Genomic DNA, 57,671 nt, shown 5'->3' with positions numbered 1-57,671 from the left:
CGGCGAGGTAAGCCAGGTAAGCCCGGTTCTCGATACGACCACCCGCACCGCCCGTGTCGAGCTCCTCTTCAAGGACGGCATTACGTCCCTCATAGCCGGAATGTTCGGGGATATCTTCATAATCACCGAGGAAAAAGAGGGGGTGATGATCATCCCCGCCAAGGCCCTTATGTACGAGAGGCAGGGAAGAGACGGGCCGTACTGTTTCATGGTCGAGGGCAACAAGGCTAAAAAGCGTCCCCTTACCCTCGGGATAGTGAACGAGAAGAGCGCCGAGGCGCTCTCGGGCATAAAGGTCGGGGAGAAGGTGGTTGTTGTCGGCAAGGAAAATCTTAAAGAGGATTCTTCGATTGTCGTTACGGAAGACTATTAAGGAGTGACTTTTAAGGAGTAACACGACGCAATGTCTATAGCTCGATTCTCGGTAAAAAATTCCGTCCTTGTCAATATGATAACGGTAGCGGTTCTCATAATGGGGATATATTTTGCGACCAAGCTCAACAGGGAGGTCTTTCCCTCCGTCGATTTCGGCTACATCAACATAAACACAACGTACAAGGGCGCCTCGCCGGAGGAGATTGAAAATCTCATCACCGTCCCTATCGAGGAGCAGATCTTCGACGTGGATGGGATCGACACGATCACCTCCACCAGCAACGAGGGGTCTTCCGCCATTACCATTAAGGCGGAGGCGGGCATCGAGGGGACAAAGCTCGACCAGCTCCTGAACGATATAAAGAGCGAGGTCGACAAGGTCTCCGACCTCCCCGAGGACGCCGAGGATCCAAACGTGACGAAGAGGGAGCCGAGGTTCGACGTCATCACGATAGGCATCTGGGGCGATGCCGATCAGGAGAAGCTCAGGAACACCGCCGACCGATTGAAGGACGAGATTGAATTGATTAAGGGTGTCAGCAATGTTGATATGGATGGGTACCTCGATCGGGAGGTCTGGGTGGAAGTTGACCCCAGGAAACTCGACGCCCTGAACCTCAAGTTCAGCACTATCATAAACGCCATAAAGAAGCGCAACCTCAACCTCCCTAGCGGAACATTTGATTCGGGTGAGAAGGAGCTTATGATAAGGTCCATCGGAGAGGTAAAGGGGGCCAAAGATATTAAAAACATCATCGTCTCCTCTTACGCGGACGGCGTTGTAAGGGTGGGGGATGTGGCAAATGTGGCCGAGACCTTTGAGGAAGAGGAGTCCTATGTCAGGTTCAACGGGCGCCGGGCGATTTTGCTTGACGTCATGAAGAGCGGCTCCGGGGACGTTATCAACATTGCCGAAGAGGTCAAAGGGATCGTTAAAAACGAGCGGGCTCATCTCGATGAAGGAATAAATATCTCGCTGGCGGACGATGAATCGATATACGTGGAAAGAAGGCTGAAGACGCTTCTGCTCAACGCCGCCCTCGGCATGATGCTGGTGATCCTGATTCTCTACGCATTTTTAGACTCGCGGGTGGCCTTCTGGGCCTCGATGGGAATCCCCTTCTCGTTTCTTCTCACGATTATCATAATGAGCTACGCTGGGATCACCCTAAACCTCCTCTCCATGTTCGCCCTGATCCTCGTTCTGGGTATAGTTGTCGACGACGCCATAGTCGTTGCTGAAAACTTTTTTCGATACCGCGAGATGGGGTACAACCTCACTGAGGCCGTTGTCTTGGGCACGCAGGAGGTCATTATGCCCATCATTGCGGCCATCGCCACGAATATTGCGGCGTTCATCCCGCTCCTTTTTATATCGGGGATCATGGGCAAATTTTTAAAGACGATTCCCTTTGTAGTCATAGTAACGCTTCTGGCCTCGCTTTTGGAGGCGTTTCTTATCCTTCCCTCACACCTCCACGATTTCGTCAAGGATAACGTATCCGAGGCCAACAGAGAGGCGAGGGCCTGGTTTAATCGAGTCAGGAATTATTACGGCAACCTCCTTACCTCGATATTGAGACGGCGCTATCTGGTTTTCTCGAGTCTCGTCGGGGTTGCGATTGTAACCATCTTCTTCGGCCTCTTTACCATGAAATTCGTCTTTATGGGAAGCTCCATCGCCGAAGAATTCAGGGTCTCTGTAAACCTTCCCACGGACAGCAATCTGGATGCGACCGACCGGGTGATTAAAAAGGTTGAGGAGCTCATCCTTGAGCGCCCGAAAGACGAGATTTCTGTTATCATGGCGTCCGTGGGCGGTTCCTCCAGCTCCTATAGCGGGCGTATCCGGGTGGAGCTGACCGAACACGGATACAAAAAGATCGGGGCCGAAACAATCACCGAAGAGCTCAGGGAGGAGAGCGATCTCATCGCCGGGGCCACGTCCATTACGTACAGGTCCCAGAGGAGGGGGCCGCCGAGGGGCTCGGCCGTTGAGGTCAGCATCCAGGGAGACGAGTTCGAGACCCTCCAGAAGCTTTCGGAGGAGTTTAAAAAGGAATTGGCCACGATGAAGGGAGTGGTGGATATCGAAGACGATTACAGGAGGGGGAAGGAGGAGATTCGCTTTATTTACGACGAACACACGATGGGATCCTTGGGGCTCAACGTGAACGACGTCTCCACGGAGTTACGCAGCGCCTTTTCCGGGGGGGATGCGGGAAAGATAATGCGGGGCACGGACAAAATCGACATCATCGTAAAATACAATGAGTATATGGCAAATCTCAACAATCTCATGAACTTCTCCGTCTCCAACGGCAACGGTGACAGGATCCCCATAAAGACCTTTGCGGATGTGAGCTACGGCGACGGGATGTTGAGGATTTACCATGACGACCGCGAGCGCACCATCACGGTATCGGCCAATCTCGTCGAGGGTCAGAACACGTCGAAGGAGATAAACGAGGCGCTGATCAAGAAATTCGGCACCAGAAGTGTCAAGTACCCGGGTTATACCTTCAAGTACGGCGGGGAATATGAAGACACGATGGAATCTATCCTCTCGCTCCTTCGCTCTCTCTTAATAGCAATCTTGCTCATCTACATAATCCTGGCGGCCCTCTTCAGATCGTACGTGCAGCCCCTTATCATAATGGTTACGGTGCCCTTTTCCTTCATCGGGGTGGTGTTCGGCCTCTTTATCTCGAACATCGAGCTTTCCCTGATGGCGGGCATCGGAATCATTGCGCTGGTAGGGATTGTCGTCAACGACGCCATAGTCATGGTCGATTTCATCAACAGGGCGAGGGAGAAGGGAACAGACCTCTATGACGCGGTCATCGAGACGGGAAAGATCCGCCTTAGGCCGATCCTGCTGACCACCTTGACGACCATCGGCGGTCTGTTCCCCATGGCGATCGGTATCGGCGGGAGGGAGCCGATGCTGACACCGATGGCGGTCTCCATCGTCTGGGGACTGGCGTTCGGCGTCCTTTTGACCCTCGTCATAATTCCATGTCTGTATCTTGTCATCGAGGATATAAAGCTGAAGATAGCCGGGAGAAAAAGTCGTTAAATATGTAAAACGATCCATCAGCCGTGAAATCTCGGATGTCTGTTTTTGGGGGCCTCGAGTTTTCATCGCCCTCCCTACTATCCAACTGCCGTGAAAATACGGTGAGGCGATGCCGCCACACAGACGACTGACCGACTCTAAAGCAAATAAGACATTCCTACAATAAAGGCTATACCCAACCGCCCTCCCCTCTCTCCTCCCCCTTCCTCCCGATTTTAAGGTCTTGACATTTCAACCTTCCCCATCGATAATGAAACTCAACCAAAAAACAAACCAATATTAAATTAAACGCTTGGGAGATTTTAACCATGAAAAACCAAAGCGGCCTTCTGATCTGCGGGGGTGTGGCGGCCGGAACCGCCGCCGCCAGCCGCGCCCGCAGGACGGATCGAAACCTGAAGATAGACCTCTACGAAAAGGATCCATATATCTCCTATTCCGCCTGACTTATGCCCTACTACATCGGAGATGTAGCCAAGTCAAGGGTCATTGACAAATACGTCGTCAGGCCACCCGAAGTCTTCAAGAAAGATCACGACATCGACATCCACACGAATCACGAGGTCCTGCATATCGACAGGAATAAAAAGGAGATACTTATTCGTGATCTCGATAAGGACGAGGAGTTGACAAAACCCTACGACAAGCTGATCATCACCACCGGCTCCCGCTCCAGAAAACTCGGGGTAGAAAACGAGGACGCCCCGAATGTATTTTCCCTCAAATCCCTCTTAGACGGGAAGAGGATAAAGGATTATATCAACGATAAAGGACCCAAAAGGGTTGTGACGATCGGGGCGGGCTTCATCTCCCTCGAGATGGCCGAGGCCTTCGGGGAGCTGGGGATAGAAAACACCATCGTCCACCGCCGTGACCTCCCGATGAGGCAGCTCGGAAAGGATATTGCGGAGATGGTCTTGGACGAGCTTTCCGAAAAGGGGACGAAGTTCGTCACCGACGCCAAGATCTCCTCACTTGACGTCTCAAACGGAAACGTCAGATCCGTAGTGACCGACAAGGGAAGATTCGATGCGGATATGGTCCTCGTCTCGGTCGGCTTTCTGCCCAATGTTTCGCTGGCGGTGGATGCGGGCCTAAAGATAGGCGAGACCGGGGCGATATGGGTCGACGAGCGCCAGCGAACTTCGGACGAAAATATCTACGCCGCGGGCGACTGCGTCGAGGTGAAGCACCTCATAACGGGAAAAGGGGTAAACATCGCTCTCGGTGACCTCGCCAACAAGCAGGGCTGGGTCGCCGGGGAGAACGCCGCCGGCGGAGATATAGTTTATCCCGGAGTTTTGGGCTCGGCCCACTTCAAACTGTTCGACCTCGAGGTCGGATTCACGGGGCTTACCCTCTCAGCCGCCCAAAAGGAGGGGATCGACGCCGTCTGCGAGACGATCGAGGGGAGATCACGGCCCGGGCTCTATCCCGGATCAGCCCCGATTCGCGTGCACCTCGTGGCCGAGAGAAAGAGTCGAAGGCTCATCGGCGCCCAGATCGCCGGCAGGGACGGCGCCGGCCACCGGATAAACATCCTTGCCGCGGCGCTTTTCGGAAACCTCTCTATCGACGACATCGTCGACCTCGACCTCGCCTACGCCCCGCCGTTTACGCCCACCATCGACCCGATACTCGTAGCGGCGCGCTCGCTCCTGAAAAAGATGGGGTAAGGGAAAAGTAAGGTTAAGTAATGATTGAGAGTGGCGTAGAGGGATCATATCTTATCTGCAATTGACTGTTTCGGAAACCGACGGAATGTCATTTCAACGGTAAAATACTTCAAAAAAAATAGTGCATTTTCTTCTTGACAAACATTCCAAAAAGTATAGTATTATATAATATAATTCTATATAGAACAATACGATTTAGAACATATGTGTTCTTTTGTTGTAGAATTAGTTAAAGCAGTTATTGAAAGGTAAATCAGAAGGTGAAGTTAAAACGAGAGGGCGCCTTTCTTGTCGCCAGGATAAACCAGACAGCGGGCAGGATTTTTACGAATATCCTCAGAGAACACAAAATCGGCCATATCACCCCCGCCCAGGGGAGGATACTCTTCGTTTTATGGCGCAAAGACAACATCCCCATCCAACAGCTTGCCAAGGAAACCTCCCTCAGCAAGTCTACGCTGACGGCTATGTTGGACGGGCTGGAGATAGCTGGGCATATTAAGCGAATTCGTTCAAAAAGCGACCGTCGCGAGGTCCTCATCAAGCTTACCGAGAAAGACCAAAATCTAATGGATACCTATGCCAAAGTCTCCGAAGAGATAGCCGCCATTGTATGCAGGGGTTTTACGGAAGAGGAGTTGGACGACTTAGAGGATAAACTCCGAAGAATCCTCGACAACCTAATAAGCTGCGAAGCTGAAATGAAACAAAACAGCAAATAGCCGACAGAGTTAACTATTGAGGTATTGCGATGAACGGTGATTCCAATATCATTGACGTATGGATGCAGCATCCCACGATGAAGTTTATTAACCATCCGATGTTTGAATCTCTTCGTCGCTGGATGGGAATTGAAAAATTCGAGCAGGAGATACCGGTTGAATATACTTTAGAGACTATGGACAGGGCCGGTGTTCAAACAGGGCTCATCTGTGCGTGGTGGGGTCCGCAAGGAGCACTCATTTCAAACGACGAGGTGAAGGAAATTGTCAATCACCATCCCGACCGATTCCGGGGAATAGCTTCCGTCGATATCTCCAGGCCCATGGAGGGAATAAGAGAACTCAATCGCTGCGCCAAAGAATTGGGATTTATCGGCCTCAGGATCGTTCAATGGTACTGGAACCTCCCGCCCACTCACAGGTATTACTATCCGATCTTTGCCGAGTGCGTTAAGCTGGGTATTCCGGTGTGTCTTCAGGTCGGCCATACAGGCCCCATGTGCCCGTCCGAGCCTGGAAGGCCTATTCCATACATAGATGAAGCGGCTCTGGATTTTCCTGAATTGAAGATCGTGTGCGGACACATCGGGTATCCTTGGACGCAAGAGATGATAGCCGTTGCCACAAAACATACTAATGTTTTTATTGAAACTTCCGCTTACATTTCAAAGAGATTCCCCGCAGAGCTTTTAGACTATATGAAACGAAACGGCAAGAAGAAGGTCCTATTCGGCACAAATTACCCCATGCTGACGGCCGAAAGATGCCTTGAAGACCTTGATTCTCTCAAGCTCGATAAAGAAGTGAAGTCTCTATTCCTCCATGAAAATGCAAAAAGAATTTTTGGGCTTCAGAGCATTTGAGTTTTATTGAGATAAATATCCGGGGGATAGATTATGAAAAAGGGTATTTGTAAACTTACACAGGAAGAGGAAAGAATCTTAAAGGACGACCAAAATACGGTACTTGGAAAGATACTGAGATCGGTAATTCTCTACGGGGAAGCGTTCGGCGCCGATAGACTCGTCCCTGTGGCCGGCACACCCCACTTCGCCATGTCGTTTGGGGCATCAATCATAACCCCATATTATAAAGTACTCGATGAGATAATCGAGGCTGGGTTGAAACCGAAAATTTCTTTTACAACTAACCCAAGAACGTATGATTTTAAAAGGATACCTTATTCCTTTTTGGAGAAGGTCCTATCCAAATTCGTCTATGGCTCCCAACCCGAACTTGAAAGGAAGCTCCAAATACTGGGGATAATAAGCAGCGACACATTTTCTTGCGCCTGCTATCTCCCGGAGGTCGGGAATATACCGAAAAAGGGGGAGGTCCTCGCGTGGTCGGAGTCTTCGGCGGTGGTGTTTGCCAATTCGGTTCTCGGCGCTCGGACCAACAGGAATTCCGTGGGAATAGACGTTCTAATGAACATCATCGGCAAGGCCCCCTATTTCGGCTTCTTGACCGATGAGGGACGAAAGGCATCCTGGCTGGTAGAGCTCAAGACGTCGGAACTTCCCAATCCCCAGGTTTTGGGCTCGGCGATAGGGATGAAGGTAATGGAGGATGTGCCCTATATTGTCGGGCTTGACACTCATTTCAAGAATAGAAGCACCACTGAAATCAGGGACTATATGAAGGATATGGGTGCTGCCTCCGCTTCCAACGGGGCGGTGGGTTTGTTCCATGTGGAAAATATAACCCCGGAAGCGAAGGATGATAAGAGAAAACTCATCTCCAAAGGTTTTAGAAACTATACTGTCGATGATTGCGAGATAGAGAGGATAGTAGCCTCATATCCCGTTCTTTGGAAAAACCCAAATGGCCAGCCGAAAAGATGTTTGATAGGTTGTCCCCACCTGTCGTTTGAGCAGGTCTCTTGGTGGATTGAAAACATATCAGGAACATTACAAAAAAAGGGGAGAAATAAGGTTAAGATTCAGACGATACTTAACGCGCCTCCCGCCGTGGTCAAGAAGTTCGATGAGAACAGATCCACTTCAGTACTGTTGAAGAGGAACGGGATTGTATTATCTTCGATATGCCCGGTGGCGTTTATGAGCAATCCCCTCTCAGCAAAAAAACCCACGATTACAAACTCGAACAAGCTTCGCACCTATACGACGGCAAGGTTCTGCAATGACGATGACGTGCTTGATATTATAACAGGGTAAATAAAAGGAGTCTTGGTGATGAAAAGGGAATTTAAGGGGAGAGTAATACTTCAAGGCAACGTGACTGGTGAAGCGATCGTCACGAGGGAGGGTTTCAACACCCTCGCATCATACATCAAAAGCGCGATCAAGCGCTCAAAGCGCGCAATATGCTCCGACCAAAATAACATTGACCTTTATAAAAAGGATCTCACCGATAAGATAATATGCTTGCCAAAAACAATTGGATCCACCATGGGCGGTCTCGTCATTATGACCGCCTCGGAATTGAACCTTTCACCAAAGGCCTTCCTGTTTTCTGAAAATATAGACTCCTTAGCTTGCTCTGGTGTGATCCTGACAGATATATGGCTGAACAAAAGGATTGTCACCGTTGATTGCCTTGGCGACGACTTTATAAACTATGTAAAAAACGGTATGTCTTTAGAGATCAAGAGCGACGGAACCACAGTCGTTAATTAGTATTACATAACAACCTGTTATATGTAGTATGTGCCTTATTGGCCTTGTTCAACATAACCGCGACCGAGAAATCGCTTATACCCCCTCAAAAAAGTGCTAAAATCCACCCCGAGAGAAAAAAATAGGGGAATTTATAAAAAAAGCGTACAATTTTATAAAATTGCTTGACTTTTATAAATAATTAAATTAAATTGATAACTCTCTTATGCTAACTAATAGCACTATATCGGAAAACAGAATAAATAAGAAAAACAAATACTTTTTTGTAGCGCACCGATAAGTATCTTTCTAAAAAAAGGATTTTTGCCGATAGGACATCGCAGGATTTTTCATCAATGAATTGAAGGATCGAGGGAGTGGGGGGGATGGGGGAATGGGCTAAAAACGGGACGGGGTAGAGGGCGGGAGGGAGTAGGCAAAAGGTCTTTCACATTCAAAAATATAACAGCAGGCCAAGAAAGCGTCTTTTATAAAAATCTTTAATTATTCTCTAATCAACCTGTTGCACTAAGGATTTGAACCCTCATCGACAGATTAATGGAAATATATTTTATTCAAAATCTTAAAGGAGTTTAATATGGGATACCCGATCAAAGACATAGAGGGAATCGGAGACGCTTACAAGGGAAAACTCAACAAAGTTGGAATTACAAACACCAACCAGCTCCTCGAACGGGGCAAAACCCCTAAGGGGAGAAAGGAGCTGGAAGACTCAACGGGCATCGGACACAAGCTGATCCTGGAGTGGGTAAATCTGGCTGACCTGATGAGGATAAAGGGTGTGGCGGAGGAATACTCCGACCTCCTGGAAGAAGCCGGCGTCGATACGGTCAAGGAGCTCAGAAACAGAAGGGCGGATAACCTCTATCAGCAGATCAAGGAGATCAACGATAAGAAGAACCTCGTAAGGAGGCTCCCCTCGGAGAAGAGCGTAGCCGACTGGATCGAGCAGGCGAAGAAACTCCCTCCCGTTGTGGAATACTGACGGTGAATTAATAACTTTAAGCCGACGGGTGATTGCCTGTTTTAACAGAGTAATTTATACAATTTAAGCAGATGGGAATTTGCCCGTTTAGGTTTTAATTCATCGGCTGGGAAACGTTATCAGGTCTTTCGCCGTTGTCTTCGGAGATTTTGAAGCCACAACAAATAGGCGGAGTAAAAATCTTGTAAAGCTCCGAGAGATGCATTTATACAAAGCAAAGTCACAATTAGGAATCGGTTATACTGATGGCTAAGAATACGTTGACAGAGATAAGGGAACAAATGCTTCTGAGCAAATCTGAACTGGCCAGACAGGCTGGCGTCAGCGTTCTTACCATCGACCGCATCGAGAAGGGGAAGAGCTGCCGCATGGAGACAAAGAGGAAAATCCTGACCGCCCTCGGGATAGACTTTTCGGAGAGCAGAAAGATATTCATTGATTAGATTTTCCCTTTGATCCCTTTAACTGCTTGAATGGTGTTTCATCTTCTTTGTAACCTCACCATGCGGTTGCGATATTACTTTAATTTAGAGAGAGCGCTTTCCGATTTCGGGGCTATGTTTAATAATATCCGTTGAGCTTCGTAATTCTATTTCTGTTTGAATCCTTTGGAGAAATAAAATGAATATCTTCAACATTTACCTTACAGTAGCCGCACTATCCGCACTCTTCGGCATCCTCCTGTGTCTTATCTTCAGGGGCGGCTTAAAATCCTTCATCGGCACCCTCTTTTCGGAATCACAGGTTCAAAAATTCTGGGCAAGGATAGTCTATACGGTTATAATCCTTTCATCGGTATCCGGGGCCTTGTCCAACACCTATCCGGAAAGCGCCAAGGAAGATAAGCTCGTCCTCGTCTGGGCCGTGGTGGATCAGCTCGAGGCCATGCTCTTTAGGCTGCTCTGGGTTTTCTTGATTCTCTTTTCCGTCTTCCTCATCGGGTGGGCAATCGGCGCCAAGAAGAAGTGACCTGCCGGGAAAGGTTCAAGCGACCTCTAAAACACGCGCATCAAGGGGATGCTCCACAAAGGAGGCGGGAAGAAGGGAGGAAAGGAGGGAGAAAGGAAAGGGGATAAAGGGAAAAGAAGGGGAAGGGCTGATCGTCTTGTCAGGTTGTCGCTTGTCCTTTTCCAACATAGACAGCGATTTGATATGATTTTTTATCTGTCGACAGGATAAAGGGAAAGGACATTCTTTACGGATTTCAAGGAGATGGAGTGATACTCATATTGGGAATATATCATATGACGTATGCAAATCAGATATTTATACCGACAAAAAGCATGAAAGACCTCCTATCCATCGACCCAAAAAGGGCCATTAAATGAACACCGTCCTCACATATTACGTTTTGGGGCTTGTCGCCGCAACCGCAGTCGGTGTCATATTGACGCTTTTACTCTTAAGGAACATCGAGGAGGTTCTCTCCTTTACATCCATCCCCGTCAACCCGAAGCGTCTCTCCACGCTTATCAAGCTCTTCGCCATAGCCGCGGTCCTTGTCGGGGGGATATCCCGGAAATTCTACGGCTGCAATTACAAGTACGAATCCCTGGTAGGAAACCCGACCGCCCTTAACTTCAAGGTCATGGGACAGATCGAGGGGGCTCTTTATTACCTGATGATCTATCTCATCATCGTCTTCGCCCTCTACCTGACGGCCTACATCCTAAAAAGGGTCGGCTCCAAAAACGTCTGAGCGGCTCATCCCGGGCGGGGTGCGGGGAAGCGGTCATCACCACTCAAGCTGTCCCAAGCAGTGACACCGTCCATGTTGAATGCCCGCCGCCGCGGGCTTTTTGTCGCTTTAGCTTTAACATAACAAGAGATTCCTGAAGCCCCCACTAACGTCAAGAAAGGGATCCCCGCTAAAATCCACAGGCTGCAGCACTCGTCCCCCAATCCCATCAAGACCGAAAAAATCTCGAATCCGCCTTTTAAGCTTGACCCGTAAACCGCCTTGAAATAGACTTATAAGGCGGTTTTCAGATTTTTATCTTCAATCAGAATTTTAGTCGTTGGCTAAAACATTGTTGGAGGCTTTTCAAGCGTTCCGAATGGATTTTATACACGGCACAAAAATTAGGGGAGCCGTATCCATAATCGCGATCTGTCTCCTCTCCTGCTCAATTTTTTTAAGCTCCTGCAGGAGGGCGCCCGAAACGGAAACGGACACTCTGACCTTCTGGGTAACCATGAGTGGTGAAGAGGCGGAGGCCGTAAGATTGATCGGGAAGAAGTTTACGGAGGAGAGCGGAATTGCGGTCGACGTGAGGGAGATCGGGATATTCGAGATAACGACGAAGCTGGAGCTCGCCGCCCCGGCAGGGAAGGGACCGGACATCCTGAGCATCACACACACCTCGGTTGGGGCCCTGGCGCTGATGAAACTGATAACGCCGATTGCGATGGATATTGCGCCTATGGATGTTGACACAACCGATATATCGAATATATCGGCGAATATCACGGCGTCCCTTAAAGACTGCCCGGAATCCCTCGTCTCCGCGTTCACGTGGAGCGGCGGGGAGGGGAAAGACGCGGTGCTCTACGGCGTTCCCTTGACCGTGGAGTCTTACGGGCTCGTTATCAACAGGGGCATTATCAAAAGCGTCCCCGATACGATGGAGGAGCTGATCGAGACGGCCACTAATCTCACCCGGGACACGGACGGCGACGGGAAGGTAGACACCTACGGCTTTTTGACCGACCCGACTAACTTCTACTTCACCTTCCCATTCTACGATGCAAACGGCGCCTATATCTTCGCTGAAAACGCAGCCGGGTGTTACGACACAGGGAACCTCGGCTTCTGCACGGAAGGCGGTGTTTCGGCCCTGACGTTCATGCAAGGCCTGACGCAGTCGCGTTGCGGCGCTCCGGCTCTGATCCCCAAGGGGATCACGTATCCGATCATATCAGACCTATTCTCCAAGGGGAAGGCGGCGGCGATGATCCACGGGACCTACCTGATCCCCTACTACAGGTCGCTCGGCATCGACGTGGGGTATTACCCAATCCCCCCCTTCTCCGACGGGAGGCGGGGGTGCCCCCTATCCACGCTTATGGGGATCGCCGTTTCGGCTTACTCGGACAAAAAGGAGGACGCCCTGAAGTTCGTTGCCTTTTTCCTAAGACCCGAAAACATGAGGGCTTACTTCGAGGCCTCCGGGGGAGTGCGCGTCATGGTCAACCCGAAAATCTACACGGATGAGGACTACGAGAGGGAGCCGACCTTGGAGACCTCGGTGAAAATCGCCGGGGACTCCCTACCCTTCCCGAACGACCCGGCGGGCGAGCTTGTCTGGGACGCCTTTGCCGACGGCGCAAGCCTCACCCTCGAGGGAAAATCGACCCCGAAGGACGCCCTCTGCACGATGGAGGAGCGCCTCAAGACTGTAATCTCGGAGATAAAGAAATGAAGAGCGGGAGAAAAACGGAAGGCCTGTTTATATTCTCGACGCTCGCCCCGATCGCCTTCTTTCTCCTCGTCCTCTCCGTCTCGCCCATCCTCTACAACGTCTACATCTCAACCACGAACATGAGCCTCTACCACTACGACAGCTACGATTTCGTGGGACTTTTTAACTACATAACCATCTTCACAAGCCCCGTTTCAGACTTCTTCAGGGTGGGGCTGTGGAACGTCGTCTATTCCGTCGTATCGATCGCAGTCCCCTTTATCATAGGCGTCCTGGCGGCTTCTGCCCTGACCAGAACCCCCCGCTTCATATCCGCCACAGCATTGCCCCTCATGATACTCCCTTGGGTAGTGCCGGCCTTCATCACAATCCTGATATGGAAGGGGCTCTTCAATTACAACTTCGGAGCTATAAATCTCATACTCGAGCGGCTCGGCCTCTCAAAGACCCCGTGGCTCATGGATCCAAATCTGGCCAGGCTTTCCGTGATCGCGGTCAGCGTCTGGCTGGGGATACCGTTTATGACGACCATGGCCACAGGAATAATAAGGACGATCCCCAATGGTGTGATGGAGGCGGCGCGTATCGACGGCGCCGGTCCGATCGCGATCTTCACCTCCTTTACATTTCCGCTTGTGACCAGACGGATGATACCTGTTCTGGTGATGGGATTTTCCGCCTCGTTCAACAACTTCACCGCCATTTACCTCCTGACGGCGGGCGGCCCCACAAGCCCCGGGAGCATAGGCGGCGCCGGCTCGACGGACATCATTATCTCGTACATCTTCAAGCTCACCCTCCAGAGCAGGAGATACGGTCTTGCCGCCGCATATGCGGTAATCGTATTTGTTGCCATCGGCATTATTACCCTGTATAATCTCGGGTGGATAAGAAGGGGGAGAGAGGAGGTATTTTGAGAGAGATGAGGAGAATCGAGGAGACCACCAAATGAGGAAGGCGACCGAAATAGAATCAACCGTGGCAGGGGCCAAGGCGGTGAAGGGCTTTCCCGCCTCTCTAGCGGGGAGTTCCTTCATAGTCCTTATCGCCCTCTTTTCCTCTATCCCGATCCTCTTCATCCTGTCCGTCTCCTTCTCGGCCGGGGGGGAACTCTACTCCGGGAGGCTTCTTCCCGAGGGCTTCACCCTCGACAACTACGTCAGGCTCATGGCCGAGACCGACTTCCTTATCTGGATAAAGAACTCCGTCTACGTATCGGGGATGACCGCCCTTCTTGCCGTCGTCCTCACTTCCCTATCCGCCCAGGTCCTCTCCCGGTACGCTTTCAGGGGAAGGGAGGTAATGACCTCGACCCTCCTTATCGTACAGCTCTTTCCGGGGATCATGTCGATCGTCGCCTTATACAAGATACTCCAGTTCTTCAAAATCCTTGACACGCTGACGGCCCTCGTCCTCGTCTATCTGGCCGGGGCCATCCCCTTCACCACATGGATGATCAAGGGCTTTTTCGACACGGTCCCGAGGTCAATGGAGGAGGCGGCGACCCTCGACGGGGCGGGGCCTTTAAGAATATATCTGTCCATCGTCCTCCCCACCACGGCCCCGATCCTCCTTGTCGCCTTCGCCTTCAACTTCATCGCCTCCTACTGCGATTTCCTCCTCGCGGCGGTGGTCTTGACAGACTCGAAGCTCTACACCCTGGCCCTGGGATTGAGGTCTTTCTTAGAGGGGGATTTTTCCACCAACTGGCCGGAGTTCTGCTCTGCCGCCCTCCTCGGCGGTATCCCCATTATCCTGATGTTTCTCGTAATAGGCGTAATAAGCGGACTGAGACTAAAAAGCACATATTAATGAGTAAAACGAAGATATTTTGAGGAGCAATATTAAGTATGAAGGTCATTCTTTCCGGATTCAACGTCGACAAAGAAAGACTGTTCGAATACAAGGGCGCGGCCCTCAAGCTGATAGGGGGAGACAAAGAAGAGATTGAAGGCTTCCTCGACAGGTTCGGGGCCTCCGAAGAGCTGACCCCGGAGACCTTCAGCGCGGCCTACGCCCGTATAAGCAGGGACCCAAGGCCGGTAAACGAGTTAAGGCTCAACGCCCTTGATGAGGTCGAAAAGGCGAGAAGGTCAAACGAATCGATCATCTTCGGCATGGGACACTCGTCCGTGGCGGAGCACGCCGTCTTCAACCTCGACATCATCGGGATATCGAGGCTCGTTACCGAGGAGCTACAGAGGACGAGGCTCGCCTCATACACCGAGAAATCCCAGAGGTACATTACCCTTACGGACGATCACGTTATCCCAAAGGAGATAGTCGACGCCGGCCTCGAAACCCCCTTCAGAGACGCAGTCAAGAGCCTAAACGGGACGTACCACACCCTCTATGAAAAACTCCTCCCCTTTATACACAAAAAACACCCCGACCTCGCAGAGGACAAAAGGGGCAAGGTCACCCTCGACGGCTGGGCAAAGGAGGACGCGCGATACGTCGTCCCCCTCGCCACCCTGACCCAGATGGGAATGACCGCAAACGCCAGGGTCCTCGAGATGACCTTAAGAAGGCTCTCGGCAAGCGGGCTTAACGAGGCGGTCGAGCTCTCCAAGACTATCTACGACGCCGTCTCACCCTACGCCCCCTCCGTCATAAAATACACCAAGGGGACCGACTACGACACAAAGACAAAGGACCTGATAGGTGAATCGTTCACAAAACACGCGCAAGGAAGCCGGGGCGACAAGGGGAAAAAAGACACGTCCTTAAAGCTCGTCGATTACACACGGGACGGGGAGTTTCGCCTTGCGGCGGCGCTGGTCTTTCCCTTGACCAACCTCGACCACGAAACACTTCTGAATTCAATCAAGGGGATGGAAAAAGACAAGGTCGAGGAGATTGTCAAGTCCTCCTTCAAATACATGGAGTCTTACGACCGCGCCATGAGGGAGTTTGAGACGATAGGACTCACCTTCGAGGCGATTATATCCTCCTCCTGCTTCGCACAGCTCAAACGCCACAGGATGGCGACGATAATAAAACAGGACTACAATCCCGACCTCGGCGTTGAAGTCCCGGAGACGATCGTAGAGGCGGGCCTCAAAGACAATTTCATAAGGGCCGTCGAAGGAACAAGGGACGTGTACGAAAAGATAAGGGCGCTATCGCCTAAGGCCGCGCCATATATCCTGACCAACGCCCACAGGCTGAGGCTGCTGATCTCACTGAACCTCAGGGAGCTCTACCACATCGCAAGGATCAGGATGGACAAGACGGCCCAGTGGGACATAAGGAGACTGTCGTCGGAGATGGTAAGGCAGGCGGGGGAGGTTTTCCCCATAGGCACGGTCCTCGCCTGCTCAAAGGACACGTTCGAAGAGACGAAAAAAAGACTGTAGATAAAATTTGTTAAAACTCGTTGGAAAAGGACAGATGAAAATAAAAAGCAAGGATGCCCTTAAGCGGGCGTCAAAGGTGAAGATACTAATCATGGACGTGGACGGCGTCTTGACCGACGGCCGGATCGTGATTGATGACAAAGGCATAGAGTCCAAGTTCTTCGACGTGAGGGACGGCCACGGAATAAAGATGCTGGGCCGTGCGGGGATAAAGACAGCCATCGTGACGGGGAGGAACTCCAAGGTCGTAAAACACCGCGCCAGGGAGCTTTCAATAGACTACATTTATCAGGGGGCGATCAAAAAGGGGGAAACGGTAGAGAATATCCTTAAACAGACGGGGCTGACCGGCGGCGATGCGGCCTACGTCGGGGACGACCTCATCGACATACCGGCGATGAAATTGGTAGGCTTCGCGGTCGCCGTCGCCGATTCCGTCGACGAGGTCCTTAAAACCGCAGATATTATTACGGAAAAGCCTGGAGGAAGGGGTGCCGTCAGGGAGGTCGTTGAGTTCATCCTCAAGAGCCAGGGCATTTGGGAGGAGGCGATAAAGAGATACTCTAAATGAGTTAATCGGGCCGTGAGTCTCTAATCATGCCGCCGTTGATACAAAGAAGAGGGGCATCGTCCCGGTCTATTTCTTAAACTCTCCCTCTCCTACCCCTTTTAGCCCCCTTCTCCCTCCAATTTTTCTATAACCTATTACGTTTCCTCTTGACTTGACCATAAAATTATAATAATCTAATACCATAAAAATACTTATGAGTGAATTATTCGGGGGGTTTTAGAATGATTAGAAAAATTAAACTGGCCTTTCTGCTTCTATCCATATTCGCCATTCTCGTCATTTCAGGATGCGCCACTTCAAACCCCTACGTCGGTTACGGCTACTACAAAACCGATGCACCCCGTGGCAACGTGGGTCTCGGCGTGGGGATTGGATACGAAAAGTAAATCCACCGAACAACAGACAGGGAGAGGGTCGGCGCAGATTTAAAGCAGGGCAAAGGGGAGTTAGCGCAAATTAGAGCGGGGCAAGTTGAGGGTCAGGGCAAGTTGGGGGTCAGGGCAAGTTGGGGCTATCGCAATTTTGGGGAGATGCAGGCTGGGATTGGAATTGTCGCAAATTGGAGCGGGGGTCGGCGCAGGTTTAGGGCAGGTCAAGTTGCGGCAGGGGGTGGCATAAGTTGGGGTGGGGCAAGTTTGGGAGCGACTCAAGTCGGGGGACGGCCCAAGTTGGGACTGTCGCAAGGAGGGGTCGGCTTAAAGTTGGATCGATGCAATCCGGGGGCGGAACAGAGGAAAAGTAAAACACAAGTTGGAGCCGATATAATTTAGGGAAGGCGAAGAGGGAAACGATGTAAAGGGGGGAGAGTGGGAAGGCTGAATCGAAGCGCATTGGTAGCATGATATAGTCGATTCGGGATTAGAGGGAACGCGTATTTCAAAAACAGCGGTTGCCAAAAGACATTTCGTAGATACCCTGTATCATCGTTATTCGGGCCAAATCATCAAATTACCGATTTTCAACCTTATTAAAAGCTAATCACTCAGGGCGATAAGCTCAATATCGCCCTTTATCCCCATTCTGCCGTCAATCACCACAATCCCCCCCGTCACACCCGGGATATCCAAAATCTCCTTTAGTGCGCCCTCGATATCCCTTTCGCTCCTGACCATGTTTCCGAGTGCCGTGGCCGCGGCATCCGAAAGCGCCCCCCTCTCTGCAACGGCCGTTGCAAGTTCGCATCTTCCGAAGCTCAACGACTCGCCGAAGAGGGCCGAGGACGAAGAGATGCCGACGCCCATCTCCCCCGAATCGGCGGCGGGAATCTTGATTCCGAGGCCAAATAGAATTTCGCTGCCGTAAAGGCCGACGACCCTCTCACCTCCGGTCATCATAAAGACATCCCCGCCGTTCTCCACAATAACCTCCCCCCTCTTCCCATCCCCACGATCGGAAAGCGCCCGCGCCAAAAACTCCGCTATCGCCCCCGCTACGGCGGCCATCGGCCCAGTCCCGGCAAGCCTCGAATCCTCGATCATCTCCTTGACGATATTCGGAGCGTAGGGATAGGCCTCTATCGGTTCGAGGGATGAGGCGAACTCGGGCCTAGATTTCATATAGCTCTCAATGTTTCCGCGAAGATTTAAGACGGTGTCAATAGCTTCCTTGGTAAAATCCTCCTCGGCCTGAATTAACAGGTTTGTCTCCTTGACGGTAACGGTGAACTGCACAAGACCACGACCACCCCGCCCTATTCGATACAGCCTGTTCGCGAAAATGTCACGCAATTTCTTAGCCTCACGGCCTTGGATTGGATTCAAGTCCAGTCTGAAATATTGAATATTGAATATCTGAATATGTTGGATATATTGATGTGTTACATATCGGAAGATATATAATTAAGACAAAATATTATCCTTCCCCCCTATCCCCCCATCAGCCCCAACTCACCTTCGTCCCCGGCCCCCCGCCTCATTTGATCCCGAGGTCTTTCTGCTCTTTTCGACCTTCGGGATATGCCTCCCCCGCCTCTTCGGTCTCCCTTTTCCTGTTCTCGCCCTCAAGGAGCCTCACCTTTTTCTCAAGCTCCTTGACTCTCTCGATCAGGCAGAGGAGCGCCTGCTCCTCCGGGTCGGGCAGGAGGTGATGCTCCAGGTTCACGTCGTCGTGAATCTCCCCCTCCATCGAATAGATGATCCTGCCTGGCACACCCACAACGGTCGACTTCGGCGGAACGTCCCTTACCACGACGGAGTTCGCCCCTATCCTCGAAAAGGCGCCGAGCCTGCACGGGCCGATGATCTTCGTACCGGCGCCCACAACCACGTGCTCCCCGAGGTCTGGGTGGCGCTTCTCCTTCTTCCAGCTTTTGCCCCCCAGCGTCACCCCCTGATAGATTGTAACGTTGTCGGCGATCTCCGAGGTCTCCCCGATGATCACCCCCATGCCGTGGTCAATAAAGAACCTTCGCCCGATCTTCGCCCCGGGGTGGATCTCGATTCCGGTCAGAAACCTCCCCAGGTGGGAGATCATGCGGCCTATCAGGTAGAGCCTCTTTGTCCAGAACCAGTGGGCCACCCTGTAAAAAATCACGGCGTGAAGCCCCGGGTAGCAGAGAATTATCTCGAGGGTCGACCTTGCGGCGGGATCCCTCTCGAAGACAACCCGTATATCTTCCCTTATAGTCTTTATGAACTTAAGCATATCTTCCAGCTTTTTCAGATTTAATATTACTGATTATATCATGTTTTCAAGCAAGTATCCAGATTAACAAATCCTACAATGAAAAGACCCCTATATCCCTGAAGCGCTCGTAGCGGTTCTTTAAGAGCCTGTCGACGTCCATATCCAAAAGCTCCGCGAGGTGCCTCCTCAGCACGCCGTAAAGGGCGTCCGCCGCCTCCTTGTGGCTGCGGTGCGCGCCTCCCAGCGGCTCCGGCACGATCTCGTCTATCAGTCCGTTTTCGAGGTTGTCCTTCGCCGTAGACTTCAACGCCTCGGCGGCCTGTTTCTTCATCTTCCTGTCCTTCCAGAGGATCGAGGCGCACGCCTCCGGGGAGACGACCGAGTAGTTGGCGTTTTCCATCATCAACACCCTGTCGGAGATTCCGAGGGCTAGGGCGCCCCCGCTCCCTCCCTCTCCGAGGACCACCGAGATTATGGGGACCTTAAGCCTCATCATGGTGTACATACAGCTCGCTATCGCCTCCGACTGCCCCCTCTCCTCCGCCTCTACGCCTGGATATGCGCCGGGGGTGTCTATCATCGTGATCAAGGGGATTCCGAAGCGCTCGGCCAGTTTCATAAGCCTGATAGCCTTTCTATACCCCTCCGGGTGAGGCATCCCGAAATTCCTTTCGAGACGCTCCTTTAATCCCCTCCCCTTGTGGTTGCCGATCACCATTACGCCGATTTCGTCGAGCCTGGAAAGCCCTCCGACAACGGCCCTGTCATTGCCGTATAACCTGTCCCCCTTGAGCTCCAAAAAGCCGTCAAAGATACGGGAGATGTAGTCGAGCATCTGGGGTCTCTTATCGTGCCTCGAGATCTCGACCTTCATCCACCGGTCGCCCTTCAGGTAGTAGTCTTCTTCGAGCCTCTTTGCCCTCTCCTGAAGATCGCGAACGTTGCCGGATATCTTTGACCCGTCAAGATTATCGGCGGTCTTTTTTATCTCGTTGATCTTCCTCGTAAGCTCCCGGATGCTCCTGTCAAATTTCACCTCATTCATAAGAAGTCCCTCCGCTCGATGTCTCGCTCGATTATTCGCTCAATGATTTGATATTCCAATGTTTTACGGCCCGTCAAAAATAATGTAAAAGGATTTAAAGTTTCGCCGGTTTCTGCACATTTAGTCCCCCCCATCCCCCCCATCCCCCCATGACGTCCTTAAAATAATCAGTCCAACCAGACGGAACCGCCGCTAAAGAGGGTCTTTACCTCGTTTATGAAATCATTGCTCGGGTCAACTCCCAGGCTCCCCGGCAGAGAGAGGGTGATGCTGCCGCTGTCGCTATCCCTCACGAGGAGGAAGACACGGCTCCTGCCCCTGTGTCTCTCCATAATCTGCTTCAGCCTCTCGATGTCCTCCGCCGGAACGCTGAGGTTATCCATCTCGATAAAAACCTTCTTCTCGCCCCTTATCGGCGCGTCTTTTAAGCTCAATATCTCCTTTGCGAGGACCTTGCTTGTCTCGTCCCCCCTGTCCAGCACTCCCCCCACGAGGATCGGGACGTCGTCTTCCATGAGCTGAATGGACTTCTGATAGAGGTCGGAGAAGACCACGACCTCGATGAATCCCTTCATGTCCTCGAGGGTCAGAAAGGCCATCCTATCCCCCTTCTTCGTCATTATCTCCTTCTTTGCGGCGCATATCCCCCCTATCCACACAGACGACCTGTCCGGCTTTTCATTTATGGTAATGGTATCACAGTTTGTCTTCGACTTAAAGGCGTTCTCGTACGATAGGAGGGGATGCCCGGTTATGTAAAACCCGAGGCTCTCCTTCTCGTTTGCCATCAGCATCTGGTCGCTCCAGTCCGGAACGTCCGGATACTCCTCCGAATCAATCATGCCGTCCCCGGGGCCGATTAGGTTTTCAAATAGGTTGGCCTGTCCGATCCTCTTCTCGTCCTGGTAGCTCTGTCCCATCTCGACCGCCCTGTCTATCGCGGCCATCATCCTGGCCCTGGAGACGTTGGAGAAATCGAACGCCCCGCATTTGATGAGGCTCTCCAATACCCTCTTGTTCACCTTCCTGAGATCGACCCTTTTTGCAAAATCGAACAGCGACGAAAAGTCGCCTCCGTCTCTCCTCGACTCTATGATCGACTGGATCGCCGCCGCTCCTACGTTTTTCACGGCGGCAAGCCCGAAGAGTATCTCGTCCCCGGAGGCGGAAAACGTGAGGCCGCTGTCGTTTATGTGGGGCGGGAGGACGTTTATCCCCATCTCCCTCGCCTCTCCTATATACTTCATTATCTTGTCGGTGTCGTCCATCTCGGAGGTCAGAAGCGCCGCCATGAACTCCACCGGGTAGTGCGCCTTGAGAAAGGCTGTCCGATACGACACCATCGCGTATGCTGCGCTGTGGGACTTGTTGAATCCGTACTCGGCAAATTCCTCCATCTGGTCGAATATCTTCTCCGCCTTTTTCTCGTTTATCCCGTTTTTCAGGGCACCCTCCATGAACTTCTCCTTCTGGGCGGCCATCTCTTCTCTGATCTTCTTTCCCATCGCCCTCCTCAGGAGGTCGCCGTCCGCTATGGTGAAGTTGGCGAGGGCCGTGGCAATCTGCATCACCTGTTCCTGATACACCATAACGCCGTAGGTGTCGCCAAGGATTTCCTCCAGCTGGGGAAGCTCGTATTTTATCAGCTTCCGGTTGTGCTTGCGCTTTATGAACTCCTCGGCCATCCCCGTGTTCAGCGGGCCCGGCCTGTAGAGGGCCACGAGCGCTATCACCTCCTCGAACTTCTCCGGGATGAGCCTCACCATCAGGTCCTTCATGCCGGAGCTCTCCAGCTGAAAGACACCGTCTGTGTTCCCCGACTGGAGGAGCTTGAAGGTTTCAGGGTCTTTGAGGGAGATTTTAGATATATCGAGGTCGACGCCCCTGTTCTCCCTGATGAGCTTTATGGCGTCTTCGATTACGGTCAGGGTCCTCAAACCCAAAAAGTCGAACTTGATCAGCCCCAGCTTCTCCACGCATTTCATGTCAAACTGGGTTACGACCTCCCCCTTTTGACCCCGCGTCAGGGGCATGTACTCCACGAGGGGAAGGTTTGAGATCACCATCCCCGCGGCGTGAGTCGAGGAGTGGCGGTTCAATCCCTCCAGCCCCTTTGCGATCTTCACGAGTTTCTGAACCTTTGGGTCGCTATCGACCATCTCCTTGAAGCGCGGCTCCGCCTTCAAGGCGTCATCGAGGGTTATGTTAAGGGGCATGGCGGGGATGAGCTTGGCTATCCTGTCCACGTCGGGATAGGGCATGTCGAGGACCCGCCCAACGTCCCGGATGACCGCCCTCGCCTGCATCTTCCCGAACGTGACGATCTGGGCGACCTTTTCCTCCCCGCCGTACTTCTCCGAGACGTACCTGATGACGTCGTCCCTGCCGTTCTTGCAGAAGTCAATGTCGATATCGGGCATGCTTATTCTCTCAGGGTTGAGGAACCGCTCGAAGAGAAGGTCGTATTCGATCGGATCTATATCGGTAATCCCGAGGGCGTAGGCCACAAGGCTCCCGGCGGCCGACCCCCTCCCAGGGCCGACGGAGATCGAGTTCTCCTTGGCGTAGTCAATGAAATCGGCGACGATGAGGAAGTAGCCGGAGAATCCCATCTCCTTGATCATCCTGAGCTCCCTTTCGAGTCGATCCCGGTATTGCCTCTCGACGCCCTCGATATTTCCGCCGCGATTTGCCCTCATCAGATCCATCCTCGCCTTAAGGCCCTCTATCGCCGCCCTGTCGAGGACGTCGTCCAGGCTCTCACCGGAAGAGACGCTGTATTCCGGAAACTGGAACCGCCCGAAGGAAAAGGAAAAATCGCACCTCTCGGCTACGGCCAGGGTGTTTTTGATAGCCTCTGGCACATCCCTGAAGGCGCTTGTCATCTCCTCCGGGGACTTGAAGTAGAACTGGTTCGTCGAGAACTTCATCCTGTTCGTGTCGTTTATCGTCTTTCCGGTCTGGATGCATAGGAGGGCGTCGTGGGCCTCCGAGTCGCTTTTTTTGAGATAGTGGCAGTCGTTGGTGGCCACAAGGGGAAGGTTCATCTCCTTTGAGATTCGGATAAGCTCCGTATTCACCCGCCTCTGGTCTTCGATGCCGTTCTCCATAAGCTCGAGGTAGAACCTGCCTGGGAACATCCCGGCGTACATCCCGGCGACCTCCCTCGCCCCCTTCTTGTCGTCCCCCAATATTTTTTCAGCTATCTCGCTCTTCAGGCACGCGGATGAGGCGACAAGCCCCCCGCTGTGTTTTGAGAGCAGCTCCTTATCTACCCTCGGCTTGTAGTAGAAGCCCTCCAGGTGGGCGTGGGTGAGAAGCCTCGTCAGGTTCTTGTAGCCCGCCTCGTTTTCCACGAGGAGTACAAGGTGGTGGGAGTCGTCTTTGGCAGCGCCTCCCCCCTTCGAGTCGTATCTCCCCCTCGCCACGTACATCTCACAACCGATTATAGGCTTTATCCCGGCGTCTCTTGCCTTTATGTAAAAGTCGACCGCCCCGAAGAGATTTCCGTGGTCGGTTATGGCCACGGCCGGCATATTGAAATCGTTGGCGGCGGAGAAGAGATCGTCCAGCCTTATGGCGCCGTCGAGCAGGCTGTACTGCGTGTGGAGGTGCAGGTGAACGAAGTTGGATGTTCTCTTCTCGGCCATCGGGGCTACTCCCATTCGATGGTGCTGGGGGGTTTGGAGGATATATCGTAAACGACCCTGTTTACTCCCTTGACCTCGTTTATGATCCTGTTGGATATCTTGGCGAGTATCTCGTGGGGGATCCGAGACCAGTCGGCGGTCATGCCGTCGAGGCTGTCCACTGCCCTTAAGGCGACGACGTTGTCGTAGGTGCGCTCGTCCCCCATCACGCCGACGCTCTTTACGGGCAACAGGACGGCGAAGGCCTGCCAAATCTTGTCGTACCAGCCGCTCGACTTTATCTCGTTTTCCATGATCATGTCCGCCTCCTGGAGCATGGCGACGTTCTCCTTCGTCACCTCCCCCAGGATTCTCACGGCAAGCCCCGGCCCCGGGAACGGGTGGCGCTTGATCATCTCGTCCGGGAGCCCCAGCTCCTTGCCCAGTAGCCTCACCTCGTCCTTGAAAAGCTCCCTCAGCGGCTCGATCAGCTCCAGGTTCATCTTCTCCGGCAGCCCGCCCACGTTGTGGTGGGACTTTATGGTGGCGGAAGGCCCCCTGAAGGAGACGCTCTCGATCACGTCAGGGTAGAGGGTCCCCTGAGCAAGATATTTTACGCCGGAGATCTTCTCCGCCTCCGCCTCGAATATCTCAATGAAGGTGTTGCCTATGATCTTTCTCTTCTTCTCCGGGTCTTCTACGTTGGAGAGCCTCTTCAGGAAGAAATCCCCGGCGTCCACGTAGTCGAGGTCAACGTTGAAGTGGCCGCGAAAGACCTTCTTCACCCGGTCGGCCTCCCCCTTTCTCAGAACGCCGTTGTTGACGAAGATGCAGGTCAGCTTGTCCCCGATGGCCCTGAAGAGGAGCGCCGCCACCACCGAGGAGTCCACCCCGCCGGAGAGGGCGCAGATGACGCGGTCGTCCCCCACCCTGTTTCTTATCTCCTCCACCTCCATCTCCACAAACGACCTCATATCCCAGAGTCCGTGGAGCCCCGAGATGTCGAACAGGAAGTTACGCAATATCTCTTCACCCCTGGGGGTGTGGACGACCTCCGGGTGGAACTGGACGCCGTAGATCCTCGATTTCTCGTTCTCTATCGCGGCCATGAGCCTGTTTTCGCTCTCGGCGGTAATCGTGAAGCCCTTCGGGGGGCTTTTAAGGCTGTCGCCGTGGCTCATCCACACCTCGACCTTTTCGTCGGCCCTGAAGCCCGAAAAAATCCCGTTGTTGGAAACGGGCCTGACAACCGCCCTGCCATACTCCCTCTTTCTAGCGGAGACGACCTTCCCCCCCAACAAATAAGCGATGATCTGCATCCCGTAGCAGATTCCGAGAACCGGGATGCCGAGCCTGAACAGTTCGTCGGTGATCATCGGCGCCCCCTTGTCGTAAACGCTGGCCGGCCCCCCGGAGAGTATAACCGCATTGGGCGACATCTCCCTGATCTGATCTACCGGGATATTAAAGGGATATATCTCGCAGTAGATCTTCTCCTCCCTCACCCTCCTGGCGATAAGCTGGGTGTACTGGGAGCCGAAGTCGAGGATCAGTACCTTTTCTTTATGGATATCTTCTGTCAATTTACTATTCCAAACGGTAGTTAGGCGCTTCTTTTGTAATTATGACGTCGTGGACGTGGCTCTCCCTCAGTCCCGCCGGGGTTATGCGGACATAGGGGACTTTCCCCCTGAGCTCCTCGATGTTCTTCGTCCCCAAATATCCCATACCGGACTTAAGCCCCCCCACCAGCTGAGTTATCGATAGGGAGAGAGGCCCCTTGTATGGTACCCTTCCCTCTATCCCCTCCGGCACGAGCTTTCCCGCCTCCTCCACGTCCCCCTGAAAATAGCGATCCCCCGATCCCGCCTTCATCGCCTCGATGGAGCCCATCCCCCTGTAGGTCTTGTAGGACCTCCCCTGAAAGAGGATGATCTCGCCCGGGCTCTCGTCCGTGCCCGCAAAGAGGCCCCCGATCATGATCGTGTCCGCCCCCGCGGCGACCGCCTTCGTGACGTCCCCCGAAAACTTTATCCCGCCGTCGGCGATTATGGGAGTCTCGGTCTTTTTGGCCGCGCTGAAGCAGTCCATTATCGCGGTAAACTGGGGCATTCCCACACCGGCCACTATCCTCGTGGTGCAGATTGAGCCGGGGCCGATCCCCACCTTGACCGCGTCCGCCCCGGCCTTGATAAGGGCGCTGCACGCCTCCGCCGTTGCCACGTTTCCGCAGATCAACTCGACGTTGCCGAAGTTCTTCTTTGTGTCGGAGACGGCGTCGATGACAATCTTGGAGTGGGCGTGGGCGGTGTCTATGACTATTATGTCGACCTTTGCGCCCAGGAGCGCCTCTATCCTCGCCTCCCTGTCCGGCCCCACCCCTACGGCGGCCCCGACAAGCAATCTTCCCAGCTCGTCCTTCGACGCGTCCGGATACTTCATTTTTTTCTGGATATCCTTTACCGTGATCAGCCCCTTGAGGTTGTCCTGGTCATCGACAACCAAAAGCTTTTCGATCCTGTGCTCGTGGAGCTTCTTCTTCGACTCCTCGATGGTAATCCCCTCCCTCACCTTGACGAGTTTATCCTTCGTCATCACGTCTTCCACGGCGAGGTTGAGGTTCGTCTCGAAGCGGAGGTCGCGGTTGGTGAGTATCCCCACGAGCTTCTTCCCCTCCACCACCGGAACCCCGGAGATCCGGTACCGCTCCATTATCTCGAGGGCCTCGTGGATCTTGTTCTTCGGCCCTATAGTTATCGGATCGACTATCATCCCGCTCTCCGACTTTTTGACCTTGTCCACCTCGAGGGCCTGCTCCATAATATCCATGTTTTTATGGATGATGCCTACACCACCCTCCTGGGCCATGGAGATGGCCGTGGCCGACTCCGTCACCGTATCCATCGCGGCGCTCAAAAGGGGTATGGAGAGCCTGATCTTCTTTGTAAGGCGGGTCGATACATCCACGTCCCTCGGGATCACCTCGGTCTTTCTCGGAATAAGGAGGACATCGTCAAACGTAAGCCCCCAACTGTCATTTTCTGCGTTCACGGTTTTTCCTCTGTCTTTAAAAACGACATTTATTTCTTTTATTCAATGAAAACTTTTTAATCAACCTTGTCAAGCCCAATTAAATCGACCACTATCCCCTCTAAAAGCCCGCTGTCGGAAGCGGTCAGGAGCTTTTGTCCGAAGGTCTTCATTACGGACAGCACTATAACAACCCCCGCGACAATCACGTCCTCCCTCCCCTTCTCGAGGACCGGGTATCTCGAGAGCCTCTCTTCGTTCGGAATCGACCTTAAAATATCGAAAATCCCGGATATTCTCGAACGGTCCAGTCTGTAGCCGTCGACCCTCGCGGGATCGTACTTGTCGACCGACTCGACTCCCATGTCGATTGCGGCCAAGGTGGTCACCGTCCCCGCCGTTCCCACGAGCCTGTCAAAGGGCAGCTTTGGGAAATCGACCCGATCCCCCTCCATACCCCCCTTCCCCCCGTTACCGCTCCATTTGCCGTCTCCCGCCGTCAAGCGATTATATATCATCGAGAGACGATTTTCCACAAATTTCTCGATATTAAGGATTTCTCTCTCCTCCGGGGGATTGTGGGCAACAAACATCTCCGTCAGCCTGACCACGCCCAGGTCGGTGCTGAGCGTACCGAGCACGCGGCCGTTCTCTGTCAAGGTAAACTCCGTGCTTCCCCCGCCCACGTCAAATATCAGCGCCGACCCCCTGTCGATGTCGATACCGGCCGAGCCGGCTATCCCCACAAGGGAAAGCCTCGCCTCCTCAAGCTCCGATATTATCTCCACCGCGATCCCCAAATCCTCGGCGGCATCGACAAGCTCCCCGCCGTTTTCCGCCTCCCTCGCGGCGCTCGTGGCCACCACCCTGTAGTCGTAAACCTTAAGCCTTGTCCACTCCTCCTTGAACTGCGAGAGGGCGCCCACGGTCCTCTCAATCGCCCCCCTCTTCAGCGCCCTTCCCTCCTTCCACCCGTCTCCCATTCCCTCCCCCAACCTCGTTATCTTGAATCTCCGCGCCATAACGTCAAAGGGGGGACGCTTGTCCCCCCTTTCAGGTCCCGATCTTCCCTCGGCCACCATGAGCCTTACGGTGTTGCTTCCCACATCCACGGCGGCCAACCTTTTGCGATCACCATTATGGTCACTGTTATTTCTGATTGACGTTGCCCTTTAATATATGAACATTTATACGTTCTAATATAATCCCTATTATATTCCGCCCCTTTTACCTTTGCCTCCGTCCTCTGCCCCCATCCATTACCCCTTGACGATTGAATCCGAAAGCGTCCTTATGCTCCCCCTCAGGCTTCCGGCGATCTTCTTCGACAGGGCGATGACGAGACTCAAGCAGATATCCGGATCCTTTTTTCTCATCTCGTTAAATTTCTCCCTGGTTAGGATATAGATATCCGAATCCTCGACCACCCTTGCCGTCACGGCCCTGGGGCCCGGGTCAAAGAGGGCCAGCTCCCCGAAGCTCTCTCCGGGTGAAAGCTCCACCAACTTCTTTTCGCTCCCCTCCGCCACCATCCACGTCAGCTCGACCCTCCCGTCGGCGATCAGGAAGAGGGACTCTCCGTCCATCTTCTCGATAAATATCGTGCTGTTTTCGGGAAATCCTCTCCTCTCGAAATAACGGAATAGGCGCTTCACCTCCTTACCGCTCATCTCATCGAAGAGGAGCGAGTCCAATATCTTTCCATCAAGCTTTCCATCGAGGTCGGGGGGAGCTCCTGTCATGTTTCCACCTATTTACCTTTTTTCCTCTTCAGCCTTTCCAGCGCCTCGTTCAGCTTGGTTCGGGTCTCCTCGTATGAAAGGAGGAGCGCCGAGAGCTCCACCTCGTGTTCTATGGCGGAGCGCCTGTCCAGCCGGGGGACGAGGTCGGAGACCCGCTTGATCATGGAGAGTACCTTGGGCGATTTATCGGCGATGTTCTTTGCAAGGGTCATGGCGGCCTCCATTACCTCCTCGGACGGGAGCACCCTGTTGACAAGTCCCATCCGCTCCGCCTCACGGGCCCCGACAGGCTCTCCGGTCATCGTTATCTCCTTCGCCCTTGCAATGCCCACCCTCCTCCAGAGGGGGTCGAAGATGGGATTTAGGCCGAACTTGACCTCCGGATGGGCGAAGATGGAGGTATCCGACGCTATGATGAAATCGCAAGAGAGGGCGAGGTTAAAGCCTCCCCCCATCGCGATGCCCGTCACCGCCGCGATCATCGGCTTGGGAAACTCGTAAAGGTCGAGATAGTAATCGATTAACGGCTCGAAGTGATCCTGATATTCATGGGGTGCGAGCTTTACGAGCTCTTCGATGTCGATCCCGGCGGAGAACACCTCGCTGCCGCCGGTGAAGACGAGGACCTTTACGGCGTCATCCTTCCTTGCGGCCTCCATCAAGTGAGAAAGCTCCTGACAGAGGTTTTTCGAGAGGGCGTTCATCTCCCTCTGCCGGTTCAAGGTGACGATCCCCACGCCCGCCGAGTATTCATATATAATATCTTTATATTTTTCCGCCATGGTTTTTATCCTCAGGGTCAGTCATTTTCAACTCTCAACAAGGCCGATCAGCGTGTCGAGGTTTATCCTGTCGTACTTGAGATAATCACCCTCCTTGGGGGTCTCTATTATCTTGGGAATCCCGGCAAACCTCTCGTCGTTCATTATCAGCCTGAACGGCTCGAGGCCCATCTCACCCCAGCCGATGTGCTGATGCCTGTCCACGTTTGAGCCGAGGCCCTTCTTCGAGTCGTTGAGGTGAAAGAGCTTTAGGCTCTCAAGTCCTAGCAGACTGTCGAACTCCTCGATTACCGACTCGTACTTATCCCTCGTTGTGATGTCGTAGCCGGCCGCAAAGGTGTGGCAGGTGTCGTAGCAGACGCCGATCCTCTCTTTAAATCCTGTCTCGTCGCGGATGGCGCCTAACTCCTCGAAGGTCTTTCCTATCGCGTTTCCCTGCCCGGCGACGGTTTCGAGGATTACCTCTACATCTCCTCCCCCCCCGTCATCGTACTCTTCCAACACCTCCCTCAATCCGGCGGCGTAGCGCCTTATCCCGCTCTCGACCCCGGCGCCGCCGTGGCTTGTGGGATGAACCACAAGGACCTCGATCTTCAGCTCCCTGCACCTACCAAGCTCCAGTAAAAGACCCGCCTTCGATTTCTCCCGGACGGCGTCATCGGGAGAGGCGAGGCTCGTCAGGTAATCGACGTGGGCCACCACCCCCCTGAATCCCCCGTTTGAAACCGCCTCCGTGAATCTCTCCGGCTCACCGGTGTTGAACTTCCTGGCCTGCCACCTGTTGCTGTTCTTGGTGAATAGCTGGAAGCAGTTTATGGAGAGCTCCGCCGCCCTGTCTGCGGCCGTATAGACTCCGCCGGCGATGGATATATGCGCCCCCAAAAGCGGCGGTTTTGTATCTTTCATTTCTTAATATAAACTCAACCTCGATATTCATCGGCCGTCGACTCCGTCAAGATCACGTCCATCCCGTCCTCCTCAAATATCTCCTTCCCCACCCGGATATTATCGGCGTCCGGGCGTCCGTCATCTTTAGCCTGTTCCTTCAAGGCCCCGTCCCTCCCGCCCCCCTAAGTATCTCCTTCCCCCCCAACATCATATCTCATCGGCCCCTAACATCTACTATCATACCCCGGCGGTAGAAAAACTATGTCTCCGTACTTCAAATGAGAACACGAAACCCCTTGACTCCCACGGGTAGATCGGCCTCTAAAACGACCTTTGAGTCACTCCCCTCCCTCTTCCTTCTCTCCCCCCCCGTCCTCTTTATCCTCCGGCTTTGAATCATCCGCCTTTTCGGCGGGCTCCGCCTGGATTTCCGCCTCCTTTTTCTCTCCCTTCTCCTCCGCCGCCCCGGTCTCCTCCTTTGTCTCCCTCTCCTCCTTTATCTTCTCCCCCTCTACCCTCGCCTGCTCGGCGGCCTTATGAAGCTCCTCGGCCTTCTTTACTGCCCGCTCGTGCTTCTCCCTGACCTTTGCCATCTTTGAGTCGATGGACTGTTTTCTTGTCATGAATTTTCTCAGCTTTCTCTGGGCCCTCTTCAGCTCCTTGCGCTTTTTTCTCAATTCGGTGTCGTACTTTTCTGCCGTCCCCGTCATCTTCTGGACTTCGGCCTTTAGTCCATTTACCTTTGTCTCAAGATTCTTCATTTACCGCTGTTCCCTCCTTTTTCAAACTTTATTTTTCGATCGAGGCGTTTATCGCAAAATAGTATCTGCCGTCGCCGCGGCCGCCCGAAAAGCCGGAAAAGACGTCGTAAACCAGATCGCCCCCCGAAGAGTCGTTCGACGCTATCACGACATCCCTTCCATCCGCAGACACAACGCTTGTCCTTGCCTCCTTGAATACGATCTCCCCCCTCCTCTCGTCCGCGAAATACGAAAGAAAGGGCTCTATGTCGATACTGATCTTGCCGTCCCCGGTAACCACCGGTGTTACCTTAAATCCCGTGGATACGTCCCGAAACGTAACCCCCTCGATCTTTATCCCCCGGTTCCTGAGATATATCGTTACCCTCCCGTCCACCGGCACGCTCCTTCCGGTCACAAAGTCGCCGGAGGAGCCGGAGGCGATCAGGAGTTCCTGGGCGATTTCCCGATGAGACCTCCCCGTGCCTCCACTCGGCGACGCATCGATATAGAGGCCCCTACCCATAGGTGTGCCGGTGATGTTTCCCACGGTGAAGTGATCGTCCGAGTAGAGCCAGTTTACACCGAGCTTCAGATCGCTGAATCCATTTTCGTCAAAGAACTTCGCCTTTATCCGCACCTGCTTGGACGGTCTGTCCACGCGGGCTATAAACTCTTTTACCCTTTCGAGACTTTCCCTCTCGTCGACCACAAGGATCGAGTTTGTGTTCAAGTCCGCAGTGACCTTGCCGCTCTCCGTGAGCAACGGGAGAACCAGCTCGACGAGCTCGTCAGCGGGCCTGTGTTTGATCTGGATGAGTATGTAATCGAGGGCGAAGGCCCCCCGACATATTACTAAATCGAAGGCGATGAGGAAAGATGCGACGCTGATAAGTACTCTTTTATCGAAACAGGTCATTTTTTTCAATAGTTTTCAAGGAGAGATGTCAGGGCACAAGCCTGTATTCCACCCTGATCCTATTTTCCATCAGCCTGTCAAATATTACATCCGCAAGCCCTGTCTTCATATCGTTAAGGAGAATCGAGAGAAGGGAGATCTTCTCCTTTGGGGGATAGACAAGCCTCGGCTCGCCCTCGATGCCGGCCATCTCGGCGGCCTTTTTGACGGCGTCTTCCATGTTCCCCAGCTCGTCAATGAGCTTGAGCTTCAACGCCTGTTCGCCGCTCAATATCCTTCCGTCCGCGATCTCCAGCACCTTCTCCTTGGGGAGCTTTCTCTCCTTCACCACGACATTTACAAACTGCTGAAAGATATTGTCGATATAATCCTGGAGGTACTGCCTCTCCTCCGCCGTCATCTCACGAAAGGGACTTCCGGTATCTTTGAATTTTCCGCTCTTGATAACAAATCCCTTGATTCCGAGGGAATCGAGGGCGTCGTGAAACTCCATTCCCTGGACTATGACTCCGATGCTGCCAGTCGTGGTGCCAGGATTTGCAAAGATGTAGCTCGAGCCCAATGAGATGTAATAGCCCGCGGAGGCCGCAACGCCTCCCATGGAGGTAACCACCACCTTTTCCGACGCAAGCTTTTTGATCTCCTCGTATATCTCCTGGGCCGCGGCCACGCCTCCCCCCGGGGAGTCCACCCTCAGGACGACTGCGGCTATATCCTCTCTGTCTCTAAAATCCTTTATGTTCTTGATAACATCCCCAGACTCGTAAATAACCCCTTTGACCTCTATTACACCCACGCTCTTGGAGAAGGGCTTTATCCCCATAACCATATATAAAGAGAGGGAGTAAATACCTACAATCATCACCAAGGAAACCGCGATGACTACGGCAATAATTATCCCCTTTCGTTTGACCATTCTTTTCACCTCTTTTTCTATATAAAAGAAACCGGTTCAGACAGCGCCTGAACCAGTATATTGGTTAAAAAAAACACTTAAATAAAGGGCCTCTTGCTCCAAAAGACCTCTTCTACTATTTCCCGCCATTTAAGTTCCCGTCCCAGAAATCTCCCCCTCCCTCTCCCCCTTACTCTCCTCATTCATCCCTCCACCACACCTCTTTCCCCATCCCCTCCTCCGCTTGATGAATCAAAGAAGACTATTCTTCCTTCTCTTCGCTATCCTCTTCGCCCTTATCTTCGCTCTTTTTTTCTCCATCGGAAAAGGAGATATTTGTCTCTTCAAATTTCTTCTTAAGGACATCGCCCAGCACCACGTTTCTCCCCTCCTGATTGTCTATGTAGCTTGAGACATCGCCCTGCTCCTCGGACTGGATAAGCGCCCTGAGAGAGAGACCGATCTTCTTTTCATTGGAATCCAGATTAATCACCACGGCCTTCAGGGTTTCTCCCACCTTGCAGAATTTCTGGGGGTCTTCCACCCTTCCCTTGGCCAGCTCGGAGACGTGGATGAGTCCCTCTATGTCTGCCTGGAGCTTCAAAAACACGCCGAAGCTCGTTATGCTGACGACATTACCCTCGACTATCGTTCCCGGCTTGTACTTCTCGGCAAACTCCGTTTTCCACGGATCTTCGGTAAGCTGTTTTATCCCCAGCGAGAAGCGCTCCGCCGTGGGATCCACGTTCAGGACGACGGCCTCCACCTCCTGGCCCCTCTTGTAATACTCGGCCGGGTGCTTGATTTTCTTGTGCCACGAGATATCGGAGATATGAACCAGGCCGTCCACGCCCTCGTCGGTGCCCACAAAAACGCCGAACTCCGTGACGTTCTTCACGGTTCCTTTTATCACCGTTCCCGGGCTGTATTTCTCTTTTATTATCTCCCAGGGATTCGGCTCGACCTGCTTGAGTCCCAGAGATATTCGCTTGTTTTCGGCGTCCACATTGAGGACCACCGTCTCCACCTCGTCGCTGAGTGACACCACCTGGGTCGGGCTCTTGATGTTCTTCGTCCAGGACATCTCGGATATATGAACCAGCCCCTCTATTCCCTCCTCCAGCTCGATAAACGCCCCGTAATCGGTCAGGCTTACCACCTTTCCCTTAACCCTGTTCCCCGGGACGTATTTATTGGTCGCCTTATCCCACGGATTCGGGGTGATCTGCTTCATCCCGAGGGAGACCCGCTCCTTCTCTTTGTCAAACTTTAGGACCTTCACCTCGATTTTTTCTCCGATGGAGAGCTGTTCGGTTGGGTGGTTTACCCTGCCCCAGGATATATCAGTGATGTGCAGGAGCCCGTCTATGCCTCCCAGGTCGATAAACGCCCCGTAGTCGGTGATGTTCTTGACGACTCCCTCGAGAATCATACCCTCCTCCAGAATTTTCAGGGTCTCCTTCTTCTGCTCCTCGCGCTCCTGCTCCAAGAGCGCCCTTCTGGAGAGGACTATGTTTCCCCTTCTGCGGTTGAACTTTACTATCTTGAAGCGGTGCGTCTGGCCAAGGAGGGAATCGAGGTTTCTCACCGGATGGAGATCTATCTGGGAGCCGGGGAGGAACGCCTTAACGCCGATATCCACCACCAATCCCCCTTTGATCTTTCCGACGATCTTGCCCTCGACAATCTCGTCATCCTCACACGCCTTTCTAATCTCGTCCCACAGGATGAACTGATCCGCCTTCTCCTTGGAGAGAACGATCATGCCGTTTTCGTTTTCGCCCCTCTCTATGTAGACGTCCACCTCGTCACCCACCTGAACGTCCACGTTCCCCTTACCGCCCTCGGCAAATTCCTCGATGGGGATCTGTCCCTCGGACTTGTACCCTACGTCGACCAGGACAAAGTCCTTTGTCACCTGGATTACCTTCCCCTTGACTATCTCGTCCTCCTTGAGTCTCTGCAGGCTCTCTTCGTAGAGCTTCTCGATGTCCACGTCTTTACCTTCCTTCTTCTCCTCTTTGATTGCAGACGCCGCAATCTCATTCAGATTCTCTTCGGGCAATTTGCCTTCCTCCTCCTTATTCATCATTCAGTTTTTACCCCCTAATTTTCTATATAAACCACGCTCAGGTGGTTATATGCAAAATCAAAACTTAAAACTAAACCATATTTTTCAAATAGTCAAGTTAAAAAGACATTATCGATACTAAAAATGGAATAAAAGCTTACAATTTCACTATTCCGCGTCAAGAATCGTCTTTTCCAAGCCTTTTTAGAATTGTACCCACCACCTCGGATATATCCAGATTTGAGGTATCGATGATCTGGGCGTCTGAGGCGGGCTTCAGGGGAGAGAGCTCCCTCCTGGAGTCTCTCTCATCCCGATCCCTTATCGCCTCTATCACCTCGTCGAGGTTAGATTCCTCCCCTTTTCCCAGCCGCTCTCTGTGTCTCCTCTCCCCTCTGATCTCGGGAGAGGCCGTTATATAAAACTTTGCGTCCGCATTGGGTAAAACCACGGTCCCGATGTCCCTCCCCTCCATGACCACGCCGCCCCTGGCGGCCATCTTCCGCTGGAGGGCTATCATTGCCCTCCTCACCGGCTCCCTGGAGGAGACCATAGAGGAGAGGCCGTCCGCCGTGGGCGTCCTGATCTCGCTGGACAGATCCCTGCCGTCCACTATTATATTCCCGTCGACAAACTCGATGTTGATCTTATCACATAGCCTTTCGAGACCCTCGTCGTCGTCCGGCTCGATCCCGAGCTCGTGAGACATCACCGCCACAGCCCTGTACATCGCCCCGGTGTCGATATATCGGTAGCCGAGCCTTGCTGCAACCTCCTTGCTTACACTGCTCTTCCCGGAGCCGGCTGGCCCGTCCATCGTTATTATAAGCCGATTTTCACCCGTCATATCGTCATTAGACCGCCGCTTCAGTTATAATGTTAGATCGAAACCTCGCGCAACATTTCAAAGAATCCGGGAAAGGAGACACTCACGCAGCCCGCATCGGAGATATTAACTCCCGCCTCCGACGAAATTCCGGCTACCGCCGCCGCCATCGCCGCCCGATGGTCTCCGTACGACCTTGCCTCGCCCCCCCTTACCCTCCCCTTTGGCCTTACCACGAGGCCGTCCGGCAGCTCCTCCACAGAAACGCCCAGCGATGTCAGGTTTTCGGCCGTTGTCTTTATCCTGTCCGACTCCTTGACCCTGAGCTCCTTAGCCCCTGTGATTACCGTCTCCCCTTCGGCGTAGGCTGCTGCCACGGCGAGGACCGGAACCTCGTCTATCATCCCGGGGATGGAGTCGCCCCCGATCTCTATCCCCGTGAGTCCCGATGATTTCACGCGGACGTCCCCGGCCGGCTCGCCGGAGACTTCCCGCTCGTTCAATATTGTAATATCGGCCCCCATTTTTATCAGGGTTTCGATAAACCCCTTCCGCCCCGGATTCATCCCCACCCCCTTGATCGTAAGATCGGACTTTTCGGTTACCAGCGCCCCGACGATGAAAAAGGCCGCCGAAGAAATATCCCCGACGACGTCGATGTCCCGGCCCTTAAACGTTCCGCAGCGCCTAACGGTTATGTAACCTTCCTCTTCATCGACCGGGATATTGAAGTAGCGCATCATCCTCTCGGTATGATCCCTCGAGTTTCCGGGATCTGACACCCGGGTCAACCCCTCCGCCCCCATCCCGGCCAGGAGGAGCGCCGATTTCACCTGAGCGGAGCTGACCGGCATATCGTATTTTATGCCGGTAAGCCCTCCGCCCCTTACGGCGATGGGGGCAAAAGAGGCGTCCTCCCTCCCCATCATCTTGGCCCCCATCTCCCTCAATGGCACCGTCACTCTCCCCATCGGCCTCTTAACGAGGGAGGCGTCCCCGGAGAGGACGGAAAAGAAATCCTGGGCGGCAAGAAGGCCGATCATGAGCCTCATCGTGGTGCCGGAGTTCCCGCAATCGAGAACCGACTCCGGCTCCCTGAATCCCCCCTCCCCCACGCCCGTAATCAGAAGCGATCTCGAATGAGAGGAAATATCCGCCCCCAAACCCCTCATGATCTCGACCGTCCTCAGCGTGTCTTCCGAAAAGAGGAAGTTACCCACCTCCGATCTCCCCGACGCCATCGAGGCGAAGATGGCCGCCCTGTGGGAAACCGACTTGTCCCCGGGCACCTCCATCTCGCCCACGAGTCCCCTGACCGGCTTTACCTGCACATCACCTTTCATCAAAAGACCGCCTCACAAAAATGTTGACCGCTGTAATACTAATCAACCCCTAAATAACCCCGGCCGGCCTCAACCCCCGCAGAATAACCCAATCCCCACCTAATAACCAAACCTACACCGAATAACCCAACCCCCAACAAATAATCCCGCCCCCAATCAAACAATCCGGCCCCCCAATCGAACACCTACATAACCCTACCGACCGCCTCGGCGACCCTTTTCGCCTTTTCCATCAGCTCCTGGAACCTGTCCGGCTTCAGGGATTGGTTCCCGTCGCTCACGGCCTTCTCCGGATTCGTGTGCACCTCAACGAGTAGCCCGTCCGCCCCGGCCGCAATTCCCGCAAGCCCGATCGGCGTCACCAGCTCCCATCGGCCGGTGGCGTGGCTTGGGTCGACGACCACGGGGAGATGTGTAAGCATCTTCAGGACGGGGACGGCGTTGATATCGAGGGTGTTTCTCGTCTCCGTTTCGAAGGTCCTGATCCCCCTCTCACACAAGATAATATCGGTATTTCCCTCGGAGGCGATGTACTCGGCGCTCATGAGGAGCTCCATGATCGTGGCCGAAAGCCCCCTCTTCAGGATGACCGGCTTCTTCATCTTGCCGATTTCCTTTAGGAGATCGAAGTTCTGCATGTTCCTCGCTCCTACCTGAATGGCGTCAGCATATTTATTGACGAGGTCGGAGTATCTGATATTCATAAGCTCCGTCACCACCGGAAGGCCGACCTCTTCCCTCACCTCGGCGAGGTATTTGAGCCCCTCTTCCCCGAGACCCTGAAACGAATAGGGGGACGTCCTGGGTTTGTACGCTCCGCCCCTGAGCACCGTCGATCCCGACCCCTTGGTTTTCCTTGCTATATCCCTTAACATATCGAGGCCTTCCACCGCGCACGGCCCCGCTATTACCTGTATCTTCGCCCCCCCGATCGGGACATCCCCTATCATGACTACAGAATCCTCCTTCTTGAAATCCCGACTCACCACCTTATACGGCTTAAGGATCGGGACGGCCCTTTCGACCCCCGGAAGCGATTCTATAGGGAGCGCCTGGAGGATTCGCTCCTCCCCTATCGCGCCCACAATCGTCCTCTCTTTACCCTTGGATATGTGCGGCGTCAGGCCCGCCTCCTCGATCCTCTCCAGCAGGTGCTCAAGTTCCTCTTCCGTATAGCCCGGTTTTAAAATCAAAATCATCTTTACAGCCCCCTCTCCAAAATCTTCTTTAAAGCCGCCACAAAACGCTCATTCTCCTCCGGGATCCCCAGTGTGATCCTTATGTAATTAGCAAGGCCGTAGCCGGCCATAGGCCTGACTATTACCCCCTCTTTCAGCATCGCATTATAGACCGCCGGCGACGGCTGTCCCACGTCCACGAGGACGAAATTCGCCTGAGACGGAATATAATTGAGTCCAAGTTTCTTAAATTCACCGTAGAGATACTCCATCCCGGAGCGGGTCAGGTCGAGGGTCTTCTTCACAAAATCATGATCGCTGAGCGCCGCCAAAGCCCCGGCCTGGGCAAAGGAGTTCACGTTGAAGGGAGACCTGATCCTGTTGAGCATCGAGATTGTCTCCGGCACGGCAACGCCGTACCCTATTCTCGCCCCGGAGATGCCGTAGAGCTTCGAGAAGGTCCTGGTCGAGATTATCGGAACGTCCCCCTCCATGTATTCGGAGAATATTGGGCTTTCGCCGCTGGTATCGAACTCCTTGTACGCCTCGTCGAGGACAACCACCAAACTCCTCGGAAGACCCTCCATGAAGCGGGAGAAGTCGTCTTTCTTTATCGTCGTGCCCACCGGATTGTTCGGATTGTCTATAAAGATGAGCCTCGTCCTGTCGGTGATTGCCCCCTTCATGGCGTCAAGGTCGAAGACCCAGTCCTTCAGGGGGACGATCACGCTCTTTCCTCCAACCCCCTGCGTGACAAGCCTGTAGACGATGAAGCTCGGGTCCCCCATGATAACCTCGTCCCCTTCCCTGACCAGGACCCTTATCAGAATCTCGATGATCTCGTTGGAGCCGTTACCTATAATATAATTCTCCGGCTTCAGCCCCTGGAGCTCGCTCAGCTTCTCCTTTAGATAGAAGCAGCTCCCGTCCGGGTATCGGTGGACGTTGGCCACCGCTTTTTTCATCGCTTCGACCGCCATGGGCGACGGGCCCAGGGGATTCTCGTTTGATGCAAGCTTTATGGAGCCGGTGATTCCCAGTTCCCTCTCCAGCTCCTCGATCGGTTTTCCGGGCGGGTAAGGCGTTAAACTCTGGATGTGCTCCGGGACTATTTTTTTAATCATGTTGTGCTCCTTTTCTCGTCTCTCGGGTATGAACCCATCAGCTTTACGAATGTCGTGTATTTGTTGATCTCCTTAAGCGCCCTCTTCACCTTTTTATCCTCGGCGTGTCCCTCCATGTCCAGGAAAAAGACGTAGTCCCATATCTCCCTTCTGGAGGGCCGGGATTCTATCTTCGTCAGGTTGATATTCACCTTGGCGAAAGACCCCAGCACCTTATTGAGGATGCCCGGCTTGTCCTTGACCGAAAAGAGGATCGAGGTCTTGTCGTTTCCGGTGGCCTTAGGTGATTTTTCGGAGATTACCAGAAACCTCGTATAGTTGTCCGACTTGTCGCCGATGTCCCTCTCCACTGCGATCAGCTCGTATATCTTTCCCGCCTCCTCGCTACCTATGGCGGCAACTCCCTTGTCTTTCGAGGCGATAAGAGCCGCCTCCGACGTGCTGTTCGTCTCGACAAGCTCGACCTTCGGGAGATTGTGTGAGAGCCACCTTCTGGTCTGGGCGAGGCCGTGGGGGTGAGATAGCACCTTCTTTATATCCTCGATCTTTCCGGTCTTCGACATCAGGTCGAACGTGATCCTCAAGAATATCTCTCCAGAGATCTTGAGGCCCGACTCTATAAACTGGTCGAGGGTGTGGCTGACTATCCCCTCTGTGGAGTTTTCCACCGGCACGACGCCGAAATCCGCCTCCTTTCTGAAAACCGCATCGAAGACATCGTCTGTACTCACACAGGCGTAGAACTCCCCGTAGCTTCCGAACTTCCTCAGGGCCGCGGAGTAGGTAAAGCTCGCCACCGGCCCCAGATACGCTATCCGGGGCGGCCTCTGGAGCGATCTGGAAAAGCCGATTATCTCCCGGTAGACCGAGTTAATGAACTTTTCGGGCAGCTCGTCGGAAGAAAAGGTCAGGAGCCTCTTTAGGACCTCCTCCTCCCTCGCGGGATCGAAGATGTCCATCTTGGCGTCCTTCTTGACAAACCCCAGCCGCTTTGCCAGATCCACACGTTTTTTCAGGAGCGACAGTATCTCGTCATCCATCAGGTCTATCTGATCCCTGAGTTCCTTTAAGCTTCGATTCTCCTTCAATCCCTTTTATCCCCCCTGGATCATTTTGATATTAGAATAGTTTAATGTTTTATCAGAAAAGGATAAATAAATCAACATATTTTTTAGCAAACAGATCGATGTCGGTATGACCGCCTCCGTCGATATGAAGAAATCCTTCTCGTCAAAAAACCCCGTTAAAAACCTTATTTGGCAAAAAAAATCCCCTCCAAATAGAGGGGCTTTTTTCAATTAAATAAATGACGCCGGCTCCCGCCGACCGTCTATTATGTATAATCTTATATTGATCCTAAATAATTTGTCCGGGCCTGCCTCTTCGGGAACTCGCCATTCGGGAGACGGAGTACAACGAGACAGCCTTTCACATACAGGGCCGGGTCTACCTCTTCTCCTTTACCACCGTCACCTTGTAGTAACCGGTTATCTCGTAGGCCTTTTCCATCGCCTCCTCGCCCGCCCCCATCCAGATATCCACCCTGTTGCCCTTGATGGCCGAGCCCCTGTCGTGCACGGTGTAAATATCGGGCATGTCGTACTTGGCGAGGTCCCTTATGATTAGCTTCGTGCCGTAACCCATGCTTGGCGGTCCCGCCGCCATCCCCAGGTAGACGGGTGTGGAATCGGCGCCGGCCACTCCCCTCCCGTTCAACCTGATGTCTCCATTATAACTGCCGGTGGCGTATCTCTCCTGGTCCGGAAGCGGGGAGTAGTAGCCGGTCACACGAATGAGCCTTACGTAAGAATGCCCCGATTCCAAAAGCTCCTGGATCCTGTTTTCCCGCAGACTTTCGCTAAGGACCGAGTCGAACTCCTCCGCGGCCAGAATGGTAGACAGGACCTCGTCGTCCCAGTTCTTGTTGTCCATCGTAACGTAACTGTGGGACGGCTTTTTAAGGTCTTCCACCGTCTTCCAGCTGCCGACATGAACGGCCAGGACAACAACGGCCGCAACCGAAACGATATTCCTGATCAGCAGGTCCGAATAGGCCTCATCCCAGAAGAGCTCATCCTTGATATTTCTCAGGTATGCGAAGAGCGATCTCTTCAGCCTGAAAATAGACTCCTTTATGACATATGAGTAGTAACCCTTTCTTATGAGGAGTATTTCGTTTGTGAGGGTCTCTTCCAACCAATTGACAAAGAGGTGTTTGGCCGCAAATATCTTGTTGGATATCGATTCGTTGCGTCGAATGAGCACATCCTTGAGAAAGAGGGCCGCCACCTCTCGGTCTTTCCTGCCACCGGTCCTAAGCTCTTCAGCCAGGAGGTTAAGAATGTCCTTTCGTTCCATTAAAAACTCTTTTGTGAATAAAAAACAAGACCCTTTTGGTTAAATTCTCATATAATTTCACTAAATTGTCAAGAAATTAAGTAAATTTATAGCAAACTTATGCGTTTTTTCTCCACAACCATGAATATTTTGTGGGGTCTTAAAAGGAAACATCTATATGTTGTGATCGCCCCTTTTCCCATTATACGACGAATTTTGGTCAAAAATCAATCATTTTAAAAAAATCGACCAAATCTTCCATAAAACTCGCTCCACCCTTGACATATATGACCAACTCTGATACTTTTTTTAAACCAATCTATATGCGAATTCATATACGAATTATGTATTTAATCTAACGGCTGCAAACGGCAATAATAACATCTAACATCATTATGTAGGATTTACGGAGGTTAATTATGACCCAAAAAGCGGGCGACCAGGAGCTTATAGTCTACAAAAGTAGGATAAAAGTGCCCTACACCTGGTCAGTTGGAGAGGTGGGAAGCCGGTTTCTCACCGAGATAAAGGAGAACCAGAAGATATGGGGCACCAGGTGTCCCGTCTGTGACGCGGTTTTCGTTCCGCCGAAAAAGACCTGCACCTACTGCTTCGTCCCAATCCACGAGTGGACTGAGGTCAAAGACGAGGGAGTACTGCAGACCTACACCATCGCCAGATACAAGACAGACCTTATACCGCAGGATTCGCCCCAAATAATCGGGATCATTCTCCTCGACGGCGCGGACACAGGGCTGGTTCACCTTATAGGCGAGGCGCCCCCGGAAAAGATCAAGGTCGGCATGAGGGTAAAGGCCGTTTTCAACAAAGACCGAAAAGGGCACATACTCGACATTAAACACTTCAAACCGATTTAGCGAGGGGAAAAATGAAAGAAATTGAAAACATCGCCGTTGTCGGTGTCGGCCAGACGAAGATCGAGAGGAATAAGCTCGGCGATACCTTCGCAGATATGGTATACGAGGCTACCAAAAAGGCGCTTGACGACGCCGGCATGACCATGGACGATATCGATAACGTAATAACCACATCCAACGATTTCTGGGACGGCCGGACGATCTCGACGATGGCGGTAAACGACGCCTGCGGCGGCGGGCTCGCCAAGAACATGTCCGCCGTGGAGGGAGACGGCACCTTCTCCGCATTCTACGGGATGGCCAGAATCCTGTCGGGCGTATACGACACCACGCTCGTCGTCTCTCACGTAAAGGGATCGGAGTCGGAAAATGTCTTAATCACCAACGCGATTTTCGACCCGTTATACATGAGACCCATCGGCCTCGACTCCATCAACAGCTCGGCCCTGCAGATGCGTCGTTACATGACGAAATACGGTATAACCGAGGAGCAGTGTGCAAAGGTCTCCGTAAAAAACCATAAAAACGCCCTTAAAAATCCTTACGCCCAGATCGCCATGGACATCAGCGTGGACGACGTCCTTAATTCAAGGGTAATCTCGGACCCGTTAAAGCTCTACGACTGTTCGCCGGTATCGGATGCGGCGGCGGCGGTCATTCTTGCGGGGGGCGACAAGGCCAAAAAAGCCAAAAAGCCAGTATGGGTAAAGGGGGTATCTTACACCGCCGACGCATATTTTCTGGGAGACAGGGACCTGGCCGATGCCAGCGCCCTTGACAAGGCGGCCCTGGAGGCCTACGAAATGGCGGGGATCGAAGACCCCCTTAACGAGATTGACGTGGCCGAGGTGTACGACGCCTTCTCATACATGGAGCTCATGTGGTACGAGGGACTCGGCTTCTGCCCGCCGGGCGGCGGAGGAAAGCTGATCGACAAAGGGATAACCGAGATGGACGGGGACCTGCCGGTCAATCCGTCCGGGGGACTCCTCTCCGGCCACCCTGTGACGCCGGGGGGAATGATAAGGCTTATAGAGGCGGTCCTGCAGGTCAGGGGAGACGCCGGCGAGCACCAGGTCGACGGAGTCAAGACGGCCCTCGCCCACGGAATAAACGGCGCCTGCGGCCAATCACATTGTGTCTGGATAGTAGGGAGGTAAACGACATGGGTAAGAAAAGAACTGCAATAGTTGCCACGGGCCAGACCAATCACCGCTCGAGCCGTCTGGACGTGAACGGAATAGAACTGATTAACGAGGCGGTCGATCGCTGTCTTGAGGACGGCGAGCTTACCATCGACGACATCGACGCCGTGGTTATAGGAAACATGGACCACTTCGAGGGGATCAACTACGTGGACATGTGGAGCATCGACGGGACCGGCGGATTCATGAAGCCGGTGTTCAAGCTCACCACAGGAGGAACCACCGGCTCCACAGTGGGCCAGGCCGGTTACTACCTCACCGCCTCCGGGATGTTCGACAAGGTACTGGCGATCGGCTGGGAAAAAAACTCCGAGTCGGACACGACCGCCGCCATCACCACGGCCTTCGATCCGATCTGGGACAGATTGGTCTTCGCCGGGGCCATCGGGGGACTTGCCGTCGAGGCCATGCTGTACCTCCATACATACGGCGCCACCCAGGAGGACGCGGCGAGGGTTGCCGTAAGGGACAGAAAGCACGCCTGCAACAATCCCTACGCCCAACTCAGAAAGGAAATCACCGTCGAGGACGTGATGAACTCCCCGATGCTGTCTGATCCAATCAAGCTTCTGGACGTATGCCCAAGGACCGACGGGGCATGCGCCGTGGTCTACGCCACGGAGGAATACGCCGAGAAGATATGCCCGAAGCCGGCGTGGTTTCATGCAGGGGCGGTAAAACACCCCTACAACCTCCTGGGCGACACAGACCTGGTCGGGCTTCGCTCGATGGAGCTTGCGGCGAAGGAGGTGTACCAGAAGGCGGGAATCAAGGAGCCGTTGAAAGAGATCGACGTCATGGAGCTATACCTCCCCTACTCTTACGCCGGACTCTCCTGGATAGAGGCGATGGACCTCTGCAAGCCCGGAGGGGCGCCTAAACTTATCGCAGACGGCAAAACGGACATGGACGGCGAGCTTCCGATAAATCCGTCGGGAGGGGTTATCGCCACAAACTGCATCGGCGCGACCGCCCTCCTCAGGATGGCGGAGGCCGCAATTCAGATAATGGGCAAGGGCGGAGCGAGACAGGTCCCGGACGTGAAGACGGCCGTCGCCACGGGATTCGGAGGGTGTTTCTGGAGCGATATGACAGTTTTAAGAAGTACAAAACCGTAAATAGAGAGGAGGTCTTTTATGAGCAGCCAAGGAGTCGACCTCTTGACGATGCACTCCGGCGAAGGGGAACAGCCCTTCAACTACGCGGTAGGTGAATATGGAAGCAGATTCCTGACCGAGATCCGCGACAATAAAAAATTCATGGGCGTGAGGTGCCCTAAATGTAAAAAGGTCTACATCCCGCCGAGAAAGCTCTGCGGGCCCTGCTTCACCGAGATGGACGAGTGGGTGGAGGTGGCAAGCGAGGGAGTCCTCTACAGCTTCACGATCCTGCGCTTCGCCTTTCTCGATCCGGAGACCGGAGAGAAAAAGCCGGTTCCATACGGATATGCCTTCATCAAGCTCGACGGCGCGGACACCTGCTTCCAGCACTTCGTGGAGATAAAGGACGAGTCGAAGGTGAAGGTCGGGGCAAGGGTCAAGGCGATCTTCAAGGAGAAGAGAGAGGGAAAGATCGTCGACATCGAGCACTTTGTGGTGGTGGATTAGGGAAGATAGTTTGTTAGAATCCCCATGTCACTGAAAGTCTTGATATGTGATGAGTTAACAAATTACGAGTCATCGCCTTTCTTTTGAGATGGATAACGAGAAAGGGGGGTCGGTTCAAGGCCCCCTTTTTCGTTAAACGAGAAATACTTCCCCCAAAGATTTTTATGGAAGTGGAAAAATAACTAAAAGTGAGAGAAAGACGCCGTGGATACTCTGGCCGTTCGTCGCCCTCTGGAGGCTGTTGGCCGCGATTACCAAGCTCACCGGGAGGCTCGTCGCCGTGATCCTCGGCCTGGTCTTTATGATCGTCGGCGTTATCCTGTCCGCAACGATGGTCGGCGCCATAATCGGCATCCCCCTCCTGATTTTCGGGGTGCTGTTGATCATAAGGGGATTTTTTTAGGATTTTCAGTCCGCCCCGGTCACTAAAGGTGTCGACATAAGACGAGTCAATTATCGACGAATCTATATATTTCCCGCCAAGATGTATATTATAAAAGGAAGCCTCTTTTAGGCCCCCTTTTTATGTAAAACCTCCGCAAAATTTTTTACGAGGTTTTTTAAAGGATGTGCAACTCCCACGACAGCGTGAAGCCTCTCTCAACTTCAGCATGTTTATTGTATTTTCAGGGATAAAACGAATAAGCTCGTGGGAGTTGCATCTTTTCACCCGTTCTATTTACAATTCTTTATATCCTCGGATTGAAATTTGCCTATACAATCGGGGCAGAAGGCGTGAGTGAACTCCATCCCGAAATGTTGACCGAAATACTCCTCTATTCGCTTCCAATCGCCATTATCGTCCCTTATCTTTTTACAGTGAGAACAGATTGGCAGTAATCCCACAAGCTCTCCAACCTTGGAAAAAATCCCCATCAATTCTCTAATGAATATATCCTGTTCTTCTTCCACCCGTTTGCGATCGGTTATATCAACAACCATGGAACGAAACTCGGACGGCTTTCCGTTTTCATTTAAAATCGCATTCAACGAAATGTTCACCCAAATATGCGTTTTGTCGGATCTTTGCATCATAAGTTCCACATCACCAAAACCACCACCTCTTAAGATTTCGTTAAAGACCTTTACGGCCTTTGCCTTTCCCTCTATTGTATCCGCATAAAAATCGAATATCGACCGACCCATCATTTCATCCCTGGCATATCCGGTCAACTCTTCGGCTCGTCTGTTGCAAACACGTATGATGGAATCGGCCCCGAACGAGAAGTACGCATTCGGCGCATTTTCAAATAGATCAAAGAATTTGTCTTCGTTCATCGATTGTCCCAGTTTTTGTAACCCGACCACTTTCTCATTTTCCCGGTGTTTACAGAAATGTAAATATAATTATTATTTTTGTGTGATTTTAATGTGATTTTTTTATGATTTTTCTGTGATTTTTTTAAAGGGTAAAAATGAGAATACTACATTGCCATACTATATATAGGAAAAATACTGAGAGGTTATAATTGACTCCGGGATAGCGTTTGGGGTAAACGCAAGGTTCGAGGAAAAGATTAAAGCGATATTTAAAGATAAGCGCGAGGCGAAGCGCCGCCGCCCGTATTGTATATTGTATATTACAACCATCCCGTATATCGCCGTGACGGCTGTATATGAAGAGGTCGAGAGGACGGCCTTATCTGAGCCTAAGGCTTTGATGCGGGCCTGCTCGTAACCAAGTGGTAAATCAATATGGGGAGCATGACGACGCCGGGGGTAAGGGTAAAGGCGGATACCGCCGTGAGGGTTATGAAGGTCTCCCTGTCTCCTCCGCCACCGTAGGTGACGACGGCACCGATTAGGCAGAAGCCGCCGATCAGGAGAAGCGCCGCCACTATACCGACCAGCGTCCTCCTTGTGGCGTAGGTCGGCTGCGACGATCCTCCGATTCTTTTATTAGGATTGAAAACGAGCTCTTCAGGCACCGATTCGGTATCACCAACCTCCGAACCGTCTACTCGTTCAAGGGAATCGGAAACGACTCTAAATGTCTCAATGAACTGCCGGGCGATATCGGAGCCGAGCCCCCCCAAATCGAGTTGGCCGATGCTCCAGAAGAGGCCCCGCCGGTCCATGCTCAAAACACCGCCGTTCTCGTCCTGAAAATCGAGCAGCGCCCCCATCGCCTCTGCGCTCAGCCCCGAAGCCTTAAACGCCTCGTAGTCGGACTTCGGCACATAGAACGCCCGGGCGAACCTCTCCCCAACGCCCAAGTCCGACCTCACCTCCTGCCCCGTGGGATAGAGCCTGAACATCTTCTTTCGTCCCCCGCCCCCCTCAAAGGGCGAGAAGAACTCGGTCCTTGATGCCGTGTATCTGCCGGTAGGTGTGAAATAGAGCCTGATAGTAAGGGGCACCCTATCTATCCCGCCCGAGAGGGTTCTCCGGGCCGGGAACCTTACCGGCACCTCCTCGATCTCCCCCGACTCCATGAGGGAGTAATACTCCCCCTCCACGGCCGCCCCCGTCTCGTACTTGGGCTGCTTGGAGACCATGTAGATTATCGATGTGATCGTATAGAGTACGACGCCGACAAAGACCGAAATAACGCCGACGGCTATGACAAGCCCGGCGACTATCTTTTGGAGGGCCTCTGCCCTCGTCATCAAAAACGCCCCCAGGATCGAGACGGCAAATCCCGAAACGACGGCGACCGTAGAGAAAACTGCCGTGCGATTTCTCATAGACAAACCTTTATCATATATCCCTGCTCATAATAAAGAGCTCGCCGTCCCGCCTGAAGTACCCCCTCTTCTCGTAGAATCTCCACGCCTTGTTGTCGTTGTATATCATGAGGTGGAGCCTCTGGGCGCCGAGCTTTTTGAATTGACTTTCCAGCTCCTTCAACAGCAAAGTCCCTAGCCCCCTCCCCTGCATCTCCTTTTCGATCACGAAGTGGTAAACATACCCCCTCCTCCCGTCGAAGCCCCCGAGGGCCGTCCCTGCGATCTCACCGTTGATCTCGACGACGAGCGAAGTGTGGGGATTAAGATCGAGGAATTTTCCGATCTCCTCCCTCTCGTCCGCGCTCGACAGGCCGATTCCGGAAAACCCCTTCCAGAGGGCGATGACATGGTCGTAGTCATCGATTGACATCTCCCTGATCTCTGCTTTCAAGTCGTCCCTTTTCCTCACGGTTTTCCTTGAGCCCCGTCTTAATGGGTGAGAAGAAGCGATCCCGCCATTAAAATCGATCGACCCGCCCCGCCTTCCCCCAACCCTCATACGCTGTTTCTTTTTGCTACCCTCTCTTGTGCGATCTCCCTCTCCTTCTTCAAATAGTATTCCTGAACGGAGTTGTAGAGCGCCACGTGGGGCTGGGCGTCGGGTCGCTTTCGTTTGACCAGGTCCATGGCGTTTCTCAGGCTGAAGCCGCACTCGTGGAGATAGCAGAGGACTATGGTGGAAGAACGGCTGACTCCCATCAGACAGTGGACGAGGACCTTGCCGTGCCTGATGCGCGTGTGGATGAAGTCCACCGCGTCCCCGATGTGGGAGAGGTCCATCGCCTGTCCGTCGTCTATATTAACTTTATAGTAGTCAAAATAGTCGAGATCGGGCTCGAGGTGCGCCTCCTGGGCGACGTTCAGTATCGCGGTAATGCCGCTGTCTTTCAGTATTTGTTCGTTCTTGGCGTCTGAAAGGTCGCCTATGGCGAGCCTGTCGAGTATGAAATCCAACTTCTCTTTCCTCCTTTTTCAATCGGTCAATTCCAGCATCTTCACTAGATCATCCGGGTCTATCGGGATAACGTCAAATATCTTCCTTTCGATAATCAAGGTCAGCTCCATTGTCTTGTCGATCCTGTCGAATATCTCGTCGGAGTTCTTCCCGTAGCGGCGCCGTATGTCCGAAAAGCGATGGGAGAGCGTCACCACATCGTCGTGGGTAACTCTCTTGTCGGCGTAGTTGATTACCTCCGCCTCCGAGATCCGGCCGTTCTTGTCGTAACTGCGCAGACGGATGTGCTGCTCGACCAGATCGGCAACCTCGGGAAATCCGATCTCCCTCACCATCTTCCCCCCCAACATGCCGTGATGCTCCCCCGTCTCCATCGCCTTTACCTTCGCGATGTCGTGAAGGAGCGCCCCGGCGCTGATGAGATCATTGTCAAGCCTCGAATCTTCCTTGTCGAGCGCGGCGTTTACCTCTTCCGCGATGAAGAGGGCCACCCGCTCCACCGTAAGGCTGTGGCTGATGATGTGCTCCGGGACGTCATGCTCCCGAAGTATTTTAAGGCACTCGTCCCTCTTCGGTATCACTTGGGCCTCTTTAAAAAATCTTCCAATTATAAGCCATATTTTGACTCAAGTCCAGAATTAGACTTGAAATAAATTTAAAATTGCTATATATTTCTTTACTCAAGGAGTGTACAAAATATGAACAATGCGGCAATCGCCCTGGAGGACGGCACAATCTTCTACGGGAAGTCCTTCGGCGCCGACGGCATAAGGGACGGGGAGGTGGTCTTCAACACGTCGATGACCGGCTACCAGGAGATATTGACCGATCCCTCCTACAAGGGGCAGATCGTTACCATGACCTACCCGCAGATCGGAAACTACGGGACGAACTCCTTCGACAACGAATCGAAGAAGCCCCACGTGAGCGGATTTATCGTAAAGGACATCTCGCCGATAGTGAGCAACTTCCGTAGCGAGGAGAGCCTTGGCGCCTTTTTAAAGAGGCACAACATCATCGGCATACGAAATATCGACACGAGGGCATTGACCAGACACATCAGGACGGCGGGCGCCATGAAGTCGGTCATCTCCACCGTCGACCTCTCCCCCAAGATCATGGTTCAGAAGGCGAAGGACTCCCCCGGACTCATCGGGAGGGACCTCGTAAGCGAGGTGACCACCGAGGATACCTACGATTTCAAGAGGGAGCCCATAGATCTATCCACAGTTACGGGGGAAAGGCCGAAGGCGGAGAAGGACACGGGGCTTCTCGTGGTGGCCTACGACTACGGGATGAAGGACAACATCCTCTTTAACCTGACCTCCCTCGGGATAAGAGTGAAGGTAGTCAAGGCGTCCGCCCCGGCGGATATGGTTATGGAGTTCAAACCCGACGGGATATTTCTCTCCAACGGCCCGGGCGACCCGGAGGGCGTTCCATACGCCATAAACGAGATCAAGAAGCTGATCGAAAAGAAGGGTGCAAAGATTCCGATCTTCGGGATATGTCTGGGGCACCAGCTCCTCGCCCTGGCGCTGGGTGGAAAGACATACAAGCTGAAATTCGGACACAGAGGCGCAAACCAGCCGGTCAAGAACCTCGCAACGTCAAAGGTGGAGATAACCTCCCAGAACCACGGCTTTGCGGTCGAGGCCGAGTCCCTGCCTAAGGAGGCGGAGGTGACCCACATAAACCTCAACGACAACACGGTGGAGGGGCTGAGACACAGGGAGCTTCCCCTCTTTTCGGTGCAGTACCACCCGGAGGCTTCGCCCGGCCCCCACGATTCCAGGTACCTCTTTAGTAACTTTCTTGAAATGATGACGGAACACAGCCGATAATATGCCCAAAAGAACCGATATAAAGAAAATCCTGATCATCGGCTCCGGGCCTATCATCATAGGTCAGGCCTGCGAGTTCGACTACTCCGGCACCCAGGCCGTAAAGGCGTTGAAGGAGGAGGGATACGAGGTCGTCCTCGTCAACTCCAACCCGGCGACGATCATGACCGACCCGGAGTTCGCCCACGCAACCTACATCGAGCCGATAACGCCTGTGGTCGTCGAGAAGATAATCAAAGTGGAGCGCCCGGACTGTCTCCTTCCCACCCTCGGCGGACAGACGGGGCTCAACATCGCCGTCGACCTCCACCGCATGGGCGTCCTCGATAAATACAGCGTGGAGCTAATCGGCGCAAAGTTCGATGCGATAGAAAAGGCCGAAGACAGGGAGCTCTTCAAGGCGGCGATGAAGAGGATAGGCCTGAACCTGCCGGAGAGCGGCTATGCAAGAACCCTGGACGAGGCGAAGGAGGTACTCACAAAGGTCGGCTTTCCGAACATCATCCGCCCCTCCTACACCCTGGGCGGCACTGGGGGAAACATCGTCTACAACCTCGAGGAGTTCGAGGGCTTCGTCAGGTGGGGGATAGACCAAAGCCCCATTGGGCAAGTGCTGATAGAGGAGTCGGTTCTGGGGTGGAAGGAGTTCGAGCTTGAGGTCATGAGGGACACGGCCGACAACGTGGTCATCATCTGCTCCATAGAGAACTTCGATCCTATGGGTATCCACACCGGCGACTCGATAACCGTCGCCCCGGCCCAGACCCTGACCGACAAAGAGTACCAGATAATGAGGAACGCCTCGATAGCGATAATCAGGGAGATCGGGGTGGACACCGGCGGGAGCAACATCCAGTTCGCCGTAAACCCCGTAGACGGAAGGCTCGTGGTCATCGAGATGAACCCTAGGGTGTCGAGAAGCTCGGCCTTGGCCAGCAAGGCCACCGGCTTTCCGATCGCCAAGATAGCGGCGAAGCTCGCCGTGGGGCTTACGCTGGACGAGATCAGAAACGACATCACCAAGGAGACGCCCGCCTCCTTTGAACCGACGATAGACTACGTCGTCACTAAGATCCCCAGATTCACCTTCGAGAAGTTCCCCCAGTCGGAGCCGTACCTCACAACCCAGATGAAGTCGGTGGGAGAGGTAATGGCCATCGGGAGGACGTTCAGGGAATCGATTCAGAAGGCCCTGAACTCCCTCGAGACCGGCTACACCGGATTCAACGACCCCCTGACCGAGGAGGAGAGGAAGCTTACGAAAAAAGAGCGGAAGGACCTGATCCTGAGGAAGCTGGGCAATCCTAGCTCGGACAGGGTGCTCCTGATCGCCGAGGCCTTCCGCCAAAACATCTCCGTGGAAAAGGTTCACGAGGTCACGAAGATCGACCCCTGGTTTTTGACCAACATCTCCCAGATAGTCGAGATGGAGGACGAGCTTTTAGACCTCTCCGACCACATCGACGAGCTTGACCGGGAAAATTTTAAAAACATCCTGCTGGAGGCAAAGGAGTACGGTTTCTCCGACCTCAGGCTGTCGGAGCTTACAGGTATCGACCAGATTGAGATCAGGCGTATCAGGATGGATCACGGGGTCGCCTCCGTATTCAAAAGGGTGGACACCTGCGCCGCCGAGTTCGAGGCGTATACTCCCTACCTCTACTCCACCTACGAGACGGAGTGCGAGGCAAAGCCGACCGATAAGAAGAAGATAATGATCCTGGGGGGCGGGCCGAACCGCATAGGCCAGGGAATCGAGTTCGACTACTGCTGCGTCCACGGCTCCTTCGCTCTGGCTGAGGCCGGCTTCGAGACGATCATGGTAAACTGCAACCCGGAGACCGTCAGCACCGACTACGACACGTCCGACAGGCTCTACTTCGAGCCGCTGACCTTCGAGAACGTCCTGAACATCGTGGACACCGAGAGGCCGGACGGCGTGATCGTCCAGTTCGGCGGCCAGACGCCCCTCAAGCTCGCCGTGCCCCTCGAGAGGGCGGGAGTTCCCATCATCGGCACGTCGCCCGACTCCATCGACAGGGCCGAGGATAGGGAGAGATTCCAGGAACTTTTGAACAAACTGAAGCTGAAACAGCCGGACAACGGGATAGCCCGCTCCGTGGGGGAATCGATAGAAATCGCGAATAAGATCGGCTATCCGGTCTTGGTCAGACCCTCCTACGTCCTGGGGGGAAGGGCGATGGAGATAGTTCAGGACGAGGAAGACCTGAGAAACTACATGAGGCTTGCCGTCATGGCGAGCCCCGAGCACCCGGTATTGATCGACAAGTTTCTCTCCGACGCCCTGGAGCTCGACGTGGACGCCGTCTCGGACGGGGAGGAGGTCTTCATAGGCGGCGTCATGGAGCATATCGAGGAGGCGGGGGTACACTCCGGCGACAGCGGGATGAGCCTCCCCACGTACTCCGTCAAGGAAAACGTGGTCAAGGAGATAAAGAAGCAGACCAAAAAGCTCGCCCTGGAGCTTCAGGTCGTGGGGCTTATGAACGTCCAGTTCGCCGTTAAGAACGGGGAGATATATATCATCGAGGTGAACCCGAGGGCGAGCCGCACCGTCCCCTTCGTCAGCAAGGCGATAGGGATTCCGATGGCAAAGATCGCCGCGAGGGTCATGGCGGGCGAGAAGCTTAACACCTTCAACCTGCCGAAGGAGGTTATCCCGAAGCATATGTCGGTGAAGGAGTCGGTCTTTCCGTTCGCGAAATTCCCCGGGGTCGACACCCTTCTTGGCCCGGAGATGAAATCGACCGGCGAGGTCATGGGGATCGACACAAACTTCGCCCGGGCGTTCTATAAGGCACAGCTCGCTTGCGGCCTTGAGCTTCCACTCAAGGGAAACGTCTTTATCAGCGTAAAGGACAGCGACAAGGACAATGTGCTGGATGTTGCGAAAAAATTCTCCGACCTCGGCTTCGGCATCATCGCCACCACCGGCACACACAGGTTTTTGGTGGAAAACAAGATTAAGACCGAATTCGTATATAAATTGAAGGAAAAGATGCGTCCCGACGTCGTTGATAAAATAAAAAGCAATGAGATCCAGATGGTGATAAACACGACGACCGGGAAACAATCCATCAAAGACTCGAGCTACATCAGGAGGAACTCGCTCCTTGCCAACATCCCGGTCTTCACGACGATCCCTGGGGCGAGGGCCGCCGTTGAGGGCATTGAGAAGATCATCAAGGGGGATATCGAGGTAAAGTCGATTCAGGAGTATCATAAGGGATTGAAAAGGGTCTAAAGCGCTTCGATGCTTCGGGATGTCTTTCTCGGATGAGCCGCCGTTTATTAATCGGCTTTTTCAGGCCGTAAAATCACGGATCAAGGGAAGAAGCGGAAAGTCCATGATTTTTTCAATCGAGGAGGATTGAGGTGAAAATTGAAAAGTGGATAACGTCCGAGATACCGTTTCTGGTTCTCCTGACGTTTCTCCTTATGGGGATTATCGTCGAGGTTAAACTGAACCGCCTTGACCTGCTGACCGCAAATCTCCCCCTGATCTCGCTGATGATAATCTACCTCGCTTTCAGAAAGTGGGACATTTAGAATCACAGGTCTTTGGCTTAATAGAGGGCGCAACAGTAAATTTCGGAATATCTGTTTGGAGGGCGATATGGAAATACACTGTCCAAAATGCGACTTTAGGGGAAACATCAACGAGGAGAAAATCCCGGAGAGTGGCAAATATCTAAACTGCCCAAAATGCAAACACAGATTCTTGATCAAGAGACCGAAGCCGGGCATGGAAACTGTGACGGCGACCGTCGTATCGGCGCTTCCCCCGATAAGCAGCCAGGTCGTCAAGGATCCGGTAAAGATTGAGGTCCTCGACTCGGCGCTCGGCAGGGGGTGCAAGATCGAGATTCTGCAGTACGAAAAGATCGAGGGCTCGAAGGACATCGAAACGGCCGAGGCCCTCTATTACGCCAACAAGAGCGGCATCAAGCTCAAGCAGGTCAAGATTACGTTAGACAACGGCGAGGCGGTCGTCGAGGCGGGAGCCCTGCAGTATATGAAGGGCGACGTCGAAATGGAGTCCAAGCTGGAGGGGAGAAAGGCCCTCAAATCCAAATTTCTGGCCAAGGAGACCGCCTACAAGCCGAGGTACTCGGGCACGGGGGAGATATTCCTGGAGCCCTCCTTCGGCCACTACGTCATCTACAGGCTCAAAAACGAGTCCCTTGTAGTAAACAAGGGGATGTTCTACTGCTGCGAGGGAGCGGTCGACGTGGACGTGGTGAGGCTCAAAAACATCTCTGCTGTCCTCTTCGGCGGAGAGGGGCTGTTTCAGACGAAGCTCACCGGCACCGGAATCGCGGCACTGGAAAGCCCGGTGCCCCTAAGCGAGATCAAGAGGATAGACCTCATGGACCAAAAGCTCTCGATTGACGGCAATTTCGCATTGATGTGGACCGACAGCGTCGACTTTACCGTTCAGAGATCTACAAAGAGCCTGATTGGAAGCATAGCAGGCGGCGAAGGGCTTCTTCAGACCTTTAGGGGGACCGGGAGGGTGTGGATCGCGCCGACGGAATCGATATACAGGTGGATGAAAACTCAATCGGCCATATCTCAGGTTGCCCCCAGAAAGAGGGGACTAAATATAGAATTCTAAACTCGCAGTGACTTGTCTTAAAAAGATAAAAAGCCGCTTTATCCCACTTTAGTATTGACACGAGGTCTTTTTTTCAATAGTATTTTTATATTAGAAAAAATTGGGGGATCGTCTAGCGGCAGGACTGTGGACTCTGGATCCATCAACCAAGGTTCGAATCCTTGTCCCCCAGCCAGTAAGGTCAGGGGGTTGCGATATTTTCGTAACCCCCTTTTTATCAGGTGTGGGATAGATTACAGGATAATTATTGTCCTCAAGCCAGTAATACAGGGGATTGCGGGACTTGATATTTCAGCAATCCCTTTTTGTTTGTAATTCCCAAGTTTATTGGGAGCCCCTATTCCGTCATTCCCAACTTGACCGGAAATCTATCCTGTCATTCCCAACTTGATTGGGAATCCAGATTGATATCAATCCCTACATACGCAGGGACAGGCTGGATTCCCGCTTTCACGGGAATTACATATAATGCTGGATTCCCGCTTCCCAAGGGAATGACAGTATAGTTTTTTAAAGGAGGTTTTTCTTGGCCTTTGTGCGGTGACTATTTCGACACCATCTGAAAGCGATCAGTAGCCCAAAAGCCTATTGCGGAGCTTCTGATATTCATTGCAGGAATCGGCAAACAGGCTGTCGCAGCCGGCCCTCTCGCACGCCTTCTCGTAGTAATCCATCGCCTCGTTTTCATAGCCGAGCTGCACATAGCACCACGCTGTATTGGCGTATGGCTCCGGCAGGCACCTCTCTAACTCTATGGCCGACTTGAAATAATCTATAGCCCTCGAGTACTCCTTTTTGGCCATGTGGTTCTGGCCGTAGGTGAGATACTCCAGGTACTTACTGAAATAGGCGTCGTCCCCGTCGTACTTATGCTCCTGCCCCCACCTTATGGCGGCGGGTTTTGTGCATTTGCACTCCTCGGCGTGAGCGGCGGAAGCAAAGACAAAAAGAACGGCCAAAAACAAAACCGCCTTTTTCATTTTTCAATTCCTCTTAGTTTTCTTTCAACGTTTAGCAGAGAATGCCGATCAGTCAACAGGGGATCTCCTCCGGGGCGTAGATGTCATATTTATTAATTTGACAGAGTTTCTTGTTTTCCAAACTTGGCGTCATAGATTGACTTCCAATTTTCAATACTGAATCCATTCTCTATCAGACTACAGAATATAAAAAATAATGGAAAAAGTAAAGTCGTTAAGATAACGTCTGAAAACCCGTCTGCACCTATAGAGAGACCTATCAGGGAATAATAGAGCAAATGAAAAAGATAGATCGAATATGAGTATTTACCGAGGTTTTCAAAGATTTTTTGAAGGGGCAATTCTTTACTGTAATTAATTATATATAGACAAAAAAGGAAATAGAAAATAATAAGGATATACGATATTATGTAATTGGCAATCATCTGCTCGGACAATCCCCCCGTGTAAAAAAGAAATCTTTGGAATATATATAATATAGGATATAGCAGGAGAAATATGGGGGGTATTTTCAGGTTCTCAAATTTAACTCCGCACATAAACATACCCAAAGAAAAGAGATAAATATGCGAGGCTATAAATCCATAGTCATGTGCGTGCCTTGCCTTAATATGCAAGATATGAAAGTCGAGTATCTGCACAAGGAACAGTAGTATTGTAATTACGAGAAAAAAAATCCATTTCGGAGTTTTCTCCAATAAAAGGAATATCAACGGGGCCAAAATATAGCACTCCATGATAAAGGTAATGTGTAAAAGTCAAGCACCTTCCGTACAGTATGTCCTCTCGGGGCCGCCGATTTAGGCGGCTTCCTTTGGTATCTCGTTTCTTT

54 protein-coding genes and 1 tRNA gene (1 of these 55 running past the window's edge) are annotated in these 57,671 nt (G+C 53.0%); 28 read left to right on the top strand and 27 right to left on the bottom strand.

Features of this window, described 5'->3' with window-relative positions; all coding sequences use genetic code 11:
* From JW984_03945 to JW984_03860, 18 genes are all read left to right on the top strand, one after another.
* Positions 1-373 carry the 3' end of an efflux RND transporter periplasmic adaptor subunit gene (locus JW984_03945; GenBank protein MBN1572330.1) on the top strand. The gene continues 569 nt to the left of window position 1, outside the view, so 373 of the gene's 942 nt are visible here — the last part of the coding sequence; its start codon lies beyond the left edge, outside the window; it ends in the stop codon at positions 371-373.
* A gap of 30 nt (positions 374-403) precedes the next feature.
* On the top strand, positions 404-3,454 hold the full coding sequence (locus JW984_03940; GenBank protein MBN1572329.1) for an efflux RND transporter permease subunit: 3,051 nt from the start codon (positions 404-406) through the stop codon (positions 3,452-3,454).
* A gap of 308 nt (positions 3,455-3,762) precedes the next feature.
* Complete coding sequence (locus JW984_03935) at positions 3,763-3,900, top strand: hypothetical protein (GenBank protein ID MBN1572328.1); 138 nt, start codon at positions 3,763-3,765, stop codon at positions 3,898-3,900.
* A gap of 3 nt (positions 3,901-3,903) precedes the next feature.
* Entirely contained in the window at positions 3,904-5,130 is a 1,227-nt protein-coding gene (locus JW984_03930; GenBank protein MBN1572327.1) for an FAD-dependent oxidoreductase, read from the top strand.
* Positions 5,131-5,390: 260 nt separating this feature from the next.
* Positions 5,391-5,852, top strand: coding sequence for a MarR family transcriptional regulator (locus tag JW984_03925; GenBank protein ID MBN1572326.1), 462 nt, complete (start codon positions 5,391-5,393; stop codon positions 5,850-5,852).
* A gap of 29 nt (positions 5,853-5,881) precedes the next feature.
* A complete protein-coding gene (locus tag JW984_03920) occupies positions 5,882-6,715 on the top strand; it encodes an amidohydrolase (protein ID MBN1572325.1) in 834 nt (277 codons plus the stop codon).
* Positions 6,716-6,748: 33 nt separating this feature from the next.
* Complete coding sequence (locus JW984_03915) at positions 6,749-8,029, top strand: DUF521 domain-containing protein (GenBank protein MBN1572324.1); 1,281 nt, start codon at positions 6,749-6,751, stop codon at positions 8,027-8,029.
* 18 nt (positions 8,030-8,047) lie between these two features.
* Positions 8,048-8,491, top strand: a complete 444-nt coding sequence (locus JW984_03910; protein MBN1572323.1) for a DUF126 domain-containing protein — start codon at positions 8,048-8,050, stop codon at positions 8,489-8,491.
* A gap of 577 nt (positions 8,492-9,068) precedes the next feature.
* Entirely contained in the window at positions 9,069-9,476 is a 408-nt protein-coding gene (locus JW984_03905; protein MBN1572322.1) for a DUF4332 domain-containing protein, read from the top strand.
* Positions 9,477-9,721: 245 nt separating this feature from the next.
* Positions 9,722-9,919, top strand: a complete 198-nt coding sequence (locus tag JW984_03900; protein ID MBN1572321.1) for a helix-turn-helix transcriptional regulator — start codon at positions 9,722-9,724, stop codon at positions 9,917-9,919.
* Positions 9,920-10,097: 178 nt separating this feature from the next.
* Positions 10,098-10,445 (top strand): hypothetical protein, encoded by a 348-nt coding sequence (locus JW984_03895; protein MBN1572320.1) that lies wholly within the window; start codon positions 10,098-10,100, stop codon positions 10,443-10,445.
* 355 nt (positions 10,446-10,800) lie between these two features.
* Positions 10,801-11,175 carry a hypothetical protein gene (locus JW984_03890; GenBank protein ID MBN1572319.1) on the top strand — a complete coding sequence of 125 codons (375 nt, stop codon included), beginning with the start codon at positions 10,801-10,803 and terminating at the stop codon, positions 11,173-11,175.
* 358 nt (positions 11,176-11,533) lie between these two features.
* Positions 11,534-12,898 (top strand): extracellular solute-binding protein, encoded by a 1,365-nt coding sequence (locus JW984_03885; GenBank protein ID MBN1572318.1) that lies wholly within the window; start codon positions 11,534-11,536, stop codon positions 12,896-12,898.
* Positions 12,895-13,815 carry a sugar ABC transporter permease gene (locus JW984_03880; protein ID MBN1572317.1) on the top strand — a complete coding sequence of 307 codons (921 nt, stop codon included), beginning with the start codon at positions 12,895-12,897 and terminating at the stop codon, positions 13,813-13,815. Before JW984_03885 ends, JW984_03880 begins: the two co-directional genes overlap by 4 nt.
* 31 nt (positions 13,816-13,846) lie before the next feature.
* Positions 13,847-14,710, top strand: coding sequence for an ABC transporter permease subunit (locus JW984_03875; GenBank protein MBN1572316.1), 864 nt, complete (start codon positions 13,847-13,849; stop codon positions 14,708-14,710).
* 38 nt (positions 14,711-14,748) lie between these two features.
* Positions 14,749-16,257, top strand: a complete 1,509-nt coding sequence (locus JW984_03870) for an FAD-dependent thymidylate synthase (GenBank protein MBN1572315.1) — start codon at positions 14,749-14,751, stop codon at positions 16,255-16,257.
* A 34-nt stretch (positions 16,258-16,291) separates the two neighbouring features.
* Positions 16,292-16,828: an HAD-IIIA family hydrolase gene (locus tag JW984_03865; GenBank protein ID MBN1572314.1), complete on the top strand. Its 537-nt coding sequence runs from the start codon at positions 16,292-16,294 to the stop codon at positions 16,826-16,828.
* Between the two features lie 221 nt (positions 16,829-17,049).
* Positions 17,050-17,214, top strand: coding sequence for a hypothetical protein (locus JW984_03860; protein MBN1572313.1), 165 nt, complete (start codon positions 17,050-17,052; stop codon positions 17,212-17,214).
* 588 nt (positions 17,215-17,802) lie between these two features.
* Here JW984_03860 and JW984_03855 read toward each other — a convergent pair.
* The 20 genes from JW984_03855 to JW984_03760 all read right to left on the bottom strand — a co-directional run bounded on the left by JW984_03855 (position 17,803) and on the right by JW984_03760 (position 42,023).
* Positions 17,803-18,555 (bottom strand): UPF0280 family protein, encoded by a 753-nt coding sequence (locus JW984_03855; GenBank protein MBN1572312.1) that lies wholly within the window; start codon positions 18,553-18,555, stop codon positions 17,803-17,805.
* Between the two features lie 184 nt (positions 18,556-18,739).
* On the bottom strand, positions 18,740-19,471 hold the full coding sequence (gene cysE, locus JW984_03850) for a serine O-acetyltransferase (protein ID MBN1572311.1): 732 nt from the start codon (positions 19,469-19,471) through the stop codon (positions 18,740-18,742).
* A 73-nt stretch (positions 19,472-19,544) separates the two neighbouring features.
* Positions 19,545-20,498 (bottom strand): acetyl-CoA carboxylase carboxyltransferase subunit alpha, encoded by a 954-nt coding sequence (locus JW984_03845; GenBank protein ID MBN1572310.1) that lies wholly within the window; start codon positions 20,496-20,498, stop codon positions 19,545-19,547.
* 167 nt (positions 20,499-20,665) lie between these two features.
* Entirely contained in the window at positions 20,666-24,148 is a 3,483-nt protein-coding gene (locus JW984_03840) for a DNA polymerase III subunit alpha (protein MBN1572309.1), read from the bottom strand.
* A gap of 5 nt (positions 24,149-24,153) precedes the next feature.
* On the bottom strand, positions 24,154-25,710 hold the full coding sequence (gene guaA, locus JW984_03835; GenBank protein ID MBN1572308.1) for a glutamine-hydrolyzing GMP synthase: 1,557 nt from the start codon (positions 25,708-25,710) through the stop codon (positions 24,154-24,156).
* Positions 25,711-25,714: 4 nt separating this feature from the next.
* Positions 25,715-27,178, bottom strand: coding sequence for an IMP dehydrogenase (gene guaB, locus JW984_03830; GenBank protein MBN1572307.1), 1,464 nt, complete (start codon positions 27,176-27,178; stop codon positions 25,715-25,717).
* A 56-nt stretch (positions 27,179-27,234) separates the two neighbouring features.
* Entirely contained in the window at positions 27,235-28,269 is a 1,035-nt protein-coding gene (locus tag JW984_03825) for a hypothetical protein (GenBank protein ID MBN1572306.1), read from the bottom strand.
* A 147-nt stretch (positions 28,270-28,416) separates the two neighbouring features.
* Positions 28,417-28,899: a cyclic nucleotide-binding domain-containing protein gene (locus tag JW984_03820; protein ID MBN1572305.1), complete on the bottom strand. Its 483-nt coding sequence runs from the start codon at positions 28,897-28,899 to the stop codon at positions 28,417-28,419.
* Between the two features lie 8 nt (positions 28,900-28,907).
* Positions 28,908-29,681: an enoyl-CoA hydratase/isomerase family protein gene (locus tag JW984_03815; GenBank protein ID MBN1572304.1), complete on the bottom strand. Its 774-nt coding sequence runs from the start codon at positions 29,679-29,681 to the stop codon at positions 28,908-28,910.
* 27 nt (positions 29,682-29,708) lie between these two features.
* Positions 29,709-30,587 (bottom strand): deoxyribonuclease IV, encoded by an 879-nt coding sequence (locus JW984_03810; protein MBN1572303.1) that lies wholly within the window; start codon positions 30,585-30,587, stop codon positions 29,709-29,711.
* Between the two features lie 320 nt (positions 30,588-30,907).
* Positions 30,908-31,330, bottom strand: a complete 423-nt coding sequence (locus JW984_03805) for a hypothetical protein (protein MBN1572302.1) — start codon at positions 31,328-31,330, stop codon at positions 30,908-30,910.
* A gap of 28 nt (positions 31,331-31,358) precedes the next feature.
* Positions 31,359-32,228 carry a hypothetical protein gene (locus JW984_03800; GenBank protein ID MBN1572301.1) on the bottom strand — a complete coding sequence of 290 codons (870 nt, stop codon included), beginning with the start codon at positions 32,226-32,228 and terminating at the stop codon, positions 31,359-31,361.
* A 28-nt stretch (positions 32,229-32,256) separates the two neighbouring features.
* Entirely contained in the window at positions 32,257-33,144 is an 888-nt protein-coding gene (gene sppA, locus JW984_03795; protein ID MBN1572300.1) for a signal peptide peptidase SppA, read from the bottom strand.
* A 241-nt stretch (positions 33,145-33,385) separates the two neighbouring features.
* Positions 33,386-35,215 (bottom strand): 30S ribosomal protein S1, encoded by a 1,830-nt coding sequence (locus JW984_03790; GenBank protein MBN1572299.1) that lies wholly within the window; start codon positions 35,213-35,215, stop codon positions 33,386-33,388.
* Between the two features lie 157 nt (positions 35,216-35,372).
* Positions 35,373-36,041, bottom strand: a complete 669-nt coding sequence (locus tag JW984_03785) for a (d)CMP kinase (protein MBN1572298.1) — start codon at positions 36,039-36,041, stop codon at positions 35,373-35,375.
* A 32-nt stretch (positions 36,042-36,073) separates the two neighbouring features.
* On the bottom strand, positions 36,074-37,363 hold the full coding sequence (gene aroA, locus JW984_03780; GenBank protein ID MBN1572297.1) for a 3-phosphoshikimate 1-carboxyvinyltransferase: 1,290 nt from the start codon (positions 37,361-37,363) through the stop codon (positions 36,074-36,076).
* 185 nt (positions 37,364-37,548) lie between these two features.
* The gene (gene aroF, locus JW984_03775; protein MBN1572296.1) at positions 37,549-38,562 is read right to left on the bottom strand and encodes a 3-deoxy-7-phosphoheptulonate synthase; all 1,014 of its coding nucleotides are present in this window, start codon (positions 38,560-38,562) and stop codon (positions 37,549-37,551) included.
* Between the two features lie 2 nt (positions 38,563-38,564).
* Complete coding sequence (locus JW984_03770) at positions 38,565-39,665, bottom strand: histidinol-phosphate transaminase (GenBank protein ID MBN1572295.1); 1,101 nt, start codon at positions 39,663-39,665, stop codon at positions 38,565-38,567.
* The gene (pheA, locus tag JW984_03765; GenBank protein ID MBN1572294.1) at positions 39,662-40,705 is read right to left on the bottom strand and encodes a prephenate dehydratase; all 1,044 of its coding nucleotides are present in this window, start codon (positions 40,703-40,705) and stop codon (positions 39,662-39,664) included. Before pheA ends, JW984_03770 begins: the two co-directional genes overlap by 4 nt.
* Before the next feature lie 406 nt (positions 40,706-41,111).
* Positions 41,112-42,023, bottom strand: a complete 912-nt coding sequence (locus JW984_03760) for a 3D domain-containing protein (protein MBN1572293.1) — start codon at positions 42,021-42,023, stop codon at positions 41,112-41,114.
* Positions 42,024-42,421: 398 nt separating this feature from the next.
* Here JW984_03760 and JW984_03755 point away from each other — a divergent pair, with 398 nt between their 5' ends.
* The 5 genes from JW984_03755 to JW984_03735 all read left to right on the top strand — a co-directional run bounded on the left by JW984_03755 (position 42,422) and on the right by JW984_03735 (position 46,095).
* Positions 42,422-42,880, top strand: a complete 459-nt coding sequence (locus tag JW984_03755; GenBank protein MBN1572292.1) for a Zn-ribbon domain-containing OB-fold protein — start codon at positions 42,422-42,424, stop codon at positions 42,878-42,880.
* Positions 42,881-42,900: 20 nt separating this feature from the next.
* Positions 42,901-44,040: a thiolase family protein gene (locus JW984_03750; GenBank protein ID MBN1572291.1), complete on the top strand. Its 1,140-nt coding sequence runs from the start codon at positions 42,901-42,903 to the stop codon at positions 44,038-44,040.
* Between the two features lie 5 nt (positions 44,041-44,045).
* Positions 44,046-45,203, top strand: a complete 1,158-nt coding sequence (locus JW984_03745; protein ID MBN1572290.1) for a thiolase family protein — start codon at positions 44,046-44,048, stop codon at positions 45,201-45,203.
* A gap of 48 nt (positions 45,204-45,251) precedes the next feature.
* Positions 45,252-45,692 (top strand): Zn-ribbon domain-containing OB-fold protein, encoded by a 441-nt coding sequence (locus JW984_03740; GenBank protein ID MBN1572289.1) that lies wholly within the window; start codon positions 45,252-45,254, stop codon positions 45,690-45,692.
* 241 nt (positions 45,693-45,933) lie between these two features.
* Positions 45,934-46,095 (top strand): hypothetical protein, encoded by a 162-nt coding sequence (locus tag JW984_03735; protein MBN1572288.1) that lies wholly within the window; start codon positions 45,934-45,936, stop codon positions 46,093-46,095.
* A 272-nt stretch (positions 46,096-46,367) separates the two neighbouring features.
* Here JW984_03735 and JW984_03730 read toward each other — a convergent pair whose 3' ends face one another.
* The 5 genes from JW984_03730 to JW984_03710 all read right to left on the bottom strand — a co-directional run bounded on the left by JW984_03730 (position 46,368) and on the right by JW984_03710 (position 49,957).
* Positions 46,368-46,970: a PAS domain S-box protein gene (locus JW984_03730; GenBank protein ID MBN1572287.1), complete on the bottom strand. Its 603-nt coding sequence runs from the start codon at positions 46,968-46,970 to the stop codon at positions 46,368-46,370.
* A gap of 371 nt (positions 46,971-47,341) precedes the next feature.
* Positions 47,342-48,379: a hypothetical protein gene (locus JW984_03725; GenBank protein ID MBN1572286.1), complete on the bottom strand. Its 1,038-nt coding sequence runs from the start codon at positions 48,377-48,379 to the stop codon at positions 47,342-47,344.
* Between the two features lie 13 nt (positions 48,380-48,392).
* Positions 48,393-48,812 carry a GNAT family N-acetyltransferase gene (locus tag JW984_03720; GenBank protein ID MBN1572285.1) on the bottom strand — a complete coding sequence of 140 codons (420 nt, stop codon included), beginning with the start codon at positions 48,810-48,812 and terminating at the stop codon, positions 48,393-48,395.
* A 104-nt stretch (positions 48,813-48,916) separates the two neighbouring features.
* Entirely contained in the window at positions 48,917-49,375 is a 459-nt protein-coding gene (locus tag JW984_03715) for a dual specificity protein phosphatase family protein (GenBank protein ID MBN1572284.1), read from the bottom strand.
* Positions 49,376-49,393: 18 nt separating this feature from the next.
* The gene (locus JW984_03710) at positions 49,394-49,957 is read right to left on the bottom strand and encodes an HDIG domain-containing protein (GenBank protein ID MBN1572283.1); all 564 of its coding nucleotides are present in this window, start codon (positions 49,955-49,957) and stop codon (positions 49,394-49,396) included.
* 117 nt (positions 49,958-50,074) lie between these two features.
* On the opposite strand from JW984_03710, the gene carA reads away from it, so the two are divergent.
* From carA to JW984_03685, 5 genes are all read left to right on the top strand, one after another.
* Entirely contained in the window at positions 50,075-51,220 is a 1,146-nt protein-coding gene (gene carA / locus JW984_03705) for a glutamine-hydrolyzing carbamoyl-phosphate synthase small subunit (GenBank protein ID MBN1572282.1), read from the top strand.
* A gap of 1 nt (position 51,221) precedes the next feature.
* A complete protein-coding gene (gene carB / locus JW984_03700) occupies positions 51,222-54,485 on the top strand; it encodes a carbamoyl-phosphate synthase large subunit (protein MBN1572281.1) in 3,264 nt (1,087 codons plus the stop codon).
* A gap of 131 nt (positions 54,486-54,616) precedes the next feature.
* The gene (locus tag JW984_03695; protein ID MBN1572280.1) at positions 54,617-54,790 is read left to right on the top strand and encodes a hypothetical protein; all 174 of its coding nucleotides are present in this window, start codon (positions 54,617-54,619) and stop codon (positions 54,788-54,790) included.
* A 67-nt stretch (positions 54,791-54,857) separates the two neighbouring features.
* On the top strand, positions 54,858-55,859 hold the full coding sequence (locus JW984_03690; GenBank protein MBN1572279.1) for a zinc-ribbon domain-containing protein: 1,002 nt from the start codon (positions 54,858-54,860) through the stop codon (positions 55,857-55,859).
* A gap of 101 nt (positions 55,860-55,960) precedes the next feature.
* Positions 55,961-56,034, top strand: a tRNA-Gln gene (locus JW984_03685).
* Between the two features lie 394 nt (positions 56,035-56,428).
* On the opposite strand, the gene JW984_03680 is transcribed toward JW984_03685, so the two are convergent.
* Both JW984_03680 and JW984_03675 read right to left on the bottom strand, forming a co-directional pair.
* Positions 56,429-56,839 (bottom strand): hypothetical protein, encoded by a 411-nt coding sequence (locus JW984_03680; GenBank protein MBN1572278.1) that lies wholly within the window; start codon positions 56,837-56,839, stop codon positions 56,429-56,431.
* 92 nt (positions 56,840-56,931) lie between these two features.
* Positions 56,932-57,561, bottom strand: coding sequence for an acyltransferase family protein (locus JW984_03675; GenBank protein ID MBN1572277.1), 630 nt, complete (start codon positions 57,559-57,561; stop codon positions 56,932-56,934).
* Positions 57,562-57,671: the final 110 nt, after the last annotated feature.

This window comes from Candidatus Zymogenus saltonus, assembly GCA_016929395.1.
In the GTDB taxonomy this organism is placed as follows: Bacteria; Desulfobacterota; Zymogenia; order Zymogenales; family Zymogenaceae; genus Zymogenus; species Zymogenus saltonus.
The sequence above is the reverse complement of the archived record's forward strand: the minus strand, read 5'-3'. Positions and strand labels throughout refer to the sequence as shown.

Excerpts from the sequence above, each read along its gene's own strand:
- aroA (MBN1572297.1), bottom strand. The coding sequence starts at position 37,363 with ATGAAAGGTGATGTGCAGGTAAAGCCGGTCAGGGGACTCGTGGGCGAG.
- JW984_03935 (MBN1572328.1), top strand. The coding sequence starts at position 3,763 with ATGAAAAACCAAAGCGGCCTTCTGATCTGCGGGGGTGTGGCGGCCGGA.
- JW984_03800 (MBN1572301.1), bottom strand. The coding sequence starts at position 32,228 with ATGACCTGTTTCGATAAAAGAGTACTTATCAGCGTCGCATCTTTCCTC.
- cysE (MBN1572311.1), bottom strand. The coding sequence starts at position 19,471 with ATGCTTAAGTTCATAAAGACTATAAGGGAAGATATACGGGTTGTCTTC.
- JW984_03785 (MBN1572298.1), bottom strand. The coding sequence starts at position 36,041 with ATGACGGGTGAAAATCGGCTTATAATAACGATGGACGGGCCAGCCGGC.
- JW984_03815 (MBN1572304.1), bottom strand. The coding sequence starts at position 29,681 with ATGGCGGAAAAATATAAAGATATTATATATGAATACTCGGCGGGCGTG.
- JW984_03740 (MBN1572289.1), top strand. The coding sequence starts at position 45,252 with ATGCACTCCGGCGAAGGGGAACAGCCCTTCAACTACGCGGTAGGTGAA.
- JW984_03875 (MBN1572316.1), top strand. The coding sequence starts at position 13,847 with ATGAGGAAGGCGACCGAAATAGAATCAACCGTGGCAGGGGCCAAGGCG.
- JW984_03725 (MBN1572286.1), bottom strand. The coding sequence starts at position 48,379 with ATGAGAAATCGCACGGCAGTTTTCTCTACGGTCGCCGTCGTTTCGGGA.
- JW984_03915 (MBN1572324.1), top strand. The coding sequence starts at position 6,749 with ATGAAAAAGGGTATTTGTAAACTTACACAGGAAGAGGAAAGAATCTTA.
- JW984_03805 (MBN1572302.1), bottom strand. The coding sequence starts at position 31,330 with ATGAAGAATCTTGAGACAAAGGTAAATGGACTAAAGGCCGAAGTCCAG.
- sppA (MBN1572300.1), bottom strand. The coding sequence starts at position 33,144 with ATGGTCAAACGAAAGGGGATAATTATTGCCGTAGTCATCGCGGTTTCC.
- JW984_03810 (MBN1572303.1), bottom strand. The coding sequence starts at position 30,587 with ATGAAAGATACAAAACCGCCGCTTTTGGGGGCGCATATATCCATCGCC.
- JW984_03940 (MBN1572329.1), top strand. The coding sequence starts at position 404 with ATGTCTATAGCTCGATTCTCGGTAAAAAATTCCGTCCTTGTCAATATG.
- JW984_03770 (MBN1572295.1), bottom strand. The coding sequence starts at position 39,665 with ATGATTAAAAAAATAGTCCCGGAGCACATCCAGAGTTTAACGCCTTAC.
- JW984_03730 (MBN1572287.1), bottom strand. The coding sequence starts at position 46,970 with ATGAACGAAGACAAATTCTTTGATCTATTTGAAAATGCGCCGAATGCG.
- aroF (MBN1572296.1), bottom strand. The coding sequence starts at position 38,562 with ATGATTTTGATTTTAAAACCGGGCTATACGGAAGAGGAACTTGAGCAC.
- JW984_03910 (MBN1572323.1), top strand. The coding sequence starts at position 8,048 with ATGAAAAGGGAATTTAAGGGGAGAGTAATACTTCAAGGCAACGTGACT.
- JW984_03860 (MBN1572313.1), top strand. The coding sequence starts at position 17,050 with ATGATTAGAAAAATTAAACTGGCCTTTCTGCTTCTATCCATATTCGCC.
- carB (MBN1572281.1), top strand. The coding sequence starts at position 51,222 with ATGCCCAAAAGAACCGATATAAAGAAAATCCTGATCATCGGCTCCGGG.
- JW984_03680 (MBN1572278.1), bottom strand. The coding sequence starts at position 56,839 with ATGAAAAAGGCGGTTTTGTTTTTGGCCGTTCTTTTTGTCTTTGCTTCC.
- JW984_03865 (MBN1572314.1), top strand. The coding sequence starts at position 16,292 with ATGAAAATAAAAAGCAAGGATGCCCTTAAGCGGGCGTCAAAGGTGAAG.
- JW984_03845 (MBN1572310.1), bottom strand. The coding sequence starts at position 20,498 with ATGAATGAGGTGAAATTTGACAGGAGCATCCGGGAGCTTACGAGGAAG.
- JW984_03755 (MBN1572292.1), top strand. The coding sequence starts at position 42,422 with ATGACCCAAAAAGCGGGCGACCAGGAGCTTATAGTCTACAAAAGTAGG.
- JW984_03900 (MBN1572321.1), top strand. The coding sequence starts at position 9,722 with ATGGCTAAGAATACGTTGACAGAGATAAGGGAACAAATGCTTCTGAGC.
- JW984_03930 (MBN1572327.1), top strand. The coding sequence starts at position 3,904 with ATGCCCTACTACATCGGAGATGTAGCCAAGTCAAGGGTCATTGACAAA.
- JW984_03690 (MBN1572279.1), top strand. The coding sequence starts at position 54,858 with ATGGAAATACACTGTCCAAAATGCGACTTTAGGGGAAACATCAACGAG.
- JW984_03895 (MBN1572320.1), top strand. The coding sequence starts at position 10,098 with ATGAATATCTTCAACATTTACCTTACAGTAGCCGCACTATCCGCACTC.
- JW984_03840 (MBN1572309.1), bottom strand. The coding sequence starts at position 24,148 with ATGGCCGAGAAGAGAACATCCAACTTCGTTCACCTGCACCTCCACACG.
- JW984_03905 (MBN1572322.1), top strand. The coding sequence starts at position 9,069 with ATGGGATACCCGATCAAAGACATAGAGGGAATCGGAGACGCTTACAAG.
- pheA (MBN1572294.1), bottom strand. The coding sequence starts at position 40,705 with ATGGATGACGAGATACTGTCGCTCCTGAAAAAACGTGTGGATCTGGCA.
- JW984_03745 (MBN1572290.1), top strand. The coding sequence starts at position 44,046 with ATGGGTAAGAAAAGAACTGCAATAGTTGCCACGGGCCAGACCAATCAC.
- JW984_03880 (MBN1572317.1), top strand. The coding sequence starts at position 12,895 with ATGAAGAGCGGGAGAAAAACGGAAGGCCTGTTTATATTCTCGACGCTC.
- JW984_03885 (MBN1572318.1), top strand. The coding sequence starts at position 11,534 with ATGGATTTTATACACGGCACAAAAATTAGGGGAGCCGTATCCATAATC.
- JW984_03820 (MBN1572305.1), bottom strand. The coding sequence starts at position 28,899 with ATGACAGGAGCTCCCCCCGACCTCGATGGAAAGCTTGATGGAAAGATA.
- JW984_03790 (MBN1572299.1), bottom strand. The coding sequence starts at position 35,215 with ATGATGAATAAGGAGGAGGAAGGCAAATTGCCCGAAGAGAATCTGAAT.
- JW984_03890 (MBN1572319.1), top strand. The coding sequence starts at position 10,801 with ATGAACACCGTCCTCACATATTACGTTTTGGGGCTTGTCGCCGCAACC.
- JW984_03920 (MBN1572325.1), top strand. The coding sequence starts at position 5,882 with ATGAACGGTGATTCCAATATCATTGACGTATGGATGCAGCATCCCACG.
- JW984_03760 (MBN1572293.1), bottom strand. The coding sequence starts at position 42,023 with ATGGAACGAAAGGACATTCTTAACCTCCTGGCTGAAGAGCTTAGGACC.
- carA (MBN1572282.1), top strand. The coding sequence starts at position 50,075 with ATGAACAATGCGGCAATCGCCCTGGAGGACGGCACAATCTTCTACGGG.
- JW984_03870 (MBN1572315.1), top strand. The coding sequence starts at position 14,749 with ATGAAGGTCATTCTTTCCGGATTCAACGTCGACAAAGAAAGACTGTTC.